This window comes from Winogradskyella flava (assembly GCF_014243395.1).
GTDB classification, from domain to species: Bacteria; Bacteroidota; Bacteroidia; order Flavobacteriales; family Flavobacteriaceae; genus Winogradskyella; species Winogradskyella flava.
The window spans coordinates 922742-980412 of the sequence record NZ_JACLCP010000001.1 but is presented as its reverse complement, the minus strand read 5'-3'; the positions used below and the strand labels follow the sequence as shown (position 1 = coordinate 980412).

Here is a 57671-nt window from a genome sequence, read left to right as displayed (position 1 = left end):
ACGAATAATAACACCAAATCCTTTAGGTGTGATACTTTTAACAAGTCTCTTTAAACGGTCTTTTTCTTCTTGCGATTCAATTTTTTGAGAAATTGAAATACGATTAGAAAACGGTACCAAGACAATATATCTACCAGCAATAGACAATTCTGAGCTAATGCGTGGTCCTTTTGTGGAAATTGGTTCCTTAACTACTTGTACTAAAATGGATTGATTGGACTTTAAAGCATTGACAATTTTGCCATGCTTGTCTAAATCCTTTTCCATCGGAAAGTCTTTAAGAGTGTAATCTCTTAATTTTCCTGTGCTTACACGTTTAATGAATTTTAAAAGAGAAGGTAATTTTGGACCTAGATCGTGATAGTGTAAAAAACCATCTTTCTCGTAACCTACGTTGACAAACGCAGCGTTTAGACCTGGCATAACCTTGCGTATTTTGGCAATAAAAATATCACCAACTGCAAAGTTATTGTCCTCTTCATCTTTATGTAATTCAATAAGTTTTCCATCTTTTAATAAGGCAAAATCAACAATATCTGAACTTGATCTTACGATTAATTCTTTGTTCATAATGTTAATTTATATCTAGCTCTTCATTGAGTTAGATGGATTTTACTAAATTATTTGACACAGGATGTAATATCCAGCAAACTTTAGCACACTCTATTAAATGTGCTGAAATTCTATATCAAAGAACGTTTCTTTAAAACTGAAAAAAGTAGTCTTAAAACTACTTTTCCCCAGCCTATTTCTTTTTGTGACGATTAGCGCGTCTACGTTTTTTACGCTTATGCGTCGCTACCTTGTGTCTTTTTCTTTTTTTACCACTTGGCATAATGAATAATGCTTTTTTAAATTAATGTTTTAGTTTACTTCAACGTTAGATTTTACACCTTCTAAAAACACTTTAGCAGGCTTAAAAGCTGGTATGTTGTGAGCTGGTATTTTAATCGTAGTATTTTTTGAAATGTTACGACCTGTTTTTTCAGCTCTTGTTTTAATAATGAAACTTCCGAAACCTCTTAAGTATACGTTATCTCCGCTCTCTAGAGATGATTTTACCTCTTCCATAAAAGTTTCCACTGTAGCTTGTACATCACCTTTTTCTATACCCAATTTATCAGATATTTTAGCTACCAAATCGGCTTTTGTCATTGTTATTAGTTTTAGGGTTACTATAATTCTAAGGGATGCAAATATATGTAAATTAATTTCAATATTTCAAACGTAATTAATTAAAATTTAACGTGATAAAGATTTAATTTTGCATTAACACTTTAAAATGATAATGGATTTTAAGCAACGACTAATTCACTGGTATTCAGACAATAAAAGAAAATTACCATGGCGAAGCACCAAAAACCCCTATTTTATTTGGTTGTCAGAAATCATTTTGCAGCAAACTCAGGTTAAACAAGGTTTACCTTATTACGAAGCTTTTATAAAACAATACCCTACAATTTTTGACTTAGCCAATGCCTCAGAACAAGACGTCCTAAAACTTTGGCAAGGCTTAGGTTACTACTCTAGAGCAAGAAATCTACATTCTACCGCAAAACATATCGCTTTTGATCTAGATGGTAAGTTTCCTAACAACTACAAGGATCTTTTGAAGTTGAAAGGTGTCGGTGATTACACTGCAAGTGCCATCGCCTCAATAGCCTTTAATCAAGTTGCTGCTGTAGTCGATGGGAATGTCTATCGGGTATTATCGCGTTTTTTTGGTATTGACACACCTATTAACTCTACTGCTGGAATCAAAGAGTTTAAGACCTTAGCTTCTTCATTGATTGATAAGGAGCAACCTGCCACATTTAATCAAGCAATAATGGAGTTTGGCGCTACACAATGTAAACCTAAAAACCCATATTGCATCGTTTGCCCTTTTAATGATCGTTGCGTTGCACTTCTAAAGAATTTAGTCAATGAATTACCTGTTAAGCTTAAGAAAACTAAAGTCACTACTAAATATTTTAACTTCTTGGTCTTTATTGATAATGACAAAAACACTTTTCTTGAAAAAAGAATAGGAAAAGGCATATGGCAAAACCTGTATCAATTTCCTTTGATCGAATCCGAGAAAAGCTTAAAAGTAGACGAATTTCAAAAGCTTAATACTGAAGATACTATTTTAGAATGTACCGATTTTGAATATTCGCTTTATAACGAAACGGATTACGTCCACAAACTCTCACATCAGCATTTACATACAAAGTTTTGGATTATAGAAGTCGACCAATTACCCAATTCATCAATTCCTATTAGTGAGGTCAAAAAATATCCTGTACCAATTCTAATTGGGAAATTTATTGATGCTTTCAACTTTCAGACCACATAGAAACTCACAATTTTTTATTAATTTTAAAGGTGTGATATCAAAATGAGTAACTTTGTACGCAAAATCAATTTTATTATGTCAGGAACGTTAAATAAAGTGATGCTAATAGGGCATTTAGGAGATGAAGTAAAAATGCATTATTTCGATGATAAAAATTGCGTCGGTCGTTTCCCATTGGCAACTAACGAAACTTATACAAATAAGCAAACCAACGAACGTGTCTCCAATACCGAATGGCATAATATAGTAGTTAGAAATAAAGCTGCAGAAATTTGCGAAAAATACCTTAGCAAAGGAGACAAGGTCTACATTGAAGGTCGTATTAAAACTAGAAAGTGGACCGATGATAAAGGCATGGAGCGCTATTCTACCGAAATACAATGTACAGATTTTACGTTTCTAACCAACAAGAACGAACAACAACAAGGGCAACAGCAGCCTAACATGCAACAAACGTCACAACCTCAGCAGCAAAATCAGAATAGCGTAGTGCCTGATGGCGATGATGATCTACCTTTCTAATTTAATTTAATTTTATCTTGGATCCAGAACCCACGGTTTTAATTTCAAATTTATTAGTTACCAATACATCGTTTATAACAAGTATCGTATTGCTTTTAATACTGCTTGCCTGCTCTGCTCTAATATCTGGAGCCGAAGTCGCATTATTTTCACTCACAAAGTCGAATATTGATGAAGGTATTGATAGTAAATCCTCAGCTATGCAGATTATCGCTAGTTTACTTGAGCGACCTAAAAAATTATTAGCTACAATTTTAGTAGCTAATAATTTTATAAATATTGCCATTGTATTACTGTTTGCCTTTATTGGTGAAACGCTCTTTAGAGATGTTACGAATGCAATTTTGAGATTCTTATTAGAAGTTGTTTCAGCAACATTTTTAATTCTTTTATTCGGCGAAATTGTACCTAAAATTTACGCCAGTAGAAATAGTGTTAAGTTCTCATCTTTTATGGCAAGACCCCTAAAAGTATTAGACGTTATTTTCTCACCTATTAGTTTGCCCATGCGTTTTGTAACACTTAAAATACAAGATAAATTTGGTAAGCAACGTTCTAATCTTAGCGTAGACCAACTTTCACAGGCTTTAGAACTTACCAATGCCGACGACACCACTCACGAAGAACAAAAGTTATTACAGGGTATTGTTTCTTTTGGAAATACCGATACAAAACAGGTCATGCGGCCACGAATGGATTTATTTGCCTTAGATATTGACACACCGTTCGAAACTATTATTGAAGACATTGTGGATAACGGTTATTCCAGAATTCCCGTTTACAAAGAAAGTATTGACAGTATTAAAGGCGTCCTTTATGTGAAAGATTTATTGCCTCACTTGAACAAAACGAAATTCGATTGGACTAGTATTCTTCGCGAACCGTTTTTTGTGCCAGAGAATAAAAAATTAGATGACTTAATGGTTGAGTTTCAAACTAAAAAAGTGCATCTTGCTGTCGTTGTAGATGAATATGGTGGCACCTCAGGCTTGGTGTCCCTGGAAGATATAATCGAGGAAATTGTAGGGGATATTAGTGATGAATATGATGATGATGATTTAGTCTACACAAAATTAGACGATAACAACTATAGCTTTGAAGGAAAAACTCCCCTCAAAGATGTTTACAAGATTGTTGGTATCGAAGATGATTTTGAAGATTTTGAAAGCAGAAAAGGAGAGGCGGAAACCCTTGCTGGCTTTGTGCTTGAAATATCTGGTGGCTTCCCTAGAATAGGAAGTAAAATAAATTTCAAAAATTACGTTTTTACCATTGAAGCCTTAGAACGTAAACGTATTAAACAAATTAAGCTAACCCTACTTAAACCTAAATTATGAAACGCATACTAATACCCATTTTGAGTCTTTTTATATTAGGTTGCGGTGACGATCCCCTACCAAAACCAAAAGGCTATTTAAGATTGGAATATCCTCAGGCCGTTTATAAAAAAGCAATAACGCCGCTTCCGTTTAGCTTTGAAAAGAATGAACTTGCAGAACCTATAACTAAGGTGAAGTCCTTAGGAGCAATTAAGGGTATAAATATTAAATATCCTGCTTTAAAAGCTACTATTTACCTTACTTATAAAACCGTAACCGAAGATAATCTGGACAGCTTACTGAGAGATGCTCAAAATCTGACTCAAAAACACACCTTAAAAGCTGATGAGATATCACAAAATCTTTTTGAAAACAAAGACACTAAAGTCTACGGGATGCTATACGAAGTAGGTGGAGACGCAGCATCTCAATCTCAGTTTTATTTAACCGATAGTATAAATCATTTTTTAAGTGGTTCCTTATATTTCTATGCCAAACCCAACTACGATTCTATTTACCCAGCTTCAGAATACCTTAAAAAGGATATTAAGCGTATAATGGAATCCGTACGTTGGAAAAAATAAAGCGACTCCAAATGGAATCGCCTATTCATTTGTAACGATATTTAAAACGCATAACGTTGGGGTCCACCACGTCTAATCTCTTCTGAAGCATAGGACTCAAACTTCTTAAAATTCTCCCTAAACGCATTGGTTAGTTTGAATGCCATTTTATAATAAGCTTCATCATCATTCCACGTAGCTCTAGGGCTCAAGACTTCAGTAGGCACGCCAGGACAAGTTCTTGGCTGCGCCACACCAAATACCGAATGTATATGATAATCTTCGTAAGTGTAATTGCCTAAATCTCCATTTAACGCTGCATTAATCATAGCTCGTGTGTACTTTAATTTCATGCGTGTTCCTACACCATAAGGACCACCTGTCCAACCTGTATTGACCAACCAAACATTTACACCTGCTTCTGTCATTTTTTTACTCAACATATCGGCATATTCAGTTGGATGTAATGGCATAAATGGTGCTCCAAAGCATGCAGAGAACGATGGTTGTGGCTCAACCACACCAGCCTCAGTGCCAGCAACTTTAGCCGTATAACCCGAAATAAAATGATAGGCTGCCTGCGCAGGTGCTAGTTTTGAAATCGGAGGCAATACACCAAATGCATCAGCTGTGAGGAAAAATATATTTTTAGGATTTTTTCCAATGGATGGTGTCTTTATATTTTCAATATGGTAAATAGGATAACTTACTCGGGTATTCTGTGTAATAGAAGTATCAGCAAAATCAACATTGCCATTATCGTCCATAATGATATTCTCGAGAATAGCTCCAGGTTTAATAGCACCATAAATTTCAGGCTCTTGTTCTTGAGATAAGTTAATCGCTTTGGCATAGCAACCACCTTCAAAATTAAAAACGGTGTTTTCTGCAGTCCATCCATGCTCATCATCTCCAATGAGTTGACGACTTTCGTCTGTAGATAACGTTGTTTTTCCTGTACCAGATAATCCAAAGAAAATAGCTGTTTCACCATTTTCGCCTACATTGGCAGAACAATGCATTGGAAGTACATTTTTTTCCACAGGCAAAATAAAATTCAACGCTGTAAAAATTCCCTTTTTCATTTCGCCCGTATAGGCAGAACCACCTACCAAAGCAATTTTCTTTGTGAAATTTAGGATCGAAAAATTTCCTTGTCTTAAACCATGAGCTTCTGGGTTTTGACATTCATAACCTGGTGCGCATAATACTAACCACTCTTCTTCAAAATTTTGTAACTCCTCAGCAGTTGGTCTTAAAAACATATTATAAATAAACATATTAGACCATGGATATTCGGTAACCGTTCTAACATTCATTTTATAGTTAGCATCTGCGCATACATAACCGTCTCTAACAAATATTTCCTTACCGCTTAAGTAATGTTCAATTTCATTTTGTAAAAAATCAAAATGCTCAGAATCGATTGGCTTATTGGATTTCCCCCACCAAATTTTATCTTTTGTATAATCATCTTTAACCAAAAAACGATCTTCTGGTGAACGACCAGTAAATTTACCGGTATTAATTGCCAATGTTCCATTAGATGTTTCTTTACCCATTCCTTTTTCCAAGGTAATGGTTTGCAGCTTTGAAGGCTCTAATTGATAATGAACTTGGGCATTTTTAATACCGTAATCTTCTAACGAAATCGTTTTCGTTAATTGTGTATGGTTTACCATAATTTTTGTGTTGTTTAGGCTGCAAAATTATAACTTTATTTTAAAACAGCACGGCAGAAAGACATTAATCGACCTTATTTCTTATTATACCGATTAACATCACAATCCAAGCTATAATTAACAGTAATCCTCCAATCGGCGTAATCAGTGCAATAGTCTTAAAATTAAAACTTGAGAGGTTATTTGTGGCTAGACCATATATAGAACCCGAGAAGAAAATCACACCTAAAATAACTACATAGAGGATTACTTTTTTCGATTTTAAGCTTATAAATGATGTACTGCCCAATATCAAAAGAAAAAAAGCATGATATATTTGATAACGCACACCGGTCTCAAAAGAATTTATAGCATCTGTATCTACTAACTTTTCTAGACCATGCGCTGCAAAAGCACCTAAAATGATACCTAAAATTCCTAAAATACTGCCTGATATTAATATTTTTTTGTTCATAAGTAAAGTGAGATTTTGGTTTCTTTTACTTTCTGTATTTATTACATTCGTGCTACACAAAATTAGTCATATAAAGCCACTATGCGAAAGATTTTAATCATTGGTGCCGGAAAATCATCATCTTACCTCATAAAATATTTACTGGATAAATCAGATACTGAAAATCTTGAAATTACCATTGGTGATCTTAATATTGAAAATGCTAAAAAATTAGTTGGTGAAGATTCTAAAGTCAATATTATTCATTTGGATGTCTTTGATTCTAAATCTCGAAGTAAGGCTGTAGAAGATGCAGATATTGTGGTTTCCATGTTACCTGCACGCTTTCATATGGAGGTTGCCAAAGACTGTATCACTTACAAAAAGCACATGGTCACAGCATCTTATGTAAGTAAAGAAATGCAAGACTTGGATGAAAACGCAAAAGCCAACAACCTCGTTTTTATGAACGAAATTGGTGTGGATCCAGGCATTGATCATATGAGTGCCATGCAAGTGATTGATAGAATAAGAGACAAAGGCGGTAAAATGATTTTATTTGAATCGTTTACTGGCGGCTTGGTAGCTCCTGAAAGTGATAATAATCTTTGGAATTATAAATTTACTTGGAATCCAAGAAATGTTGTGGTGGCAGGACAAGGCGGTGCTGCGAAATTTTTGCAGGAAAATCAGTTTAAATATATTCCATACGATCGTTTATTTAGACGAACCGAATTTTTAGATATTGACGGTTATGGTCGATTTGAGGCCTATGCCAACAGAGATTCGCTAAAGTATCAGCATGTTTATGGTCTTGACCATGTAAAAACGTTATATCGCGGCACTATGAGACGCGTTGGTTTCAGCAGAGCATGGCATGTTTTTGTTCAATTAGGTATGACAGACGATAGCTACACTATCGATGATAGTGCCAACATGAGTTACCGGGACTTTGTAAACGCCTTTTTGCCATATAGCCCAACAGATTCTGTAGAACTTAAGTTCAGGCATGCGCTTAAAATTGATCAAGATGATATTGTTTGGGATAAATTCTTGGAACTAGACATTTTTAATGCTGAAAAAAGAGTTGAACTCGATAAAGCGACACCAGCACAAATTCTTCAAAAAATATTAATGGATAGTTGGACACTTGGTGAAGACGACAAAGATATGATCGTTATGTACCACAAGTTTGGTTATGAGCTCGATGGTGAAAAGCATCAAATAGATACTTCAATGGTTGTGGTTGGTGAGGACCAAACCTATACAGCAATGGCAAAAACTGTGGGATTACCAGTAGCTATGGCCACACTTGATATTCTAAATAAAAAGATTACCACACCAGGCGTACAGATTCCTATTTCTAAAGAAGTGTATACACCAATTCTAGAAGAGCTTGAAACCTATGGCGTAGTATTTAAGGAGAAAGAAGTTCCTTATTTAGGCTATAATCCTTTAAATGTATGAACTGAGGTTTTAATTTGAAATCTATTTACTAATTTTATATTACAAATTACAATTATAAGATTTCCGATTTCTAGGAAATGAAAATCAATCTTCGATGAAAGTTAATGATAAAGGCATATACATTGATGGCATAGATAAAAAAATACTAAGAGCATTGATGGAAGATGCCAGAACACCTGTTTTGGAAATCGCGCGACAGGTGGGTATTTCTGGTGCTGCCATACACCAACGTCTTAAAAAATTAGAAAAATCAGGCTTATTGGCCGGTTCAAAATTTATAATTAACCCGAAGATTCTTGGATATACGACTATGGCTTTTGTCGGTGTGTATTTAGATAAAGCAGTTAGTAATCCAGAAGCCGTAAAACAACTCCAAAAAGTACCTGAGGTAATTGAATGCCACTATACCACCGGAGAATGGAGTATTTTTATAAAGATTCTATCAAAAGACAATGAGCATTTAATGCATTTGCTTAATACCGAAATTCAAGGTATTAAAGGTGTATCAAGAACTGAAACTTTTATTTCGTTACAACAACAAATTAATAGACAGATTAAGATATAAACGCTCGTTTCTTAATATGAAGATACTTTTCAGAACAAATAAATTTCTAACAACCCTAGTTGTTATACAGCTAATGTTCTTAGTTTATAAAATCTTTCAAAATAATTATTTTGTTCTACGAGACAGTTCAGAATATTTCAATCTTGCTAAAAATATAATATCTGATTTTCAATTTTACAGTGGAGACTTAAGTGAATCTATTAACCCCGAATTTTACACCAAAAGACCTCCGCTTTACTCCCTTTTTATTATTCTTGCTACTGGTTTTCTCAATTCTAAAATCTCCATACTTTGCATTCAAAGTGTATTGTCGGTGTCTAGCATTTTAATAACTAAGTCCATATTTGAATCCTATTTCGGAAAGGCCAACAGCCTAGTTTTATTTTTATTCATAATTTCATCTCTTAATCAGTTCATTTACTCCAACCTATTAATGAGTGAAATATTTTTGCAATTTTTAATTGTAATTACCATTTACGTTTTGCACAAGTTTCTAACAAAAAAGTCTTCGAAATACTTAATTTTTTATCAAATTCTGGTTGCCCTATTGTTTCTCGCTAAACCTGTTTTTTACCTTTTCGTTTTTCCAAATATCGTAATTACGTATTACATAAGTAGACGCATAAATTATAAGCGAGGGGTTATTTATTCAATTATACCATTGTTAGCATTATTTCTTTATTGCCAATGGAATTTTAAAAGAACTGGAGCTTACAATTTCTCAAGTATTCAACAATACAATATTGTAAATTATAATCTTCGCTATTTTCATACTAACAAATATGGGCCCGAATATGCGCAAAGCATTAATAATTTAATCAAACAAGAAAGTCGTAAAATCAATAATTATCCCGAAAGACTAGACTATCTAAACAACACTTCAATTGACTATATAAAAAAAGACTTTTTTCATTATTCAATATTCCACATAAAAGGTGTATTTAGAATTTTTATTGACCCAGGAAGATTTGATATGTCTAATTTCTTTGGTTTGAATTCCGAAAAAGAAGAAGTAGGATTATTAAAACATCTTAACGAAAGTGGTATTAAAGGGGGACTAAATTATCTAAAAACTCAACCTGTATTGATTATTATATGCTTTAATTTGGTTCTATTATTTAACATTCTAAAGTTCTTGGGATTTGGATATTTCTTAGCTACCAAACTTAGACATAGCAAACTTATATTTTGGATAATTTTAATACTAATTTTATATGTTGCTTTTCTAACTGGACCATTAGGAGCTTCTCGTTTTATGGTTCCAATTTTAAGCCTATATTTATTTATAGCACTATACGGACTATCTGATTTTATAAAAATGACAAAACTATTTATTGAATCAAAACGTCTTTGACCTCGCCATCTTCTTGATAATCTGTATCTGTATTAATATCCCATAAATTGAGATCTAGATTGTGTACAATTTTTTCTGCCGCTAAAATACCCATCAAAATAGAGTGGTCTTGATTATTATATTTATAAGCCCCATATCTACCAATTGGCATTAAATTATTAATTGTGTTGAGATAAGTCTCAATAATCCCTAGATGTTCCCTATAACCCACTTCATAAACAGGATAACACTTAGGCACCCTCTTAATAGATACATTCTCTATGATTTCATCTGCATCTATTAACTTGATTTGTTTTATTTCTTTTTCTGCAAGTTTGGCAAGATAAGCGTCATCTTCTTTCCAGATGTCATCATCAAAAGCCCAGAATTCCATACATAAAATAGAACTTTTTTTGCCTTTATTAAGACTTGGAGCCCAATTTCTAAAGTTTGTTATTCTCCCATGTTTTACATCAGGCGAATGGATGTAAATCCAATTATCCTTAAAAATGTCCTCTTTGTTAATTTCGAGATACACTAAAATTGTATTCCTGAAATAGAGCTTGTCTGCGGCATCTAGAACAAATTGTGGTGTATCAACAATTCCTTTGATTAGATGCGTTATTGGCATAGAAGAAATTACATAGTCTGATAAATGCTCTTTACCATCTTTGGTTATCACACCTTTACAAACATTGTTCTCAATGATTAGTTTTACAATCGGTTCTTTCTTATGCAGAACACCATTGTTGGATATAACCTGCTCTAATGCTTTGTTATATAAAGACCCTGTTCCTCCATTCGGATATTTAAATTGATCGACAAGCGTTTTATGCTTATTATTTGAATCACTTTTAATAGAATTAATAATGGCTTCAACCAAAGACAACCCCTTAATCCTTTGTGCAGCCCAATCCGAATCAATTTTAGATCCAGGTATGCCCCAAAGCTTCTCTGTATAATTTTTAAAAAAAATACTGTATAACTTATACCCAAATCTGTTTGTTACCCAGCCCTCAAAACTAGCTGGATTCTTTATTGGTCTAATTTGTTGCTTTACATAGTAGTAAAGAATGCTCAATATTGTTAGGATATTAAGATTTTTAAAAACATTAAATAGTTTTAACGGATAATCAAAAAATCTTTTATTGTAATATATGCGTGTTAATCTGGCAACGTTTGTGAAGTCATCCTTCAAAATTTCGTCGAAGAAGTCGTTAACTTTAGGTTCTTTTGAGAAAAATCTGTGAGGTCCTAAATCTACTGTTTGTCCCCAAAGATCAAAACTCCTAGACATACCACCAACGTGAGGGGAAGCCTCGAATATTTCAACTTCAATATTATTTTTTGTCAAAATATAGGATGCGCTAATACCAGCGGGACCAGCACCTATAATTATTGCTTTCTTCATTAATGGCAAATTTCGAAAATGAAGTGAGCAATATACACAAATTCCATATGGAAGTATTAACTAAAATTCAGTGAAATTAATTTATGCTGTACAAGAAAAAAGCTCTGGATAATCAGAGCTTTTTTCATAGTTATTTTCTATTTTAATCTCTAGACATAAATATTCTAAGGACGTACCAAAATAATAACATCAAGGATGCAAACAAACCTAATGCTGCTGGAATATAGTCTTCGACACCATATTGATTCACCATGTTTGAGGTTTGATACAAGATAGAACCACCAGCTAATAAGCACATCCCTACTGAGAACCATAGTCCTAAATTAAAGCCAAAAAGCGTTCCTGCTATGATAAGACCAATAGCAACAAAGAATCCTATGGCGAGTCCTGTTTTTAAAAATGAAAAGTCTTTCTTGGTCAGTAAAACAACTGCAGATAGACCAGTAAATAATGCTAAAGTGACGATTGCCGCTTGATTAAGAATCTCAGGCCCTGAGTCCATATAAACTGCGGCTATATAAATTAACGGCACAAAAATGAGTGCTTCAAAGAAGATATAGATACCATAAGCGAGATATTGCTTGTTTTTGTCTGTAGTTCTCATCGCCATACTTTCGGCATAATTTGTAGCAAGCATAAAACCTCCCAACATTAATAACCATTTATAGCCTTCAGTCATAGATAGCATAAAGTTTATAATGGTATCGCTTTGTAATAATAAGTATTCGAAAAGAATAAATACAAGAACACCTCCAGCCACGTGGCTATAGGTTTTTCTATAAAAAGCAGCACGTTCTATATCAGATATGCTACTAATCATAACTTTATTGTTCTCAGAGTTTGGTAATTGGTTTTCCATGGTTTAAGTTGATTTAGATCATTCTAATGTAAGTTTTTTCTTGAAACAAAGCAAAAAAGCTCCAAATTTCAGAGCCTTTTTTACATCAAAATAAAATCAGGTTTTTATCTTCTATTCAAAAATATACTAATAAAGTAGAGCAAGGTTGCTAACGACCCTAATGCTGCTACCAAATAGGTTCTTGCTGCCCATTTAAGTGCATCTTTTGCGCCTGCGTGCTCTTCTTGAGACACCATGTTCCTACCCTCTAACCATGCCAATGCACGATTACTAGCATCATATTCAACAGGCAGAGTGATAAATGCAAATGCAGTCGTTACTGCAAATAGTCCTATGCCCAATAAAAAAATATTAGAACCAAAAGCCGATCCACCCACTGATAAAGCAAGCCCAATCATAATTACTATATTAGAAAGCTTACTGCTTATGCCAACTGCAGGCACAATGGCAGAGCGCATTTTTAACCAGCTATAAGCTTTTGCATGTTGAATGGCATGACCAACTTCGTGAGCTGCAACAGCAGCTGCAGCGGCATTGCGCTGGTTATAAACGACCTCACTTAAATTCACAGTTTTATCCCTTGGATTATAATGATCTGTCAATTGTCCAGCAGTCGAAATCACCTGAACATCAGAAATCCCATTATCTGCCAACATTTTTTCAGCAATCTCTCGTCCACTCATTCCATTTCTTAGGCTTACTTTAGAGTAATGTTGAAACTTACTCTTTAATTTATTACTTACGTAAGAGCTTACCAAGAAGATAACTCCAGCAAGTATATAATATCCCGTCATAACTTTATAGTTTTAAGTTTTATACTATAAAGATAACAAATAGTACGCCAAAAAATGAATAAGAAATAATGTCAGTTCACCTATTATTACATGGCATCTACAGACCAATTAAAGGCTTGGGCGATTTCTTCGTAAACTATTTTACCTTTTACAATATTCAAACCTTTTCTTAAAGACGCGTCCTTAGCACATGCCACTTCCCAACCTTGGTTTGCCAATCTTAGTACATAAGGCAGAGTTACATTTGTTAACGCTAATGTAGACGTATAAGGTACAGCACCTGGCATATTTGCTACGCAATAATGTACAACGTCATCTATAATATAAGTTGGATCTTCATGCGTTGTGGCTTTGGTCGTTTCCATACAACCGCCTTGATCTACAGCGACATCAACCACAACCGTTCCTGGTCGCATATCTTTTAGCATATCTCTAGTGATTAATTTTGGCGCTTTTGCACCTTTAATCAATACACCTCCAATTATTAAATCGTGATCTTTTATGCGCTTTCTAATGTTAAATTCACTCGAAAATTCCGTAACTACATGGTTTGGCATCACATCATTCACATAACGTAATTGCTTCATATTAATATCCATAATAGTGACATGTGCTCCTAAACCTGCGGCCATTTTAGCGGCTTGGATTCCAACAATTCCAGCACCAAGCACTAATACTTTTCCTGGAGGTACTCCAGGTACACCACCTAATAAAACGCCTCTGCCCTTAATTGGCTTTTCTAAGTATTTTGCACCTTGTTGAATGGCCATACGACCTGCCACCTCAGACATTGGTGTCAATAATGGTAAAGAACCATCTTCATCCTCAACGGTTTCATAAGCAATACAAACAGCCTCACTGTTGAGCATAGCTCTTGTTAATGGTTCACTAGATGCAAAGTGGAAATACGTAAATACCACGTGATGCGATTTAATTAAAGGATACTCCTCGGCGATTGGTTCTTTAACCTTTACGATCATATCTGCTGCTGTATAAACTTCTTCAATAGTATCTAGAACGGTTGCTCCTACCTGTTCATAATCTTCGTCAAAAAAGCCACTGCCAAAACCAGCATCTTTTTGCACAAACACCTCGTGATTGTTCTTTGTCAATTCGTAAACACCAGCTGGTGTCATGCCAACTCGGTTTTCGTTGTTCTTGATTTCTTTTGGGACTCCAATTTTCATATAGTATTTTTTTGAGATTAATAGCTACGTGAAATACTATTAAATTATTTATCTATCCAAATTTGACACCCAATTTGAGATCATTTTTATGAAATCCCTAATTTGAAGTCGTTATTTTGAAAAGTCTACAACGAACATCTCTCTTTCAAATAAATACGTCAATAGATGAATGCAATATAATTTCGATGAAGAGAAAATCAATCAAATTCATCGTAAGGATCGTAAGGTACAGAAGTAATTTTTACTTCATCTATCTGGCCGTCATCATCGATGTCAAATTCGCGATAATACCGCATTTGTGTTTCGTCTACTTCTAAAATTTGAAGCTCCGTAACTAACTGCTCTCCGAAGAATAATTTGATAATATCACCATTTAATTGCCACTTTAAGTTTGTAGCTGTTAATGCACACTCAGCGCAAATATCACAATTGGAGACATATCGTTCCTCAAAATCAAATTCTTTACCTTCTTGATTATAAAACTGAAACAAATCCTTGTCACAACCTTCCGTATGCTCATATAGAAATACTTCACCATTAACGGTAACTTGATCATAAGCCCAAGAACCAATGATAGCCTCCAAAATATATGGATCAGGTGGTAAGTCATTATCACTATCGTCACTAGAGCAGGACAATGAAAGAGTAAGAAGAAATAAGGCAAAAATTCTACGCATGTCTTTAAATTTATCTGGTAATTTAAACTTTTTTCGTGTAATTAAAATTTAAAACCTATTCCAAAGTTAAGCAATCATTGAATATTGAATAGAGCTACTCAGTCGCCAAAGTGACCTCATCAACCTTTTGGTTAACAAAAGTGATGACCAGCATTTCTCGTTTGGATTCGAAAAAACTGGGGTGTTCACCAATGCTGTAAGCAAATGCATCTCTTTCCTCTGGAGATCTTAAATTAGGCTGACCCAAAACTCCAGCGACCTCATCTTTGGTTTTGCCAATGAGAATTTGAGATTCTATAAGGTCATCTACCATTTTATAACGCTGCGCTGGATTTTCCAACCACTGTTCTGTACTGAAGCGTTCTTCAAACAACCAAATAAGTGACATGCTAACAATAAAAGCCAAAAAGAAAAATAATCCAATTTTATCAAGTCGTTTTAGCTTTAGTATCATTTTATTAAAAATTAGTTCTCGATACAAAATCACTTTCTGTGATTTCACTCGAACTGACAACTAAGATAAAATAATGGTCATTATATTGAAGGCTACCTCAAAAGTATTTTTAATAAATTATGAGATTCCTGCCTTTACTTCGACAAGCTCAGTATGACACGCAGGAATTGGTTACCCAACGATGTTTACAATCTTACCAGGAACCACAATCACTTTTTTAGGTGTACGTCCTTGTAACTGCTCTAGTGTTTTTTCGTTGGCCATCACAGCCGCTTCTATATCGTCCTTACTCAAGTCTAATGGTAATTCCATAGTAAAGCGCATTTTACCATTAAAGGATATTGGGTAGTTTTTAGAACTCTCCACCAAATGCTTTTCTTCAAATTTTGGAAATGCTGCTGTTGAAATCGATGTGGCATGCCCTAGTTTCTCCCATAGCTCCTCAGCAATATGAGGCGCATACGGTGAAATCAATACCAATAAAGGTTCCAGAATCTCTTTGCTTGTACACTTTTGCGCCGTTAACTCATTAACCGCAATCATAAACGTAGATACCGACGTGTTGAATGAGAAATTCTCAATATCCTCTTGTACCTTTTTTATCGTTTTGTGTAACGTCTTCAGATTATCTTTTGTTGGCTCGGTATCATTAACGTTTAAACTATCTTGACCAAGATATAATTTCCATAGTTTCTTTAGAAAGCCATGCACACCTGTAATACCAGCCGTATTCCACGGTTTGTATTGTTCTAAAGGTCCTAAAAACATTTCATAGAGCCTTAAACTGTCGGCACCATATTGCTCAACAATATCATCTGGATTGACCACATTGTATTTGGACTTGGACATTTTCTCTTGCCGCATTCTCACTTCAAAAACACCAGCTTCTTTAAAAAGAATCAAACCAGTATTACTATTATTAATTGGATGAGTTAAAAACTTTTCTATATCTACCGTATAATCTAATTCAACGATATTTATATCAACATAAATTTCTTGAGTTTTAACCGAAATTCCATCGACAATTTTACCCAGCTCTGGAAAATGAATTAATAAGTGTTTTTTCAACTTTAAATACTCTTTTTCAACAGATAAGACACCTTCATTCCGATTATTTTGTGATATTCCACCACGCTCACTCAAATCTTTACTAATATATATTTTGAGGTCATATTTCTGAACAAACTCCTCAATTTGATTCAAATCTTCATCAGTAAAATCATGACTTTTAGGGCAATTACTAGATATATCAATAAGATTTAATCTGTAAGTAATAGCACTAGTCCCCAAAATCATGCCTTGGTTAATCAGCTTTTTAAAAGGTTCATCAACACCAACATATCCTCTATCGTATAAAAACTTCACCCAAAAACGTGAGTACAATAAGTGACCTGTCGCATGTTCACTACCACCAATATATAAATCTACATTTTCCCAGTACTTAAGTGCATCTTCAGTAGCAAAAGCTTCATCTCGCATGGCGTCTTCCATGTATCTAAAGAAGTACCAGGAGCTACCTGCCCAACCTGGCATGGTATTGAGTTCTAGGGGGTAGATGCCATTAGATTCTGAAACAAGTTCAGAATGACAAACTGTATTTATTTTAGTGTCCCAAGCCCAAACATCTGCACGTCCTAAAGGCGGTTCGCCTTCTTCGGTTGGTAGATATTTTTCAACCTCCGGTAGGGTTAATGGTAAGTGCTTCGCATTAATCATTTGTGGCATGCCGTTGACATAATACACCGGGAAAGGTTCTCCCCAATAACGCTGACGAGAAAATACGGCATCACGCAAACGGTAATTGGTTTTACCTTCACCTTGTCCGATTTGCTCCAATTCGTAAATCGCACGTTTGGTGGCTTTTTTATAGTTCAATCCGTTAAGGAAATCACTATTCGCAATTTTTACATTGTCTTTAGAAGCAAAAGCTTCTTCAGAAATATCAACACCTTCAAAAATGTTTGGAATAGGAATATCAAAATGCTTGGCAAAGTCATAGTCACGCTGATCACCGCATGGTACAGCCATTACAGCTCCTGTACCATAGCTTGCTAATACATAATCACCAATCCAGATAGGAATTGGTTCTTTTGTAAATGGATGTTCTGCATAAGCACCTGTAAATACACCAGAAATGGTTTTTACATCTGCCATACGATCGCGTTCGCTACGTTTGGAAGTAGCTTCCACATAAGCTTCCACATCAGCTTTTTGAGCCTCAGTAGTGATTTGAGACACCAACTCATGTTCTGGTGCTAAGGTCATAAAAGACACGCCGAAGATGGTGTCAGGGCGCGTCGTAAATACATCAATGACCTGTTTTTCAGAATTGGCAGATTGCTTCGCTTCGCTTGCAATGACGTTAAACGAGACTGACGCACCAACTGACTTACCTATCCAATTCTTTTGAATATCCTTAAGTGCATCCGTCCAGTCAATAGTATCCAAACCTTGAAGTAATCGCTCTGCATAAGCAGAAATACGCATACTCCATTGGGTCATTTTTTTTCGCACTACAGGATGTCCGCCACGTTCTGAAACGCCATTTACAATTTCGTCATTGGCTAAAACCGTTCCTAACGCAGGACACCAGTTGACTTCAGTTTCCGCTAAATAGGTTAGTCTGTATTTTAAAAGTATTTTTTGTTTTTCAACATCAGAAAATTTATTCCAATCTTCAGCTGTGAAGACGTCAATATCGTCATCACAAGCTGCATTAACTTTGGTGTTGCCTTCAGCCTTAAACATGCCTACTAACGTATCTATATGCTCTGCCTTATGCGTTTCATTATTATACCAAGATTCGAATAACTGGATAAAAATCCACTGTGTCCACTTGTAATATTTTGGGTCAGACGTTCTTACTTCTCTACTCCAATCAAAAGAAAATCCGATTTGGTCCAATTGACGACGATAGGTTTTGATATTCGCTTCTGTAGTCACCGCAGGATGCTGCCCTGTTTGTATGGCATATTGCTCTGCAGGCAAACCAAAACTATCATAACCTTGTGGATGTAATACATTAAAGCCTTTATGACGTTTGTAGCGTGCATAAATGTCACTAGCAATATATCCTAGCGGATGACCAACGTGTAAACCAGCACCACTTGGGTAAGGAAACATATCCAAAACATAATATTTTGGTTGATCACTTGTGTTAGAAGCCTTAAAGGTTTCATTTTTTGCCCAGTAGTCTTGCCACTTCTTTTCGATTTGATTGAAATCGTATCTCATATTCTGCTTTCCTAGTAATAAAGGCACAAATTTAAACTTTACTAGTTAAATAGCCTATTGCTTGAGGTAGTTATAAAACAAAAAAAGACATCTTAAATCTAAGATGCCTTTTCAATTGATGTCTTTGTCATTTAGAATTTATAGCCCAATGAAATTTGAAACACGCTGTTTTTAATATCTGGATTTTCTGCAACCGTAGTGATTCCATAATTATAGCGTACTTCAGCAAACACATCGGAACTGATGCTATATGCCGCACCTATATTCAATCCAAAATCGAAACTGGACGCGTCCGTTTCTGCATCAGGAAGATCACTATCATTGAACTCCGCCTTCTCATTCAATAAGAATCCTATCTGTGGTCCTGCTTCTAGACTAAATTTCTCGCTTAGATAATATTTCGCCATTAAAGGGATCGTTAAATAATCTACTTTTATTTTTACCACATCTTCAGCTTCGGAGCCTTGAAATGAGTATAATAATTCCGGCTGAAGCGAAAATTTATCACTTAGACCTATTTCAGCAAATCCTCCAAAATGTAAACCTAATAAACTATTTCTATCGGCATCACCTCCTGAGAAATTTGCAATATTGAGCCCTGCCTTTAGTCCAAAATCAACCTCTTGTGCATTGATTGAATTGAATAACCCGGTGATAACAACAAATGTAAATACTAATAATTTTTTCATAATTGTTCTTGTTTTAAAATTGATATGGGTTCTATTTTTCAAAACCCATGCCAACATTAAGAAATATTTAATTAAAACTGATAATAAGCTTATAATAGGCTATAAAAATTATAATCTAACATTTATTACAACACTATTAAAAGTTTAAGCGTTGTAATACTTAGCAGAAACGAATTGTTTTATATTTTTACAACATTAATCCGTACCTATGGCTTCATCCTTTGACAATTATCAAAAACGAAAACTCATATCGTCTTACGTTTCCGTTGTAATTAGTATTGCTTTAGTATTGTTTCTATTAGGTTGCTTAGGTTTGTTGGTTATTAACTCAAAAAAAGTTGCCGATCATTTTAAAGAACAAGTCGTGATGACTATTTACTTAAATGACAAAGCTAAGCAGGTTGAAGTTAATCAGCTAAAAAAGAGTTTAGCGATGGCAGATTATACCAAGGAAGCGCAATACGTTTCAAAAGAAGAAGCTGCCGAACTGATGCAAGCCGAAACTGGTGAAGATTTTATGGATTTCGTAGGCTATAATCCTTTGAAGAATTCTATTGATGTCTATCTAAAAGCGGACTATGTCACTACAGAACAACTTACTGAAATCACTGAAAGCCTTTCTAACAAAGCTTTTATTGAAGAGATTCGTTATGATAATGACTTAGTGGAGCTGATGAATGACAATGTCAAGAAAATTTCGTTTTGGGTGTTGATTATTAGCGCATTATTCACATTAATTGCCGTACTTTTAATTAATAGCTCCATACGATTAGCTGTGTACTCTAAACGATTTATCATTAAAACGATGCAGATGGTAGGTGCTACCAAAAGTTTTATCCGTAGACCTTTTATCTTAAAAAGTGTTCAGCTCGGTGTTATAGGCGCCATCGTCGCTTTAATCGGAATGGCAATCGTCTTATACTACTTAGACATCACATTCCCAGAATTGGAATTACTCCGAAATACAGTAATGATTATTGGTCTTTTCGTCGGTATATTTTTATTGGGTATTGTGATTACTTGGATTAGCACCTTTATTGCCACACAGCGCTTCTTGAATTTGAAGACGGATCAGTTGTACTACTAGATGTTAGGAAAATATTAATTTTGGCTGTCCTATTAAATAAAACCGTTAATTTGCATTTACTAAGTTAGCACAGAGAATTATGGGCGAGAAAAAACGAAAAGAAGCATCAAAATCTGAATTTATCTTCGGTAAGCAAAACTATAAATGGTTCTTTATAGGCTTAGCATTTATTACTATTGGTTTTATTCTTATGGCTGGTGGTGGCAGTGATGATCCTAATATTTGGAATCCTGATGTATTTAGCTGGAGACGCATTCGTTTAGCACCAACGCTCGTATTAATTGGCTTTGGCATTCAGGTTTATGCTATTCTTAGTAAACCAAATAAAGAGAAAAATCCTAAATCCTAGGTTTCTCAATTTCAAAATTATATTCAATTTCTAATTATTGCACTTGGAAATTGCCTTTTGTTAGTTGATATTTGCTGACTATGGAAATTATCGATGCCATAATACTTGGAATTATCCAAGGGCTTACAGAGTTTTTGCCCGTATCTTCAAGTGGCCACCTAGAATTAGGAAAGGCTATTCTTGGAGATAACTCCATACCAGAGGAGAGCTTAATGTTTACCGTTGTACTTCACTTTGCAACAGCATTGAGCACCATAATTGTATTTAGAAAAGATATTCTCGATATCATCAAAGGTATTCTAAAGTTTGAATGGAATGAAGACTTACAATTTTTAAGCAAAATCGTCATATCCATGATACCTGCCGTAGTTGTCGGTGTTTTTTTTGAAGAACAACTTGAGCAGCTTTTCAGTGGAAACATATTATTAGTGGGCTGTATGCTCATTGTAACTGCAATACTTCTTTTTTTTGCTGATAAAGCCAAAAACACCAATAAAAAAGTATCTTTTAGTAATGCCTTTATCATTGGTATTTCGCAAGCCATAGCTATGCTTCCAGGCATTTCCCGCTCTGGAGCAACAATTTCGACTTCTGTTTTATTAGGTAACGACAAAACTAAAGCAGCACGCTTCTCATTTCTTATGGTGGTCCCATTGATTTTTGGTAAAATTGCCAAAGATGTCGTGGGTGGTGAACTCACGTATGATGCTTCTAATTTTACAGCGTTAAGCATTGGATTTATTGCTGCTTTTGTCTCTGGACTATTTGCATGTACATGGATGATAAAGCTCGTAAAGCAAAGCAAATTGAGCTACTTTGCCTTTTATTGTATTATCGTAGGTGTTATTGCTATAATTTGGTCAACAGCATCATGAAAACCTTAGAGGACTTTAAAGATGGTCAAGTCTTACTCATTGACAAACCTTTGCACTGGACGTCTTTCCAGGCCGTAAATAAATTACGTTGGGCTATCCGAAAGTCGTTTTCCATTAAAAAAATAAAAGTTGGTCATGCCGGCACTTTAGATCCTTTAGCAACAGGTTTACTGGTGATTTGCACTGGTAAAATGACCAAACAAATTAATTCCTATCAAGGTCAAGAAAAGGAATACACTGGTACTTTTGTTTTGGGCAGTACGACACCTTCTTATGATTTGGAAACTGAAATCGATGCTACTTTTCCAACAGACCATATCACTAAAGACCTGATTCATCAGACAACAAATCAGTTTGTTGGTAAAATTGAACAATTACCACCTGTATTTTCTGCAATTAAAAAAGATGGCAAGCGCCTTTATGAATTTGCCAGAGCTGGTGAAGCTGTTGAGATAAAATCACGAGAGGTTGAAATTTCAGAGTTTGAAATAACAGAGATCAAAGGTCTCGAACTGAAGTTCAAAGTGGTCTGCAGCAAAGGCACCTATATAAGATCTTTGGCTCACGACTTCGGAAAAGCTTTAAATTCAGGAGCTCATTTATCTGAATTGCGACGTACGCGCATTGGTGAATTTCGTGTAAAAGATGCCTTAAGTCCTGAAGATTTCATTGCTACACTTCCCTTGGAAAAATGATTTAACAAGGGTTTATAAGATAGAACTAAACTTTTTCGTTCTTATATTCGTATATCCTTATGCACAAAAATTTGATGTAATTTGAAGTTAATTGAACAATATAAAGCTGGCATTATCACCTTTCTTCTCACGGGAATAGTAGTGCTTGCTTTGTTTAGCATTCAGTTAAAACAGAAAGGCGATCTTATGACCGAGAGTTACTATGAGATAGAGCCTGAACCAGAACGTATTGAAAAAGAACTTGAAAAGTTTGAAGATTTGACTGGACCTTCCACCAATAAGGTCTTTAATGAAGACCAAGAGTATAAGGACATGATGCGTAATTTTAAAACGGTCAGCGCTAATGACTTTGAACGCACAACAAAAGCTTTGGAAGAAGCAAAAGCCAATGAGGTACAAGAGGAAACAGGCGTTGATAAATCTTTGACCAACAGTAACGCCTATGCTCTAAATTCTGAAGAAACTAAATCGTACAAAAAGCTTCAAGAAGAGCTTAGTAAGCGCTTAAAAAATCAAAAGACCGCTGCCGAGCATTCTAAAACTAAAAGTACAGTAACATATTCACTCAAAGGTAGGGTCATGGAAGATTATGATATTCCTAGATATCTCTGTGAAAAAGGAGGACGAATAGTTGTAAACATTACTGTAAATAGTGATGGCAAAGTAACTAGCGCCTCTATTAATGGCTCGTCAAGCTCAAACAATCCATGTCTTACAGATCGTGCTTTAGAATATTCAAGAGAAGCTAGATTTGATAGTTCAGTGAAGACGTCACAAATAGGGACGATTACCTTTTCTTTTAGAGGAAAAAATTAAGTTTAAGAACCCGGTAACTCGTTAATACAAAAGATTTACCAAGTCTTCAATTGTAGATTGCCCTTTGTCCTTATTGTACCAACGCTGTAAATCTTCCTTGAATTCAGGAGTCAATATGCCATGTTCTGCTTTATAGGTCTTGACCATTTCTGTAGCCACACTAGGTCTTGGTCCAAAAGTATCCAGAACGTCATTAGTATCTGTATCAATCATAATTAATTTTGGAATAGCTTTACCCCCATTAGTTAAAAACTGATTCATAAGGTTGTCATTCTCATCTCTTAATACAATTCTGTAATCAATATGGCCATTAATTTCGGCCACTTTGTTGATTACTGGCATTATATGAGCAGCATCACCACACCAACTCTCGGTAATAACTAGCCAAGTGACTTTTTTATCAAAATTTTCAACCTTAGTTTTTGACTCGTCTGAAACTTTTACTGCTTTGTCCCAACGTCTCATGCGTCTATCGTTAAGCATGGTATAATTAACCATGGCTTCGCTTTTGTCAGAACCAGTTGTAGAGTTTTCTTCAACTAGTTGAGATACTAGAGCTCTATATTCAGCATACGAGATACTTTTTTTTAAGCTCTCTGAAATTAATTCGTTTATCACAGGTATTTCTTTTGTTATCATATTACAAATTTAAAGCTGAACTATCAATAATTATGTGACAGATGTTACCTTAGTAGTGAAAACTTAAAAAACTTACATTTGAAACTTATAGACCTGTTAAAGACAATAATTATTGTCCTTTTCTTTATTTTGTTGTCAGGAAAGTATTTAAATTTATTTGATAACTATCAAATAACTGAATCCATAAGTCTTTTTGATACCAGACATGGACTAGTGATTATCTATGTTCTGATAAGAATCTGGGAATATAAAAGCAACAAAAAAGCAAAACAAAATGGATAAACACAGATGCGGCTGGTGTATTGGCGACCCACTATATGAGGCCTACCATGATGAAGAATGGGGTGTTCCGGTTTATGATGATGACACCTTGTTTGAGTTTCTAATCTTAGAAACCTTTCAAGCTGGATTAAGCTGGATTACAGTACTTCGAAAGCGAGAAAATTTCAGAAAAGCCTTTGATGATTTTGATTATAAAACAATAGCAAATTACAATCAAGACAAGATTGATGAATTACTTCAAGATGAGGGCATAATAAGAAATAAACTGAAAGTAAATGCAACCGTAACCAATGCCCAAGCGTTTATGAAGATTCAAGATGAATTTGGTTCATTTTCTAAATACATATGGGATTTCGTTGATGGCGAACCTATTCAAAATAGTTTTGAGGATTATAAAAAAGCCCCTGCCAATACGCCTCTTAGCAATACTATTAGCAAAGACTTAAAGAAACGCGGTTTTAAGTTTGTAGGTACGACCGTAATTTATGCGCATATGCAAGCTACGGGTATGGTTAACGATCATGAAGTCTCTTGCTTTAGATATAATGAGGTCTAAATTAGGTTAAAGAAATTTCATAAAATCTGATCTGGAAATATGCTTAGCTCCCAAACTTTCTAAATGTTTGGTGTGCAGTTGACAGTCTATAAGTTTATAATTAGAGTTCTGTACAAATGAAATAAAAGCCGCTTTACTGGCATTACTCACTTTTGCAAACATACTTTCTCCACAAAAAACACCACTACCTAAATCAACACCATACAAACCACCAACGAGCTCGTTGTCTTGCCAAACTTCAATAGATTTTACATAACCTAATTTATGAAGTGATACATATGCTTCAATCATCTCGTCTGTAATCCAAGTTCCCATCTGACCCTCTCGCTTTGCCCTGGCACAATTTTCTACAACGGCTCTAAAAGCCTTGTTTACTGAAACTTCAAACTTCCCTTGTTTCAGAATTTGCCTCATGCTTTTAGATATTCTTAAATCCTCAGGAAACAACACAAATCTTGGATCCGGCGACCACCAAAGAATTGGTTCTGCATCTTCATACCATGGAAAGATTCCGTTGGCGTAAGCATGCAATAAACGCTCAGAGGATAAATCTCCACCAACTGCCAATAAGCCATCAGCAGAGGCTTCTGTCACATCAGGAAATTCTATTTTTTGCGTCAGGAAGTGCATATTTTAAACGTTTTATCATATTTTGCTGTTAAATAGCCGACTTAGTTTTGATAGTATAAGAATTTTATTGATATTTGAATTGACCTTTATTTATAAATTTTTTGTTCATCATTGCTTTTTTTAAGTTTGTTTGTAGAGGTCAAAACCTAAAACCACAATACTAAGTCCCAACTAACCATTGGGACTTTTTCATTAAAAAAGACTTGTTTTACGTAAAACAAGTCTTTTTTAATTCTATTATATATATTACCAATTAAAACGGTAGATCATCGTGATCGTCTTCATTTAAATCACTAACAGGCTCGAAAGCTTCTGTTGGAGCTACAGGCGGCATTTCGCCATTTGGAGCTTCAGCTTGTAAAGCCTCAATTCTCCAACCTTGTATAGAGTTAAAATATTTAGTCTCTCCTTGAGGGTTGACCCATTCTCTACCTCTTAAATTGATATTAACCTTTACCTGCTGACCAACTTGGTAATTATTCAATAAATCTGTCTTATCCTGAACAAATTCAACCATGATGTGTTGAGGATACTGTTCTTCTGTTGTTACAACCACCTCTCTTTTTCTAAAGCCATTACTTCCAAAGGTTTGTGTCTCTCCAATCACCTTAATACGTCCTTGTACTTCCATTTTTTGCTTAATCTATAATTATTTAATATTTGTTTATTCTTTTTTTTGAGACTACGAAAGTAATAACTTCCATGCACTTTCTACGTCTCCGTAGCTCAAATAATTTCGAGCTAATTTATGTTTTCTTCTATGCGAAGCTGTCTTAATTTCTGGATAGCGCTCACTAACATCTTTAATAAATTGATTAACCTCGTCTTCTGTAGGCAGTGTATCTACATTAGCTAACATCCCTAGATTATTTCCTGTTAAAATCATGCTGTTCTTAACATGTTCTGGTAAGGCATCGACTCCGATTCCCATAGTACGCAGTGGTTTAGGAATTTCAAAAAATCCTCGTTTTGCCCTACTGTAATAACTACCTCCTGCTCGCGCTACCAAATCCAATGCTTCTTGGTTAATTGTGCCATCTGCATTCATTACTTCTTCAGCAATATGCAGTTTAACCACTTCAGAAATTACTAAATTTCCTGCACCGCCTTCTTTACCCAATTTTACGATTTCATTAACCTTGCATTCAAATTGTACTGGAGATTCAGCCACCCGAAATGGTTTTACTTCATCCGATGGCAACATGGTCAATCCAGCCTTTTCAAATTCGTTGACGTCTTCAGGATATTCCGTACTGCTCAGGGACATTTGGTGTACAATGTCGTAATTAACGACATTAATGACCACTTCCTTAACCGCTTCAACATTCTGTAACGTATGTTTTATGGTATTATCCCTAACACGCCTAGCGGGAGAAAAAATCATAATCGGCGGATTAGCACTAAAGACATTAAAGAAGCTAAATGGCGATAGATTTGGATGGCCATGAGTATCAACTGTACTAGCAAACGCAATAGGTCTAGGTGCTACGGCACTTAACAAATAAGCGTGCAATCGTCCTGTAGATAAATCTTTTGGATTATATGAAATCATGCCCTCTACTGATTTTCAACAAATATAGCTATATTGGTTTGCTAGTAAAAGTGTTTTCCTTTTGTTTAAGCACAATATTATCAACAGTTTTGCATTATATTAAATAGAAATTGCACTAACCAATGACGTTTAACTCAAACCGAAATGTAATCCGCTGGATTATTATACTATCCTCATTTATTATCATCTCTCTCATTCTTTGGAATACCTACGTCTTCTTCCAAAATTTTAAGGCCGAAGAACGTAATAAAATGAAAAATTGGTCTTTTGCACAAAAAGAATTGAGTTTAACGAAAGATTTAAATGCTGATATTGGGGAACTCCCATTGGTAATTATAGCTAGTAATACAACAACACCAATGATAAATGTCAGTACGGACGGAAGCTTAAATTATAGAAATATCGATGAAGAAAAAGCGAAAGACTCACTATATCTTTTAAAACTGATTAAAAAATTTGAAAAAGAGAATCAGCCCATAGAAATTCGATATGGAAATCGTGTACACTCAACATTATACTATGGTAACTCTCCCTTATTGAATAAACTAAAGTACTACCCATTAGCGTTATTATTGATCATTCTACTCTTTGCTGCCGTTGTTTATTTCTTTTATCGAAGTTCTAAAAATGCCGAGCAAAATAAACTTTGGACAGGAATGGCAAAAGAAACCGCTCACCAGATTGGAACGCCCTTATCCTCTCTTGTTGGTTGGGCCGAAATTTTAAAATCGGAAAATGTAAATCCTGAATATATTGTAGAAATTGAAAAAGATATTGATCGTTTGCAGACCATTACCGAACGCTTTAGTAAAATTGGTTCAGCTCCTACCCTGGAAACGGTAGATATTGTTGATGTAACAATATCCTCTTACGACTACTTAAAATCGAGATCATCCAAACTCATAGATTTTGAAATCACTGCTCCCAATGATGCAATTCCTGTAAATCTCAACGCACAACTTTATAGCTGGACTATAGAGAATTTGGTTAAAAATGCTATTGACGCCATGAAAGGAAAAGGAGATTTGAAGCTCCACATATCTTCTGATGAAAAACTTGTAAATATTAAAATTTCTGATACTGGAAAAGGTATTCCCAAACATCAGTTTACCAAGATTTTCGAACCTGGTTATACTACCAAAAAACGTGGTTGGGGACTTGGACTATCCTTAGCCAAAAGAATAATTGAGGACTACCATAACGGTAAAATAAAAGTCTTGAATTCTGAGATTGGAAAAGGAACAACCATTCAAATTAGTTTAAAATTATTGTCTTAAATTTAGCCCATGGCTACTTACAAATATTTCACACTAAAAGAAGCTAGACTCAGTAATAACTGTCCTGAGTGTTACTCTAATGATGGCTTGGAAATAACCTTTAAACAAAAATTTGTCGAGAATGCTTTTTACAAAGCTATTTCAAAAGAAATAGTAAGCGAGATTCATTGTTATAATTGTAACACTTCTATTTTTCCAGTGCGTTGGACAGATGATATAGAAAGTGTAGTGGCTTATCAAAAACGGGCAATCGAACCTAGACCAAAATCAATAAAACTAAAGCCTTTAGCTTGGGTTGTAATTGTATTGGATCTGCTCATTGTAGCTGCAATTATACTCGCTGTGACTGGTGTGATTTCTTTTTAATTTACAGGTAAGAAGCTATCTTATTTGCTGTGATTTCAAAGTCTTCGGAACTTAATTTTTCTTTACTCGTAAAGCGTGCATCTTCCATGGAATGCAAAGGAATTAAATGTACATGAACATGGGGAACCTCAAGACCTATCACAGACATACCAACACGTTCACAAGGAATGGCCTTTTCGATAGCAATGGCTACTCGTCTTGAAAATTGCATTAGTCCAATGTATGCCGCCTCATCTAGGTCAAAAATCTTATCGACTTCTTTCTTGGGAATGCAAAGTGTGTGTCCTTTTGAGTTTGGATTTATGTCTAGAAAAGCAAAAAAGTCTTTAGTTTCCGCAACCTTGTATGACGGAATTTCTCCATTAACGATTTTTGTGAAAATTGTTGCCATAACCCAAAAGAATATCTCATAAAGATAAAAAAGATTCCTTGAGCAAGGAATCTTTAATGTATAATATGAAATAAGATTTTTATATAATTAAAAATTCATCATCTCGAAATCTCTAAGATGTCAAACTTCATAATACCATTAGGTACTTGGATTTCTGCAGTATCACCTACTGATTTACCCAATAGACCTTTACCTATTGGCGAATTCACGGAAATTTTACCTGTAGCCAAATCCGCCTCGCTTTCAGCCACCAAAGTATAGGTCATTTCCATACCATTAGTTTGATTTTTAATCTTCACTATAGATAAAGCCAAAACTTTAGAGGTATCTAATTGTGATTCATCAATAACACGAGCATTGGCTAAAGTTTCTTCCATTTTAGAGATTTTCATTTCCAACATACCTTGCGCTTCCTTAGCAGCATCATATTCTGCATTTTCACTTAAATCTCCTTTATCTCTAGCTTCTGCAATAGCCTGTGACGCCTTTGGACGCTCAACATCTTTAAGATGATTTAGCTCTTCTCTTAATTTTTTTAGTCCTTCTGCCGTGTAATAAGATACTTTACTCATAATTCATTCGTTTATTCTAAAAAGATGCCGAAACGAGTTCAGCACAAAAAAAATCCCGCGCGAACGAGATTACTATGCAAATATATAAAATATTTACGGTATAGTTGAAATAATCGTAAATTGAAGCCCAAAAATTGACAATGAAAAAACTACCCATAATTCTTTCTATTTTATTTTTTGCATGTAATGGTGACGACGACAATAGAAACAATTGTAATTTCTTATTCGATGCTGGTGTTAACCTTACGGTTAATATCAATTTACCACAGTTTAGTCAACTCGCATTTCCAGGAAATAGTGTCTATGTGTCAAACCAAGGGAATAATGGTATTTGGTTATATCGTTTAAATTCAGCAACCCTTTATGCTTGGGATGCCGCTGACCCTAGCCATACACCGTCAGGTTGCTCTACATTGACTGACTCAGGCACTGGTGATATTGTAGTTTGCGGTTGTGAAGATGCCAACCAATATGGCTTAGCTACTGGACAAGGTTTAGATGGAAACACACAACCCTGCACGCTACAGCCATACAGGGTCGATGATCTTGGGAATAATAGCTATTTAGTGACTAACTAAAAGTTTAATGTCACTCCAACCAAAAAGTTTGTGGTGGCCTGTGGATAGAATCCAGAGAAAAATCCTGTAGAAATACCCGTTGAGCTATTTGGATCTTCAAAATCAAATGATCCAAAATACCCATTAGGCACATATTTTTCGTTAAGGATATTGTTCACTAAACCTGAAAATACAATAGAGTCGAAAATAGGTTGAGACTCCTCATTACCCAGGAATGACAGAGTGTAATTAATATTAAAATCATTTACAAAGAAGCTGTCTAATTTAGAATCAGGATTTTCCGTATTTCCCATAAACTGGTCTCCAACATATTTACTTAAAAGCGACATTTGAAGATTTTCTAGAGGCTGAAACACTATGGCATTCGCGGCTACCAAATCTGGTGAAAACGAAATATCGGTTTTTCCTAAGCTCTGCAATGCCCCATTCAAAGACACAATAGTTTCCTTATTTTTATTAGAACTTAACGTCATGTTAGGCTGTAGAGTTAATTTAGGGGTCACTGGAATAATAGCTTCCAATTCTAATCCCAATCGGTAACTTTCACCACTATTAGTTCTAATTGGGTTTCCAACATCATCTAAGCCACCCGAAAGCACCAATTGCTGATTATACAGCATGTAGTACGCATTTGCATTGAATACGAAATTCCCCTTCTTATGTCGCCAACCCAACTCAAAGTCATTAAGCCGTTCTGGTTTAATATCATTATCAGTTTCAAAATCAGTTCTATTTGGCTCCCTATTCGCTCTTGCGAAAGAAAAATAGAAACTGTTATTAGAATTTAAATCGTAAGTGATACCAGCCTTTGGATTAAAGAACGTGAACGCTTTATCGACTTCAAAGTCCACTAAATCCGAAGTATTTCCAAACGTTTTATAGGTGACGTTTCGTACTTGCAAGTCACCATATAAACTTATCTTATCATTAAGCTGATAATTGGCTTTAGTAAATACGGATAAATCATTCTTTAAGCTATTACCATCATAATAACGATCTCTAATATCGCTTTGACTCGCATATTCTGCCCAAATCACTTCACCAAAATGATCACCATCATAATGACTAAAAGACCCACCAAAAATCATATCTAACTCCTCATTCTTATAATTGGCACTGGCATTAACAACATAAAAGTCATTATCTAACCATCGACGACGGATTAAATCAGTGGTGTTAACCGTTTCACCATCCACTGTTAATTCTTCAAAGCCATACGTCGAAAAATCATCGTCTTCTCTGAATTGTTCAAAATAACCACGACCATAAGTATAGTTTAAACCTAAGGTAGTTGACCAATTGTTATTGTATTTCTGATTCCAATGCAACTGATAATGGTCTTGACTGTAGTTGTCCACTTCATTATCATAGAATTGTGTATTACCATCATCATCCGTGTATATTCCAGCAAAGTTGAAAGTTCTATCGCTTTTTAAAGTTTCAGCATCAATACCATACCACGCTTGATAGGTAACTTCATTACCGCCAAACGTAATAGCCTTTATCAATGTATTCGCATCTACATATGATGCTTGCAAGAAATACGATTTTAAATCTGCAGAAGCTCTATCAATGTAACCATCTGATGAAATATTAGACAAACGACCAGCAATTTCAAAATGGTCGTTCATTAAACCCGTACTGAATTTTACTGTATGTTTTCGTGTATTGAAGCTTCCGAAAGAATTTGAGATTTCACCAGATGCTTCATTTGAAACGGCATCAGTCAATACATTAATACTAGCACCAAAGGCACCAGAACCATTTGTGGATGTTCCTACACCACGTTGTAATTGCAAACTCTCTACCGATGAGGCAAAGTCGCCAAGATTTACCCAAAACGTACCTAAAGACTCCGCATCATTATAAGGAATACCGTTGATGGTAATATTGGTAGATTGCGGACTGACACCTCTAACTCTTATACCTGTATAACCTACACCAGCTCCAGCATCTGTGGTCGTTACTACTGACGGTAAAAAGTTCAGCAAAATAGGAATGTCTTGCCCTAAGTTGCGTTTAGCAATTTCTTTTTTGGTAACATTAGAATGCGTAATAGGCGCTTTTTCCCTTACACGGACTGATTTTACTAAAACCTCATCTAGTTTTTCGGTTTTAGTAGTGTCTTGTTGTTTTTCTTGTCCAAAAACTGTAGAAAGACTTAATAAAAAAATAAAAATTGTTAATCTCTGCCTACTGTTTTTTGAGAGATTTTTGAATAAATTTTTCATCGCGATTATAACTTTATAATCGAATAAAAAGAGGTCATTATTCTTTGTTAGTAATTGATTTTTTTGATGAATGAGATACTGAAACAAGTTCAGCATGACAATATCATCCTTAATTTCCTTCGCAGCATTACCTGCGCAGGTTCAATGGGTATGATCTCAGCCTCCTATTGGCACCCCTTTTTTGAGAACGCTGCAAAGATAGTTTACAAATGGATATTGGCAAATGATTATTGATTAATTATTATTAATTAATCAATCTTAGGTGGCTTACGATTGGCTTTCTTTTCTGAAGCTTTACGCTTGTTCTCTAAACGTTTTCGTTTTACCGCTTTAGGCACTTTTGTTGGCTTACGCTCTTTGTCTTCCTTTAGACTTTCTTCAATAAGTGCTAAAAACCGTTGGATTACCAAGGCCTTATTTCTAAACTGACTTCGACTTTCATCAGAATTCAATATTAGCACATTTTGCTTGGTTAATCTATTACTGAAAAATTCCTTTAAGCGCTTTTTTTCATCCTCATCAAAAACCGTAGATGTTTCAAGATTAAAATAAAGCACGACTTTAGAAGCTACTTTGTTCACATGCTGTCCTCCACTACCAGAACTTCGAACAGCTTTAAATGTTAATTCAGATTTTAGAGCTTCAACATCCACAATTAATTAATTTGATGTGGTGCTTTTAATAAATCATTTACTGTTTTCACGGGATTGAATGTTATAATTGGGACTTCCACAAAAATAGTGTTCCAATGTGCCATACTTCCATTCCAAAGTCCAGGTAGCTCTAACGCCTTTAGGTCTTTACCAACCTTGGTTTTCATAGTTATGAACGCGGCATTATGATCTACGAAGTTTTCAAGATCATATTTTTCACCCTTATAATTTTTGACACCACAAACTAAGTCGACAGGATTAAAGTGTGTGGCATTAGTCAGTATGTCTTTCTGCCATTTATTTTTTAAATTGATTTGGGCAGATTCTACAATCTGTAACGACAGATTTCCATACATATCCCTTACCCAAAAAGGACCTCCTCCTGGTTCACCTTCATTCTTAACCATTCCGCAAATGCGAATTGGTCTATCCAACTTTTCTCGTAAATACTCAATCTTGTATTTATCTAAATATTTCTTGTATTCGCCAGAAATCTTAATACACAATTCGTTTGTTAGAAATGTTTCTATGTCTTTGAATTCTTGTTGAGATATCTCTGATTGATCTAAAATTCTCAAACACTTAAAAGCTTTGGTTTGCAGTTTCAATAAAATTCCTGCCAACACTTTTTTATATCTAGCAACCTCTTCCTTATATTGCTTAACCACCACATTATCTATATTCTTTATGAATATGATATCCGCATCTAGTTCATTTAAATTCTTTAACAACGCACCATGACCAGATGGTCTAAAAAGTAATGAACCGTCCTCATTTCTAAAAGGTTCATCCTTTGGTGTAACTGCTATGGTATCGGTTGACTCTTGCTGATATGAAAATGAAATATTGAAAGACACTCCTGTATTTTCCTCAACATATTCCTCGATACGCTTAAATTCCTCACTAAATTTATCCTTGAAACGTTCGGATATTGTAAAATGAAGTTCAGCTTTTCTATCATCCGAAGCATAGAGTGCTGCTTCATATAAATGTTCTTCAAAAGCCGTAGAAATATGATGACTTTTATATTTATGGAATGGTAACAAACCTTTTGGAGAATTACCAAAATTAAGTTGGTTTTCGTTTAGCATTGTTTTCGCAAAATGCAATGCCTTTTCACCAGAGGACAATTGGTGGAAATCGACACCTTGCAGTTGTAAAACTTCTATAACCTGTTTATAGAACGGAAACTTTTCCAAACCAACTAGAAAAAATGCCAAATCTTTGAAGTTGTTTTTATTTATAAAGGCATTTAAGGATTCCTTTTTAGGATTGTATTCCTTTAAAAACTTAAATAAAAACTTAAACATTCTTGTTGCTGCTCCTGAGGCTGGCACAAACTTTAGAAGTGATAAGCCGCTCTTGTTGATTTCAAAATGAGCTACTGCTTCATCAATTTGCTGGCCATCTAAGCCAATGATGCCATTACCAATCGTAGCTGCTTCTGCAATGTTTGTAAAAGGGATTCCCGTTTTAAAAAGTTCTATTTGTGATTCAACTTTCTCAAGGGTTAGTCCCTTTTTATCTATTAATTTTATATCATTTTCCGTAAAACTCATTTTTTCTTGTCTAGTAGGTTATTAATATGCTCAACAGCTATTTTTAATCGCTCTTGTTTATTCCCTTTCAATAGTACGTAAGGTTTATTATAGGTTTGTAGAGCAGTTTCAAAAGCTTTGAACATACGTTCTCTTTCATTAGGTTTGTCTCTCAGGTCATCTGCTTCCCAAGGCGTGTCAATATAGGTTAAAAAATAAAGTTCATAGAAATTTTCTAGAGCATGTGCTTCTAAAATCGGGTCACATGTTCCTGAGTAGTAAGCTTCGCTATAAACTTTAGTTTCTAGCAAATCCGTATCACATATTAAAACAGAATCAGTTTTTTGAGCCAATTCGTTTTCTAATTTCATCTGCCCAATAGCTATTGGCAGTAAATCCTTAGGTTCACAAGTTTTGCGTTCATTATTCCATTTGTCTTGTAGATATTCTCGAGCATATTCTGGTACCCAAACCGAATTGTAATGTCTGGCTAACTGTCTAGACAGTGTGGTCTTACCTGTTGATTCAGGTCCAAACAAAACTACTTTTATGCAGTTTGCAGGTCGTTGTTGAGGTATCGTTTCCATGCTAAATATCCAAAAATGGCAATTACGGTAAATCCTAGATATTGAAAACTAGTGAATGTAAATCCTTTATACAAATACAAAGGTACAGATATGATGTCTCCAATAATCCAGAATATCCAGTTTTCAATCTTTCGCCTTGCCATGAGCCACATTCCAACAAAAAATATTGCCGTTGTGAGTGTATCGGCATAAGCGACCCAACCATTCCATTTATCAAAAGCTTTATAAACTGTAAATACGAATATCAGTGTAGCAATAAAAATAAGAATACTTGTACTCTTTTCTTTCGATATCGTCCTAGAAATAGGCGTTACATGTGTTTCATCAACTTTTCTAGTCCATACGAACCAGCCATAAACACTCATTATAAAATAGTAGGCATTAATCATCATATCACCTAGCAGCTCCCATTTAAATAGTAGGTAAACAAAAAGGACAGTGCTTATCATTCCTGTTGGAAAGACCCAAATCTTATTTTGTTTGGAAAACCAAACCGATAGAAAACCAAAGACAACAGCAATAATTTCCAATACAATATCTACTGTTTGGTATTCTGCATATTGCCCAAAAAGAAAATCAAAAATTTGGCTCATACTCGCTTCGATCTGTTTTTACAATTTTCATTTGTAATACTGAAATATCAACCTCAGCAAATGAACGTTTTATTTCTCGGGTTAAAAATGACATTAACGTATCATACTCTCCAAAAATTTGGGTACTAAGTGGATTTTCTAAAACCGTAAATTCTGAATCTCTTAATCGTTTTATAAAGTTAATGACATGAGTTTCGTAATCATTTTGCAATGGCGATAAGGTTAAATCTACTGATATTTTCATGCTATTTTTTTAATTCGTTAAAGAAGTCTTCATTGTCTTCAAAAGCAGTTCCGATAACTACCAAATCTGCACCAGCTTTGTATGCCGACTCTAGTTCTGAGCTTGATCTAATACCACCACCAACAATTAATGGCACATCTAATTCTTTTTTAACTTTTGCAATGATTTCAGGTTCAATTGGGTGTGTGGCTCCACTACCAGCTTCTAAATAGATAAGCTTCGCACCTAATAACTCCCCTGCTTTAGCAGTATCTACTATAGTTTGAATTGTACTTCGCTTTATGGGTTTCGTTTGGCTGACACGTTCAACTGAAGTTTGCTTTCCGTTTTCTATAAGGATGTAACCGGTTGATATAATTTCTAAGTTTGTTGATTTCAATTTTGAAACGGCTTCAACATGCTTGCCGATTAAATAGTCTGGATTTCGACCAGAAATTAAAGACAAAAACAATATGCCATCAGCTTTATCCGTGATTTGAATCACATCACCAGGAAATAAAATGACTGGTAAATTAGTATATCTCTTTATCTCTATAACCAATGCTTCTGTAATGCCCTCATCAACCTCACTTCCACCAACAAATATCTGTGTTGCGACTGATGAATTTACTTTAGAAATAAAACTTGCAGCATTTTCAAGACTCATTTTATCAGGATCAATTAAAACCGCTAATAATTTTTTAGATTTTAAACTTGACGTAATTATATTTTGATAAATACTACTCATTATGGAATGACGTATGCACAGGTAAATCCATCAAACTCTAAAAAAGCTGTATTATATCTATACTTCTTTCCTTCATAATCTATCCATGCAACAGTCTCATCATCTTCTAACATGAAAGGGATCACCAAAAAATGTTCCTTAAATAACATGCCTGGTGTTGAAAATAGCTTATACAATGACTCTTTTACTCCCCAAATGACTGTCAATTTTCTAATGTAATCTTCGGAATTCCTGTCTAGATAGTTGAATTCGTAATCCACAAATTTCTTAGCTATGACACCTATTTTTTCACGTTGCATTTCAATATCAATACCAACTTCTTTATCACTAATAATCACTCCAGAGAATGTAAAAGAATGAGTTATTGAAATAGACTTACCGTCTTTAAGATGGGGTTTACCATGATCATCATAGTACAAATCTTGATCTGTATAATCGAATTCCCTGAGTAAATGCCTAACACTCAAAAAACCACGTTGATGCAGTTGGCTTTTCATGCCCAAAACACGTTCTAGACTATTTGGTTTTAAATCGAGTGGTCGAAATAATTCATCATACGATTCCTCAATCTTCCAGATTTTAACAGTAGTTTGTGAGTTTACGCTAATGGATTTGTACAGTGGCATTTAATATTCTAAATCCTAATGATTATCTTTGCATCGCCTTAGGCGAATTTGGCATTTTTGATGTAGCGAATTTAGTTATTTAAGCCATAAACCCAAAGGCAAGTACAATTTTAAAAATTAGACAAAATAAAAATATGAGTACAAAAACAATTGCTTACGTACCTAATAAGGTGAAAGATATGTCGCTTGCGGCTTGGGGAAGAAAAGAGATTGAATTGGCTGAGGCTGAAATGCCAGGTCTTATGAGTTTACGTGAAGAATATAAAAACGAGCAGCCCCTAAAAGGTGCACGTATCGCAGGGTGTTTGCATATGACCATACAGACTGCTGTTTTAATCGAAACATTACAAGCCCTAGGTGCCGAAGTCACGTGGAGTTCTTGTAATATTTTCTCTACTCAAGATCAAGCTGCTGCTGCAATTGCTGCTGCTGGAACTGCAGTTTATGCATGGAAAGACATGACAGAAGAAGAGTTTGATTGGTGCATCGAGCAAACCTTATTCTTTGGTGAGGATAGACAACCATTAAATATGATTTTGGATGATGGTGGCGATTTAACCAATATGGTTTTAGATAAATACCCACATTTGGCTGATGGCATTAAAGGGTTATCTGAAGAAACCACTACAGGCGTTCACAGACTTTACGAGCGCGTAAAAAATGGAACTCTACCAATGCCTGCAATTAACGTTAATGATTCTGTAACGAAATCTAAGTTCGATAATAAGTATGGTTGTAAAGAATCTGCAGTAGATGCGATTCGTAGAGCAACTGATATTATGTTGGCCGGAAAACGCGTTACTGTTTGTGGTTATGGTGATGTTGGCAAAGGCACTGCAGCGTCTTTTAAAGGTGCTGGAAGTATAGTAACGGTTACAGAAATCGATCCAATTTGTGCTTTACAAGCTGCGATGGATGGTTTTGAAGTTAAGAAATTGGAAACTGTAGTTGGGAACTCTGATATTGTAATTACTACTACAGGAAATAAAGATATTGTTAGAGCAGAGCATTTTAAAGCGATGAAAGACAAAACCATAGTGTGTAATATCGGTCACTTTGATAATGAAATACAAATGGCTTGGTTAAACGAAAATTATGGAAATACTAAGGATACGATTAAGCCTCAAGTAGACAAGTATACCATTGACGAAAAAGATATTATCATCTTAGCTGAGGGTCGACTAGTTAACTTAGGTTGTGCAACAGGTCACCCAAGTTTTGTAATGAGTAACTCATTTACTAACCAAACCTTAGCGCAGATAGAACTCTGGAAAAACGCTGAGGCTTATGGAAACGAGGTATATATGTTGCCAAAGCATTTGGACGAGAAGGTAGCTAAACTTCACTTGGAAAAAATTGGTGTTGAGCTTACTGAATTAGCAGACTACCAAGCAGATTATATTGGTGTAAAAGTCGAAGGCCCTTATAAACCAGAGCATTACCGTTACTAATTTTGTCATACTGAACTCGTTTCAGTATCTCATTTGTAAATATAAACCCTTACAGAAATGTGAGGGTTTTTGTTATTTTTAGTGAATATGAAAAATACTCACAAGCTTTCTATTTATCTTGATACCATAGAATCCTATATCCCTCGATTTGAAGAAAACAACCTCAAAGTATCCAAATCTACTGTAGGTTGGCAACTAGATCATTGCCTTAAAGTCATTAATAATGTTTCTACAGCGTTAGAAACTTCAGATTTTGGGTTATATCAAAATAATTTTAGTGTCTTAGGAAAGTTATTTTTAGCTCTTGGTTATTTTCCGAGAGGAAAAGGAAAGGCACCAAAACATGTCATACCGCCCGAGGTGATTTTAAAAGCGGATTTAATATCACAGCTTGAAAGTGCTAGATCCAATGTTAAAAATATAGCTAATTTAGATACAAATGCTTTTTTTAAACATCCTTTATTTGGGGATATAAATACCAAAAGGGTCTATCGGTTTTTAGAGGTCCATACTAACCATCATTTAAAGATCATAAAAGATATGTTGAAATAAATGAGCTATGATGAACCCAAAATAAAAGTCCCAAGATTCAACGAAGAATTAGGTTTCTACACCACAAAACAACGCTCTAGGCAAATGAGCAAAATACGTGGTAAGAATACTAAACCAGAACTTATATTTCGAAAAGCGCTTTGGAAAAAAGGCGTCCGTTATCGTTTAGACAGCAAGCAACTACCTGGACGACCAGATGTAAGCATCAAAAAATACAAACTCGCCGTTTTTATAGATGGTGAATTTTGGCATGGTTATAATTGGAATGAGCGCAAAGAAAAACTGAAAAGCAATCGCAAGTTTTGGATTCCAAAGATAGAACGCAACATGCAACGCGACCGAGAAGTAAATCAGCAATTAAAAGATATGGATTATGTTGTATTTCGGTTCTGGACACACGAGATAAAAGACAATCTTAAAACTTGTATCAACGATGTGATGATATATTTGAATCTCTCAGGTTTCAATACTAAATAGTTTGTAAACCTTTATTCTGACTGATAATAACTTCTGCAATAGTCAAATTTATAATCCAGCATAACCAAGACGCCAATTTATAAATTTCTATAAACTCAACATTAAAAAATAGTGGAATTAAGAGCATCAATCGTAACGGAATTGCAGAAAATGTCAAAGCAAAACTTCGTATCATCCACTTTTGATGACCTACGATATTCTTTTTGATTATAGAACTAATCGCCTTATACGTGCTAACTAACCAAATAACTGATAAGATCGTAAAACCAATTCTGGACATTATTCCGCCCATGGCGAATTGCGCTATAACAAACCCACTTACACCACTTAAAAGTACTGAAACCACATAGATATAACCAAACCTTTTATGCCAAAGCATATACCGTTGTCTTAGTGTTTGAGAAAACTGTGTTGGTGCAGCAAACATAGCTATCATTCCAAAAACAATATGTATCCTAAAAACGATATGATACCATAGTTGATCAACCAAGATTTTACCTTTTAGAATTCCACTGATATGGTTCTGAAAATAATGCATGGACATTACCACCATTGTTATAGCACCTGACCAGAAAAACAATGTGTGAAAAGCGCGCAACTTCATAATTCTACAGTAATAGTTTTTATAGCCTCATCAATTTTAAAGGCAGCTTTTTCATACGAGGGTGGCCCAAAAAGTGTACTTGGATTATTAGAAAACCCATAAGGTTCTTTCGGTATGCCTAGAAAATTACTATCCAGCTTATTATTGCTATTCTCGTCATGAAATATGCTTACAGCATAGGTGCCCTGTGGTAAATCTTCGAACACTAAAATATGTTCTTTTGCACTGACTTTTTTTCGCTTTGCAAAACTGTAATCTTTTAAAAATTTAGATTCAGCATCAAATACAGCAACCATCAAATTACCTTTTAGTTTTTTAATGTTTGTAACACGAATTTCTAATGTAGCATTTTGCGAATTAGAGGTTAGATTTTCTTTTGAAAAGAGTAGAATTAAGCTACTCAATAAAATAATAGATAATGTTCTCATAAAATTTGTTTTTCCAAGTTTACGAACCTTGGTTTTATGAGAGGTCTATTTAAATCGGGACGGAAATAATTACTCTAAATTTCTATATTCCGCCGGTGTTTTTCCAGTTTTTTGTTTAAAGAGTTTATAAAAAGTAGACTTAGACTTAAAGCCTGAGTCCATGGCAATTCCCATGATACTCAACTTAGAAAAACTAGGATCCTGAAGCTTATTTTCGGCAAGATCCAAGCGTAGAGTATTTATATAAGTGTAAAAGTTAGTGCTTAGATGGTCGTTAAGCGTTTGTGAGATACTTTGTGGTGATTCTTCCAGTACATCTGCAACTTTTTGAAGCGTCAAATATTCGTCTAGATAAAGTTCTTTGGATTTTATAAGTAAGTTCATCTTTTGAGCGATGAGCACCATGTTTTCATTTGTTAAACCAGAGTTTACGTATTTTGTTTTGGCAGGAATCTCTAGAGGTACAACCTCATTTTTTAGGAAATAAATAAGCTGCTTTTGATACTTTACACCAAAGGCCAATAAAAAAAAGAACAGTAATATATTAACAAGTTTAAAAGTTATACTTGCTTTTGTCAACATAAAATCTGTGCGTGCAATTATAACTAAGTAAATAAGGATAAAGAGCAAAATAATTGCCCAAACCAAATATGTAATCCAATGCAATTGGTATTTATCCGTATTGGAAAGATTAGCTTTTAACAGTTTCTTATACTGAAACATAGCGATGAGGCAAAGTATACTATAAACTAAACTTACAACGGCCAAGGGAATGCCAACAAAAGCATAAGTGAAAGACGATAAACCGGATGGTAAACTTATAAAACCATTAATTACTAGAATATCTTTGACTGTTGATATATCAATCGAAACCAACCAAGCCACATAAACCAGATAGAAAGAAACATGTAAGGCTTTTTCCAAACCTGTAATTCGTCTTATTTTGGTTAGATCCACAATCGCCAAATAAAAGAGTGGCATATGAAGCATGCATAAAGGAAAAGCAAAATAATTGATGTTAAGGTAGTTGGGTAAAACCGCGTTGAGATTCAATAAATAGAATACAATTTGCATGACTATAATGATCAGCCACGCCTTTAGAAAATAGGTTTTTACATATTTTAATTGTAATCCGGAAAACAGTAAGTAAAGACCAAGAATAATACCTGCAATACTAAAGCCATTGAATAGAATGTCTATAATCTTCTCCAAATTCACCTAAACTTGAATCGAATATACAAATTTTGATTATCGCTACAGGTATCAATTATTGCGAGATACTAAATAAATAGATTATAATAAAATTTTAGTATCCCGTGACCAATAAACGTCTAGCAGCTTTAATTCCACACTTCTGGTATTTATGGTAAGCTTGTGCTGCACGTTCTCGAATTTGCACATCCGTTTCATCTGCTACCCAACCCTCAATTGCTGATTTTAAGGTATAGGCTTCAGGAGCCATTAAACCAGTAGTCCAAACTAATGGACTGGCTTTGGTTTGTTCAAAGTAGGGTTTAAAATAAGTCTTACTCACACAAGCCAAAATAATAGCATCTCGTTTGGTGTCATTTATTGCAGAGAAATCACCATCAACATTAAATTCCATTAAGCCATCATGACCAACATAAGCTAACAATTTCGAATTGCCACCAAAGCTCAACTTAGAAGAATTATAGGCGATAGAAACCTCATTTCTTCCTGCTGTAGCCTCTAAAAAATCTATTGTGGTTTGTTTAATGTATTTGCCGTCATAAGCATCCGCCAACATGAAAGTATTAGAGCTTTTGTGCTTAAACAATAAACGTTCTAAAATCTTTGGGTTATCTGATTTCATAGTTTTAACCAAGGACCAATCTTCGCTATTCTTAAAATGTGTTTTTATTCCGTATAACGCTCCCCAATATAAATTGCTCTTCGGATCTTGTCCATTACCAAGCTTAGCTGGTACAGGAACAATACCTTGATTGGCATTGTCACACAAAGCGACAAAAACATGAATTGTTTTAATCGGATTTTCTCTTTTTGAGACTCCAAATAACAATAAAATGAATACTAATAGAAGTATAGTTTTTTTCATATAAGTCAAACGGAATATCAGAGGATTTAGTATCTTTCAACTTATGCAACACCAGTCAAAACTACCTAATGTAGGCACCACCATTTTCACGGTAATGAGTGCTCTAGCCAATGAGTATAAGGCGCTTAATTTATCACAAGGCTTTCCTAATTATCCAAGTTCACAAAGATTAAATGATTTGGTCACCAATGCTATGAATAATGGCTACAACCAATATGCACCAATGGCAGGGAACTTAGACTTGCGCTTTGCTATTTCTAACAAGTATCAACTGCTCTATAATTCAACCTATCATCCCGAAAAGGAAATCACGGTCACGGCTGGCGCCACACAAGGCATTTACACGATAGTCTCAGCTTTTATTAGACCTAAAGACGAAGTCATCATTTTTAAGCCTGCATATGATTGTTACCAACCAGCCATTGAGCTCAACGGCGGAAAAACAATCGCTATTCAACTATCTGCACCTGATTACAAGGTAGATTGGAATGAAGTTGCATCCCATATATCATCAAAAACCAAGATGATCATTATAAATACACCTCATAATCCTAGCGGAACGATTTGGACTAAAAACGATATGCTTCAACTTCAGAAATTAACCAGAGGCACCAATATTATTGTCTTAAGTGATGAAGTATATGAGCATATTATTTTTGACAATGAGCAACATCAAAGTGTCTGTTTATTTGAAGACCTAAAGCAACGGAGTTTTATTACGGCCTCTTTTGGAAAGACGTTTCACAATACAGGTTGGAAAGTTGGATACTGTTGTGCGCCAGAGCATCTAATGGTGGAATTTAGAAAGGTACATCAGTTCAATGTGTTTTCCGTGAATCATCCTATGCAAAAAGGCATTGCCGATTATATGCAAGATTCAGGTACGTATTTAGACTTAAATACATTCTTTCAACAGAAGCGCGACCTATTTTTAAGTCTAATTTCGGAATCAAGGTTTAAATTTAAGCCCTCTAAGGGCACTTATTTTCAGGTGCTAGATTATTCCGATATAACAGATGAGCATGATGTGGATTTTGCCAAACGCCTGACCAAAGATTATCAATTGGCTTCAATTCCGTTATCTGTTTTTAACGAAAAAGACAAAGACGATAACGTGTTGCGTTTCTGTTTTGCAAAAACTGATGAAACCTTAATAAAAGCATCAGAAATATTGTGCAGAATTTAAGTTACTTTTTGTACTTTTCTGTGTCTTATTACTAAACTAAAACTATTACACACTCATGAAATATTACATTACACTTATCCTTTTAGTATTTTCTTTATTGACATTTGCACAGAAGGTTGAAAAAGATGGAAACACTTATGAAGTTAAAGACGAAAAAATCTTTCTAAACGGCGAAGATGTTACGGAAACACTCAGTGTTGAAGATAAAGCAATCATTTTAAAAGAAGCTACAATGATTTCCGAAAAGATGAAAGCTGAGGAAAAAGCGAGAAAGGAGAAAGAGAAGGCCGAAAAGAAAAAAGAAAAAGAAGCCAATAAACTAGAAAAAGATCAGAAAAAAGCTGAAAAGGCGGCCAAAAAAGCAGAAAAAGACCGCAAAAAGGCAGAAAAAGCTTTAAAAAAGGAACAGAAGATTAAAGAAAATTACAAGAAAGCCCAAGACAATCTATCTAAAGCTCAAAAGAAATACGACAAGCTCAAAAAGAAAGGGAAATTATCTCCAGTAGACGAAAGCAAATGGCTAGAGAAAATTGAAAAACTTACAGAAAAAGTAGCGAAAGCAAAACAAAAGCTATAAACTATGAGCAATGCCCTAACAGTTGCTATTGTACAAACCGATTTGGTTTGGGAAAATCCCGAAGCCAATCGAAATAATATTGAAAATAAGGTCAATACTTTAGAACGTGTTGACCTTATTATTTTACCTGAGATGTTTACTTCTGGTTTTACCATGAATGCTGCTTCTGTAAGCGAAACCATGGATGGTATATCCATAAATTGGTTAAAAACACTGTCTAACAAAAAAGACACAGCGATTGTGGGCAGCTTGGTTATTCAAGAAAACGACACATATTATAATCGTTTGGTTTTTGTAGAGCCCTCTGGAAAGATCACTCATTATGATAAGCGACATACATTCACCTTGGCTGGCGAACATAAGGTTTATACAGCTGGCACTGAAAAAGTGATTTTAGATTATAAAGGATGGAAGATTTGCCCAATGATCTGCTATGATTTACGTTTTCCTGTTTGGGCGAGAAATACGGAAGACTATGATCTTTCACTTTATGTTGCTAATTGGCCAAAAGTCAGAGTAAATGCTTGGGGCACACTCCTAAAAGCCAGAGCTATTGAAAACATGAGTTATTGCATTGGTGTTAATCGTGTTGGTTTGGATGGTAATGCTTATGAATATTCTGGGCATTCTGGTGCATATGATGTTTTAGGCAACAGACTCGATTCTATCCCTGAAAACGAAGAAACCATAGAAATAGTCACATTAGAAAAATCGCATATTAAAAAATATCGCGAAAAACTGGGCTTCTTAAAAGATAGAGATACTTTTAATCTAGAAGCATAAAATCAATAATAAAGTCGAAACTAGAACGCACTGCTTCTATTTGAGGTGCATAACTCACACGTTCTGGCTGAATGCCTAACAGATAATTTCCCGAATCATATTTACCATTCGCATTAGAATCATAAATAACACGCAAATTGTATTGCTTTGGTACCAAATCCGTAAAATCAACTACAGGTGAATCCTTTGCATAGCGCTCATACTCAACATCACCTCTATCGTCCACCAATTGCACTATTAATGGAAACTTAGCATTTCTAAGATTTACCCTAATATTTCCGTATTCCGATTTTAATTTGGTTCGGGCACTGAAGCTTAAGGTATCTTTGTTCGTGTCTTCATAAAAGTCCATAAATGTACCTGGCAACATGGTGAAATTATACTTCTGACTTTCTTCCTTTTTAATTGGAAAAGTGTATCGATTAAAGATAGAATCGTACTCCACTTCAAAATCAACATCCAAAGAATCTTTATCAATAAGTTTAATTTTAGATTTATCAATACTAACCAATGGTGTATTGGCTTCTAACATAAAATCTTGGTCAAAATTTAATGTTCCGGATATTACCGTTTTAATAGTTAAGGAATCGGCTTCTAGATTTCTAAAACGATGCTTAAAAGTGTCTACAGACTTTTCATTCGTAACAACGAAAAATGTCGTGTCAATTTCAAACTTGGGTTTATACCAATAATAAAGTGTGTCTGTCTTAGGATCTTTTACTATTCTCGTTTGGTAGTCTTCGGGTGTATCTCCAAGGACTTTAATCCGCATCGATTCGTAATCACCTTCATATGGAAATATGATTCTTGTAGCACCATCTTGCTTGGGTTTTACAGCTTTGAAATTTACAGCTTCGCTAAATAAGGTGAGTTTGTATTCTTCATTAGATGGTACAGTAATATGTTCTTCCACAAAACCAATTTTATCATTCTTTTGGTCGAACTTATAATTCCCATTTTTATCTTTTAAAGCAATGAGTTTATAAGTTCCTGCTTTTATATTGTCGATACTAAATGTTGTTAAACTGTCGAGTGTATTGGTTATATATCTTGGTTTTTCTTTATAAACGATAGAATCCGTATATGTAGAATCTACCTCATAAAGCATCACGGAAACAAAAGGATCGGGTTCTTTTAACAACGCATCTTCCACATAACCTTTTACCGAAAGTGAATCTATAGTATCACCAGTTGAAAACACGTAACGGTAATAAGGATAAGGATTTCCTTCATTATTGTCTACAATACTTTCACCAAAATTAAAAGCATAAGTGGTATTGTCTTGTAAGGTATCTTTTATCTTAATGGAGATATATCTACTCGCCCCTCCCATGGGTACAATGACAGGATCTGTATCCATTGGTGGAGAAATAATAAGCTGTTTTCTTAAATCTTCAATTTTCACATATTCATCAAAATAAATTCTGATTTCCTCCGCATCAAAATTCGTTGAGAAATTTTCAGGAACTTCTTTTTCAATAACAGGTGGTTCTTCATCAGTTTCTCCTCCAGTAGGTGAACCACGATTGGCGCAACTTGCTAATAATAAAGCAAAAAAAAGAATATTAAAAATTCGCATTGAAGATGAACGCATTTGCCCAAGATAATTTAGCACAAAGAAACAATTTTAAAATCAAGAAACGAAAAAATCAATCGGCAATTGCCATCGTGGCAAGACTTAACTTAATATTATCAATTTTTAACAATTCTGTAGCACAAGCCTCAACAGTAGCTCCAGTAGTAATGATGTCATCTACCAACAATATATGTTTTCCGCGTAAGGATGTATTCTCGGCTATACCAAATACAGCACCATCATCATTCCAGCGCGATAAACGCCCTTCAAAAACCTTGGTTCTTGTTGCTCTAGTCTTTATTAAAACCGAATCGTTATACTCGGCATCTAGGCACTTTGCAATTTCCTTGGCAAAATCAGCGACTTGATTGTAACCTCGTTTCCGTAATTTCGTTCTATAAAGTGGCACTGGTACAACCACATTTATTGTCTTATAACCTTCAATATTGGATAATTCTGCACCAAGCCACTTACCAAAAAAGCCACTAATTTGCTTATGACCTTTGTACTTCAAATTATGAAGTAATTGTTGCACCATTCCTTTTTTCGAAAAATGTAAAAGTGCGGTCGCGTTTTCGAGTTTTACACGTCCGTAAAGCACTTTTTTGACAGCTTCAATATGATCAAAATGAAAATTGGTAATAGGTAGCTGATGTCGGCAATTCGTACAAATTACTAACTCGTTATCCGATAAAACATTACTGCATGCTTCACAGACTTTTGGGAAAAACAAGTTTAACAAATTTTTTATCACTTAATCGAATAAAATAAAATCGCCGTTTAATATACTCTAATTTCGCATTAACTAAGTAAAATTAATAATGATAGTTAACCCTCAATTATTTAACTACAGATTAATTATAAGCTCTTTATTGGTCGTTTTAACTGTTTTAGGTATTTATAGCTTTACAAATTACAAATCCATAAAATCCTACGAAGAATTCCTGAAACAAGAAAAATTTTTGATAGAAAAAGAACTATCAGAAATATTGACAAGTTACGACGAACTAAGCCAAGATTATGATCTTATGTCTTCTCAGCTCCAAGAGGCAAAATTAGAAACTAAATCAGCTTTAGATTCTTTAAGATTATTAAAAAGTGACTTATCTATAATCACTAAATTTAAAGATCAACTTTCAGTCTTAAAAACTAGGAGTCGTGTACTTTTAGGTGCCATAGATTCCTTAAATGCTGCCAATTTAAAATTGCAGCAAGAAAAGCGTTATGCCCTTAATACCATAGAGAAAAAGACCTTAGCGATTAACGTACTCGAAGAAACTAACGATTCTTTAAACAAGACTATTGACGAAGCAGCCTTATTAAAGGTTAACAGCGTAGAAGCAAAATCCTATAAATTAAAATTGGGTAAGAAACGTTTTACAGAAAAAGCTAGACGTGCCAATGCCATCGATGTTTGTATAAAACTTACTGAAAACCCTTTGACCATTAAAGGTAAAAAAGATATCTATATTCAGATTGTGAGTCCACAAGGCAATGTCGTCGCAGACAAAGGAGAGGTTACTTTTGGTAACGCATCCTTAATCTATAGTAAAAAGGAAAATTTCAATTTCGATAATAAAAATTTGGAAATATGCACAGCGATTGTCGCTGACGACCAAGATCAACCGTTCTCCAAGGGCTTTTATTTTATCAATGTATTTCATAAAGATAGAAAGCTCGGCGGCACGAGTATAAAACTCAAATAATAACTAACTATAAATTTTTAAAAAACCGCTCTGTTAATTAGAGCGGTTTTTTATTTTTGCAGCATGGCAAACGAGGACAAATTCAAAAAAGTAATCTCTCACGCAAAGGAGTATGGTTACGTGTTTCAGAGTAGTGAAATCTACGATGGATTAAGTGCAGTGTATGACTATGCACAAAATGGTGCTGAATTAAAGAAAAATATCCGTGACTACTGGTGGAAAGCCATGGTACAAATGCATGATAACATTGTAGGTATTGATGCTGCCATATTTATGCACCCAACAACATGGAAAGCTTCTGGTCACATAGATGCTTTTAACGATCCATTAATTGACAATAAAGACTCTAAAAAGCGCTACAGAGCAGATGTTCTTGTGGAGGATTACTGCGCCAAGATAGAAGCCAAAATCAACAAAGAAGTTAAAAAGGCTGAAAAGCGTTTTGGAGATGCTTTTAATAAAGAAGAATTTGTTTCTACAAATGGAAGAGTTCTTGGTTACCAGGAAAAAATAGACACCATTCTTAAACGTTTAGGACAATCTTTAGAAAAAGAAGATTTGGCTGATGTTAAAGCGTTGATTGAAGAACTTGAGATCGCTGATCCAATGACAGGAAGTCGTAATTGGACAGACGTAAAACAGTTCAATTTGATGTTTGGCACTAAGCTAGGTGCATCTGCGGACACTGCAATGGATTTATACTTAAGACCTGAAACTGCACAAGGTATTTTTGTAAATTTCCTCAACGTCCAGAAAACTGGACGCATGAAGATTCCTTTTGGTATTGCTCAAACAGGAAAAGCATTTAGAAATGAAATCGTCGCAAGACAATTCATTTTTAGAATGCGTGAGTTTGAACAAATGGAAATGCAATTCTTCATAAAACCAGGCACTCAAAAAGAGTGGTTTGATTATTGGAAAGACACGCGTTTAAAGTGGCATAAATCCCTTGGTCTAGGCGATGAGAACTATCGTTTTCACGATCATGAAAAGTTAGCTCACTACGCCGATGCCGCGACAGATATAGAGTTCAACTTTCCATTCGGATTCAAGGAATTGGAGGGAATTCATTCCAGAACAGATTTCGATTTAAAACAACACGAAGAGTACTCAGGCAAGAAGTTGCAATACTTTGATCATGAAGATAATGAAAGTTATACACCATATGTATTAGAAACTTCAATTGGTCTAGACCGTATGTTTTTAGCGGTTTTCTCTAATAGTTTACAAGACGAAACTTTAGAAGATGGTAGCGAAAGAACCGTATTAAAACTTCCTGCCGTTTTAGCACCCACAAAGGCTGCTATTTTACCACTGGTCAGAAAAGATGAAGCTTTAACAACTATGGCGAAGACTATTGTAGATGACCTTAAATGGGATTTTAATGTAGTTTATGATGAAAAGGATGCCGTAGGAAGACGCTATAGACGACAAGACGCTGCTGGAACACCGTTTTGTATTACGGTTGATGGTGAGAGTATTGAAAACAATACAGTAACCATTCGGCATAGAGACACTATGGAGCAGAAGCGTGTTAGGATTGAGGCATTGCGAGACATCATTAAAAAGGAAGTCGATGTCAAGGAATGGTTGATGCTGATGAAGTGATAAACTTGAATACAGATAAAAAGAAAAGCCCAAACTAGTTTTAGTTTGGGCTTTTCTTTCATATAGGTATTTTCAAAATCTATAACCAACACCAATATTAAACTTACTTACAAAGTCTAAATCTGTTTCGTTCGATTTAAATAGATTTCTACCAACTCCAAAGTTCAATTCTCCTATAAAACCACCTTTTGTAACCCATTTGCCACCTAATCCAATTCCTAAAGCAAAATCAGTGACATATTCCCTATCATTGTCTTCAATAAAAAAATCGAATTCGCGATCAGAAGCATTCAACATACCAAAGCCCTCAATAAAAAACCCAGCCGCATATTTGTTTCCAAAGTAAAATCTGTAATAAGGGGAAATATAATATTGTAAATCGTCTTTTATGTCTTCATCATAGGGTAAAACAGCATTAATACCTACGGCAGATTCCTCATTTAAAAGGCGTTCATACGAAAAGTCAAAAAGCCCAATGACGAGATATAAGCCATTGGCTTTTATTTCATTGTTCTTTGCATAAGGATTGTCATTTTGTTCTTGCGAATTTGCAGACAATACGCTGCAACACACGATTAGTACTAAAAGCAACTTTTTCATTTATTGATTGTTTAATTGATTAAGATTGTTGTTAGGCAACAACAATTGTACCAATAGATGTAGAATATTTAAAAAGGTTGCGTGGGAATTCTCTCTATTTTAAAAATACGCCTTTAGTTGAATTGTGCCTGTATGGATAACCTTTGACGTTTCTGTTTTTCGTCCAAAATAATTCAGATTTAAATCAAGAAATTTTGTTAATTTTTTTTGAGCCAACAGACTCCACGTAAAGTTTTTTCCTGGTTGTAAACCCTCCATCATTTGATAAGCCACTGGAGTATTGGCGTTACCCTCAAATTCATTTTGAAAGAAGTTGAACTCTCCCGTCAGTGCAATCTTTTGGGCATTGTTATATGTAAAAGACAGACCATAGTTATTTTGAGCCAAGGATTCCAAACTTCCAATGGTATTTTCCTTTGAGGTGTACTGATAGAAGATATCAAACTGTGCATTTTCACTAAACAAATAGGATAGTTTAGGCTGAAAGCGTTCTTCTTCAATATCAAAATTTCGGTTGGCAAAGTTTTCACTAATGCTTTCGTCAGTGCCAAAACTAGCCAATGCATTCACCAGCCAATTTGTTCCAAATTTATGGTTGAAATTTAATTGATGACTGGTCAACTTATTTTCCTGGAAACCTATGGATAATAGATTACGACTGGTATTGGTTAAAAAGGTATATGATGTGGTATAACGTTGTTTACCTCTATTATAAAATAATACATTCCGAATACTATTATTTAGTGCCAGTTGATTGTCTTCATCTTCCTTAAAAGGATTTAGATTAAAATTATTACCATCTCGTCGTACTTTCCTATCAATTAAAAACGAGGTTTGATTATAAAAATGCGAAAAGAACTTTTTGGTCTTATGTTCTGATTTGCTCCATTGAATTGGATTGATTGTCAAGGTCTGGCTTAACCTGTTTTGATGTGTCCTCACAAAAACTTGATTTGGTAATAAGACTCTAATATAGCTGCCCTGATCGGCAAATTGAGCCACCTCGAATTCATTTAATTCTTGAATACCGTTCTCGTTATAATCAATCCAAGTATAAGCACCTTGTCCTGCTTCAACCTCGACATAAGTGAAATCTTGCTGTGGTAAGGTTCCAGAATTCGTTTCAAAGCTAGTATTCCATAAAATAAGGTTATTAAACAATTTCTGATTGAAATTTAATCGACTATTCAAACTCTGCTCATCCTCAAAGTTTTCATCTTCAGATTTTAAATCCCTATAGTTAACAAATAACTGTAGATTGGTGTTTTTATTCTGAATCAACCTTGATTTTAAATAATAAGTGTTTGAGCTGTTGACGCGCTCTACTGTATTATTACGTAAACTATCATTAAAGCGTTTGATATAACCCACCTCAATAAAAACTTTCGTACTGTCTCCAATACCAGCAAAAGCTTCATAGGCTCTAAATTTTTGACTTAAGGGTGTTAAGGAATCCGTTGCTATAACCACTTGCTCATTATCTTCCGTAGCAAATTTGGCGCCCACCCATTTTTTATCCTTGCCATAAACCGCACGATTGAATGATCTTAAAAATGTAGAGCGATTGATTGTACTTTCATTATTTAAAAAACTAGAATTTGTAAACACCCTGAAATTCCCTAATCTTAAATTGGCAGTAAGATTATGTCTATTCCCATTGAAATTATCGGCATAACTCAAATGTTCAAAATTGTATTGGGCTGTGCCTTTTTTAGAATGAGATAATTGCAATCCCGAGGTCAACAATAATTGATTACCAAAGTTGAGGTAGCTCGAGTTATTCTCAGAGTTATCTAAATTCCAGTCGCGATTAAACTCAGCTCTATACAAACGTTGAATTGTCCTGAAGTTTTCATTAATATAATCAGCATCTACTAAAGCAGATAAATTCCAAAGGCTATCTGTTTGTATGAGCTTTTGTTTTAGTGTCAACTTTCCAGCAAAACCATCATTGTTGCCATCATCTAAACTAGAAAATAAATTAAGATCATTTTTACTTCCTGCCAGTTCAAAAAATACATCTGTCTTTTCTGTGGGTTTATATGTACCATTCAGAACAGCAATTTGTAAACGCTCAGGAGCAACCAATTGTGTAATTGGCTCGTAATTACCTTGAGCTACACCTGCAATTGGTGCGACATATTCGAAAATATTGGAAACAGCGTTGTCGTTACTCAAAATATAATTGCCTTGGTTAGCACCAACTAACGTGAAGCGCACGCTGAACAATTCATCCTCCGGATTTTGGGAAAACACAAAAATCTCTTCACCATTAGCAATGTCTTTTCTATATAAAATTCGCGTTTCAGAAAAGGATTCCGAAGTTGCAGATGGCGCTACCATTAAACTCATATCATCTCCAGCATCAGCTAGAATTTGGGTTTGTTCTGTAGATAAGTTTTGCTGCAAGGGTTGATTCTTAGCATCACTCTCAGAATACACAGAAACATTTAGATTTAATTTTTCAGACCGATACGACCCTCCTCCGAAAGCAGTGAATCTTGAATAATTACGTTCACTAAACTGATAATCGACCGTTATTCGCATTTCGGAAGTAATCGGATAGGTAGAGTTAAAAATAATTTCTCCAGCATTATAATCAATGATGTAATCTCTATTTTCACCACGCGCTAATGGCACACCATTAACATAGACCGTTTCACTACCTGAAACAATAAGCACAAACAATTCGTTATTTGGGCCACGCAATTTATAAGGCCCTTGGTTACCTTCTTGTGCTGTAAATTGCGTTGTTGTAAACTGGCCTCTAACCAATGCTCCAGAAGCGAATACTGAAGTCTTTTCACTTATATTAGCATTGACAAATAAACCTTGCACACGTTTAGAAAAGTTGGCAAAATAGCTGTTGGTGTTCACTAAGTCAATGTCTCCTGCGCGTATATTCCAATTATCGCTAAACAATTCTATAAACACTTGGTCGAATTCATCAAGACGCTGGGAATAACCACTTTCTTGCAATGGGATATTAGCATCTTGTATGGATGCTCTCAAAGACACTTTATCGCTCAACTTTCCCGAAATCTGCAAATCGAGCTCACTATTTAAAACGGAGTTTTGATTATTACCAATGGTAACACCTCTTGAGATACTACCAGACGTGGTTAAGCCATCGAAAGGTGTGAATGTGCTTTTTTTATTAGTGTTTTCGAGCTTATATAAAGCTCTTGAACTAGACCTATCTACGATGACATTGTCATCCAATTGCTTATATACTTTGGTTAAAAATTGAGGATAGCGCAAATACTCTACATGAATGGTGTCTAAATCAGTCGTCTTATTAAATACTAAAATAGATTTTGCATAATCGACTGTGTACAAAGTTGAATCCAATACCTCTCCATCCTTAGTCTTTACCACAAATTTTGATGGATTAATGCTAACAGAATCTATTTGAATAGAATCTTTTACAGCAATACGCTTTACCTTATAATTACTAGTGGTTTCTTGAGTAAAACCCAAAAAAGAACATAGAATTAATAATAAAAGTAACGCTCGTTGCATGTAGAATAATAACTATTTAAAAGCTAGATTATTTTATTGTTAAAATAGCCTCAAAATAATAGTGTAAAAGTAGGGTATTATTTAATTTAGAGCGATAATAGACAATGACCAAAAACAACACTATAAATTCGCATAATGAAAATAGCATCTTACAACGTCAATGGCATACGTGCTGCCATAAATAAAGGCTTTATTGACTGGTTAAAAGCGACAAATCCAGATGTGATTTGTTTACAGGAAATCAAAGCTATGGAAGAGCAATTAGATTTAGATTTGTTCACCGAAGCAGGTTACGACTACAATTATTGGTTTAGCGCACAGAAAAAAGGCTATAGTGGTGTTGCCATCTTGTGTAAAACCAAACCGAATCATATAGAGTTTGGTACCAGTATAGCTTCCATGGATTTTGAAGGGAGAAATTTAAGGGTAGATTACGATAATGTTTCAGTAATGAGTATGTATCTGCCATCTGGAACTAATGATGCGAGATTAGCCCATAAATTTGAATACATGGATTTAATCCATGACTATCTAAATAATCTGCAAAAAGAAAAGCCTAATCTTGTTGTATGTGGTGACTATAATATTTGTCATGAAGCGATTGATATCCATAATCCAAAAATGAAAGGCGTTTCAGGATTTTTACCCGAAGAACGCGAGTGGCTGGGTAATTTCATAGACAGTGGCTTTATTGATAGTTACAGACACTTACATCCCGAAAAACAAGAATTCTCATGGTGGAGTTATCGCGCCAACGCAAGAGCTAATAATAAGGGTTGGCGATTAGATTATGCCATGGTGAGCGAACCTTTACAAGAAAAAATAAAACACAGCGTTATACTCACTGAAGCTGTCCATAGTGACCATTGTCCAATTTTATTGGAACTTGACTTATAATTACAAATAAATCTACAATAAACATGATTAAAAGAATTTCATTAATCGTATTAACGCTAACTTTATTCACGTCTTGCGTATCTAAAAAAATCTATACTGATCTCGAAACAAAATACGCAGATCTAAAAAAGGAAAATAGAAGTTTAACCGACGATATTGAGGCTCTTTCCAAGGATAAAACAAAATTATCAAACGATTTAGACAAGCTCCAAACGGCCTATAGCAGAGCTGTGAGCGAACGCGATAAACTACAATCAGACTATGCAGCGGCAAAATCCAATCTTGATAATTTAAAGGCCTCATATGCGGCTTTAGAACAAAACAGCTCTGCTGAAATAGCTAAGAACTCGAAAAAGAACAGAGAGCTATTAGCTCAACTCGAAGCTAAGGAACAAGCATTGGCTGCTGAAAATGAGCGTTTGAATAACCTCAAAAAAGAACTTGAAAATCGTTCGCAACGTGTTGCCGAACTCGAAAGTGTAATTGCCTCCAAAGATGCCAATATGCGCGCTTTAAAAGATGCTATATCTAAAGCTTTGACCAATTTTGAGGGCAAAGGTCTAACAGTTGAACAACGCGATGGTAAGGTTTATGTATCTATGGAAAATAAACTTTTATTTCAATCAGGTAGTTGGTCTGTCGGTTCAGAGGGTCGCAAAGCTGTACAACAATTGGGAAGTGTATTGGCCGAAAACCCTGATATTGCTATTCTCATAGAAGGACACACTGATAATGATCCTTACAAAGGCAATGAGCAATTAAGTGGTAACTGGGATTTATCTACAAAACGCGCCACTGCTATTGTAAACATCCTAAGAGAGAATGCATCTATTAACCCGGAAAATTTAACTGCTGCTGGTCGTGGTGAATTTGCACCAATTGCATCTAATAATACTACAGAGGGTAAAGCAAAAAACAGGCGTATTGAAGTGATTTTGACACCTAAACTAGACGAGATTTCTAAGTTGTTAAATGATATATGATTTGTTATTCCTGCTTTCGCAGGAATCTAAAGTAAAACCTTAACATAGTTTTAGACCTTTCAAGTTTTAAGAACATGAAAGGTCTTCTTATTTTTGCTTTTGATACTGCAATATAAAATTAACCATTAAAAAGATTCCCACTTTCGTGGGAAGTAAGTATGAAATACACAACATTACCAAATACCGATATAAAAGTTAGTAAAATATGCCTTGGCACCATGACTTGGGGCAACCAAAATACCCAAGAAGAGGGTTTTGCTCAAATGGATATGGCAATAGATAAAGGCGTTAATTTTTTTGATGTTGCTGAACTTTACCCTGTGCCTGCAACTGCAGAGACTTATGCCGAAACTGAGCGTATTATTGGTAATTGGTTTAAAAAAACTGGTAATAGAGACAAAGTGGTTTTAGCAACTAAAATTGCTGGACCTGGAGATTATACTGCGCATATTAGAACGACTGGATTTAGCAAAGGTGCTTTAAACGAAGCTATTGATAATAGTTTAAAACGTTTACAAACCGACTATATTGATTTATACCAATTACATTGGCCAGAACGCGAAACCAAACTATTTGGCCATAGAGATTATGTGCATAATCCTAATGATACATGGGAAGATAATTTTAATGAAATTCTCCATAATCTTGACACTATTATAAAATCTGGTAAGATTAGACAGGTTGGTATTTCTAATGAAGGGGCTTGGGGAACCATGCGTTACCTAGAAGAAGCTAAATACAATAATTTGCCAAGAATGGTTACCATACAAAACGCATATTCACTGCTGTGTAGACCTTTTGATGGTGAATTAGCAGAAATAGCACATCGAGAAAATATTGGTTTATTGGCCTATTCACCAATGGCGTTTGGTGTTTTGTCTGGTAAGTATATTAAAGGTACTGCCGCAGATAATGCGCGACTAAAATTATTTCCAAGGTTTGCTCGCTATAGTAGTGAACATGCGACTGAAGCCACAAAGCGTTATTTAAAAATTGCGGAAGATCACAATATGAACTTAGCACAAATGGCATTAGCTTTTGTAAATGAACGACCGTTTTTGACCAGTAACATTATTGGTGCTACAAATCTTGAACAATTAGAAGAAAACATAGATAGCATCAACATCTCATTATCAGAAGATATAATAAAAGCCATTGATAACGTCCACAATGCCATTCCTAATCCCGCGCCTTAGTGAATTTTAAGTTTTATGAAATATCTAATCCTAATTGCCGTGTTATCAGTATCGGCT

62 protein-coding genes (2 of these 62 running past the window's edge) are annotated in these 57671 nt (G+C 34.9%); 28 read left to right on the top strand and 34 right to left on the bottom strand.

Going from position 1 to position 57671, the window contains the following annotated elements:
* Positions 1 to 570: the 5' end (the start) of an Rne/Rng family ribonuclease gene (locus H7F21_RS04400; protein WP_185788004.1), read on the bottom strand. 975 nt of this gene lie to the left of the window's left edge; only the first 570 of its 1545 coding nucleotides appear in the window; it begins with the start codon at positions 568 to 570; its stop codon lies beyond the left edge, outside the window.
* A 294-nt stretch (positions 571 to 864) separates the two neighbouring features.
* On the bottom strand, positions 865 to 1155 hold the full coding sequence (locus H7F21_RS04395) for an HU family DNA-binding protein (protein ID WP_185788003.1): 291 nt from the start codon (positions 1153 to 1155) through the stop codon (positions 865 to 867).
* Positions 1156 to 1288: 133 nt separating this feature from the next.
* On the opposite strand from H7F21_RS04395, the gene mutY reads away from it, so the two are divergent.
* The 4 genes from mutY to gldD all read left to right on the top strand — a co-directional run bounded on the left by mutY (position 1289) and on the right by gldD (position 4763).
* On the top strand, positions 1289 to 2338 hold the full coding sequence (gene mutY / locus H7F21_RS04390; RefSeq protein ID WP_185788002.1) for an A/G-specific adenine glycosylase: 1050 nt from the start codon (positions 1289 to 1291) through the stop codon (positions 2336 to 2338).
* A gap of 75 nt (positions 2339 to 2413) precedes the next feature.
* Positions 2414 to 2860, top strand: coding sequence for a single-stranded DNA-binding protein (locus H7F21_RS04385; protein ID WP_185788001.1), 447 nt, complete (start codon positions 2414 to 2416; stop codon positions 2858 to 2860).
* A 17-nt stretch (positions 2861 to 2877) separates the two neighbouring features.
* Positions 2878 to 4197: a gliding motility-associated protein GldE gene (locus H7F21_RS04380; protein WP_185788000.1), complete on the top strand. Its 1320-nt coding sequence runs from the start codon at positions 2878 to 2880 to the stop codon at positions 4195 to 4197.
* A complete protein-coding gene (gene gldD, locus H7F21_RS04375; protein ID WP_185787999.1) occupies positions 4194 to 4763 on the top strand; it encodes a gliding motility lipoprotein GldD in 570 nt (189 codons plus the stop codon). The genes H7F21_RS04380 and gldD overlap by 4 nt, the downstream gene beginning before the upstream one ends.
* 41 nt (positions 4764 to 4804) lie before the next feature.
* Here gldD and pckA read toward each other — a convergent pair whose 3' ends face one another.
* On the bottom strand, positions 4805 to 6424 hold the full coding sequence (pckA, locus tag H7F21_RS04370; protein WP_185787998.1) for a phosphoenolpyruvate carboxykinase (ATP): 1620 nt from the start codon (positions 6422 to 6424) through the stop codon (positions 4805 to 4807).
* A 64-nt stretch (positions 6425 to 6488) separates the two neighbouring features.
* A complete protein-coding gene (locus tag H7F21_RS04365; RefSeq protein WP_185787997.1) occupies positions 6489 to 6878 on the bottom strand; it encodes a DUF423 domain-containing protein in 390 nt (129 codons plus the stop codon).
* 81 nt (positions 6879 to 6959) lie between these two features.
* Between H7F21_RS04365 and H7F21_RS04360 the strand changes: the two genes are divergently transcribed.
* From H7F21_RS04360 to H7F21_RS17600, 3 genes are all read left to right on the top strand, one after another.
* Complete coding sequence (locus H7F21_RS04360; protein WP_185787996.1) at positions 6960 to 8324, top strand: saccharopine dehydrogenase family protein; 1365 nt, start codon at positions 6960 to 6962, stop codon at positions 8322 to 8324.
* A gap of 94 nt (positions 8325 to 8418) precedes the next feature.
* Positions 8419 to 8889 carry an Lrp/AsnC ligand binding domain-containing protein gene (locus H7F21_RS04355; RefSeq protein ID WP_185787995.1) on the top strand — a complete coding sequence of 157 codons (471 nt, stop codon included), beginning with the start codon at positions 8419 to 8421 and terminating at the stop codon, positions 8887 to 8889.
* Between the two features lie 16 nt (positions 8890 to 8905).
* Positions 8906 to 10243 (top strand): glycosyltransferase family 39 protein, encoded by a 1338-nt coding sequence (locus tag H7F21_RS17600; RefSeq protein WP_185787994.1) that lies wholly within the window; start codon positions 8906 to 8908, stop codon positions 10241 to 10243.
* On the opposite strand, the gene H7F21_RS04345 is transcribed toward H7F21_RS17600, so the two are convergent.
* The 8 genes from H7F21_RS04345 to H7F21_RS04310 all read right to left on the bottom strand — a co-directional run bounded on the left by H7F21_RS04345 (position 10221) and on the right by H7F21_RS04310 (position 19527).
* Entirely contained in the window at positions 10221 to 11633 is a 1413-nt protein-coding gene (locus H7F21_RS04345; protein WP_185787993.1) for an NAD(P)-binding protein, read from the bottom strand. The genes H7F21_RS17600 and H7F21_RS04345 overlap by 23 nt on opposite strands.
* A gap of 142 nt (positions 11634 to 11775) precedes the next feature.
* The gene (locus H7F21_RS04340) at positions 11776 to 12492 is read right to left on the bottom strand and encodes a Bax inhibitor-1/YccA family protein (protein ID WP_185787992.1); all 717 of its coding nucleotides are present in this window, start codon (positions 12490 to 12492) and stop codon (positions 11776 to 11778) included.
* Positions 12493 to 12596: 104 nt separating this feature from the next.
* The gene (locus H7F21_RS04335) at positions 12597 to 13286 is read right to left on the bottom strand and encodes a zinc metallopeptidase (protein ID WP_185787991.1); all 690 of its coding nucleotides are present in this window, start codon (positions 13284 to 13286) and stop codon (positions 12597 to 12599) included.
* An 86-nt stretch (positions 13287 to 13372) separates the two neighbouring features.
* Positions 13373 to 14473: an alanine dehydrogenase gene (ald, locus tag H7F21_RS04330; protein ID WP_185787990.1), complete on the bottom strand. Its 1101-nt coding sequence runs from the start codon at positions 14471 to 14473 to the stop codon at positions 13373 to 13375.
* 197 nt (positions 14474 to 14670) lie between these two features.
* The gene (locus tag H7F21_RS04325; RefSeq protein ID WP_185787989.1) at positions 14671 to 15150 is read right to left on the bottom strand and encodes a hypothetical protein; all 480 of its coding nucleotides are present in this window, start codon (positions 15148 to 15150) and stop codon (positions 14671 to 14673) included.
* A gap of 94 nt (positions 15151 to 15244) precedes the next feature.
* Positions 15245 to 15604: a hypothetical protein gene (locus H7F21_RS04320; protein ID WP_185787988.1), complete on the bottom strand. Its 360-nt coding sequence runs from the start codon at positions 15602 to 15604 to the stop codon at positions 15245 to 15247.
* Between the two features lie 171 nt (positions 15605 to 15775).
* Positions 15776 to 18838 carry a leucine--tRNA ligase gene (locus H7F21_RS04315; protein ID WP_185788553.1) on the bottom strand — a complete coding sequence of 1021 codons (3063 nt, stop codon included), beginning with the start codon at positions 18836 to 18838 and terminating at the stop codon, positions 15776 to 15778.
* A gap of 131 nt (positions 18839 to 18969) precedes the next feature.
* Positions 18970 to 19527, bottom strand: a complete 558-nt coding sequence (locus H7F21_RS04310; protein WP_185787987.1) for a porin family protein — start codon at positions 19525 to 19527, stop codon at positions 18970 to 18972.
* Positions 19528 to 19735: 208 nt separating this feature from the next.
* On the opposite strand from H7F21_RS04310, the gene H7F21_RS04305 reads away from it, so the two are divergent.
* The 5 genes from H7F21_RS04305 (at position 19736) to H7F21_RS04285 (ending at position 23349) form a co-directional block, all read left to right on the top strand.
* Positions 19736 to 20614, top strand: a complete 879-nt coding sequence (locus tag H7F21_RS04305; RefSeq protein WP_185787986.1) for a cell division protein FtsX — start codon at positions 19736 to 19738, stop codon at positions 20612 to 20614.
* 79 nt (positions 20615 to 20693) lie between these two features.
* Entirely contained in the window at positions 20694 to 20963 is a 270-nt protein-coding gene (locus tag H7F21_RS04300) for a DUF3098 domain-containing protein (protein ID WP_185787985.1), read from the top strand.
* An 80-nt stretch (positions 20964 to 21043) separates the two neighbouring features.
* Positions 21044 to 21838: an undecaprenyl-diphosphatase UppP gene (uppP, locus tag H7F21_RS04295; RefSeq protein WP_185787984.1), complete on the top strand. Its 795-nt coding sequence runs from the start codon at positions 21044 to 21046 to the stop codon at positions 21836 to 21838.
* Complete coding sequence (gene truB / locus H7F21_RS04290) at positions 21835 to 22533, top strand: tRNA pseudouridine(55) synthase TruB (protein WP_185787983.1); 699 nt, start codon at positions 21835 to 21837, stop codon at positions 22531 to 22533. Before uppP ends, truB begins: the two co-directional genes overlap by 4 nt.
* Before the next feature lie 81 nt (positions 22534 to 22614).
* Complete coding sequence (locus H7F21_RS04285) at positions 22615 to 23349, top strand: TonB family protein (protein ID WP_185787982.1); 735 nt, start codon at positions 22615 to 22617, stop codon at positions 23347 to 23349.
* A 21-nt stretch (positions 23350 to 23370) separates the two neighbouring features.
* Here H7F21_RS04285 and H7F21_RS04280 read toward each other — a convergent pair whose 3' ends face one another.
* Complete coding sequence (locus tag H7F21_RS04280) at positions 23371 to 23988, bottom strand: thioredoxin family protein (protein ID WP_185787981.1); 618 nt, start codon at positions 23986 to 23988, stop codon at positions 23371 to 23373.
* A gap of 274 nt (positions 23989 to 24262) precedes the next feature.
* Here H7F21_RS04280 and H7F21_RS04275 point away from each other — a divergent pair, with 274 nt between their 5' ends.
* A complete protein-coding gene (locus H7F21_RS04275; RefSeq protein ID WP_185787980.1) occupies positions 24263 to 24826 on the top strand; it encodes a DNA-3-methyladenine glycosylase I in 564 nt (187 codons plus the stop codon).
* A gap of 6 nt (positions 24827 to 24832) precedes the next feature.
* Here the strand turns inward: H7F21_RS04275 and aat are convergent, their stop codons facing one another.
* The 3 genes from aat to H7F21_RS04260 form a co-directional block, all read right to left on the bottom strand.
* On the bottom strand, positions 24833 to 25456 hold the full coding sequence (gene aat, locus H7F21_RS04270) for a leucyl/phenylalanyl-tRNA--protein transferase (RefSeq protein WP_185787979.1): 624 nt from the start codon (positions 25454 to 25456) through the stop codon (positions 24833 to 24835).
* A gap of 253 nt (positions 25457 to 25709) precedes the next feature.
* Complete coding sequence (locus H7F21_RS04265; RefSeq protein ID WP_185787978.1) at positions 25710 to 26087, bottom strand: DUF3127 domain-containing protein; 378 nt, start codon at positions 26085 to 26087, stop codon at positions 25710 to 25712.
* Between the two features lie 51 nt (positions 26088 to 26138).
* Complete coding sequence (locus tag H7F21_RS04260; RefSeq protein ID WP_185787977.1) at positions 26139 to 27008, bottom strand: flavin reductase family protein; 870 nt, start codon at positions 27006 to 27008, stop codon at positions 26139 to 26141.
* Positions 27009 to 27130: 122 nt separating this feature from the next.
* Between H7F21_RS04260 and H7F21_RS04255 the strand changes: the two genes are divergently transcribed.
* Both H7F21_RS04255 and H7F21_RS04250 read left to right on the top strand, forming a co-directional pair.
* The gene (locus tag H7F21_RS04255; protein WP_185787976.1) at positions 27131 to 28285 is read left to right on the top strand and encodes a sensor histidine kinase; all 1155 of its coding nucleotides are present in this window, start codon (positions 27131 to 27133) and stop codon (positions 28283 to 28285) included.
* A gap of 9 nt (positions 28286 to 28294) precedes the next feature.
* Entirely contained in the window at positions 28295 to 28651 is a 357-nt protein-coding gene (locus tag H7F21_RS04250) for a hypothetical protein (RefSeq protein WP_185787975.1), read from the top strand.
* 1 nt (position 28652) lies between these two features.
* On the opposite strand, the gene H7F21_RS04245 is transcribed toward H7F21_RS04250, so the two are convergent.
* Positions 28653 to 29042 (bottom strand): HIT family protein, encoded by a 390-nt coding sequence (locus H7F21_RS04245; RefSeq protein ID WP_185787974.1) that lies wholly within the window; start codon positions 29040 to 29042, stop codon positions 28653 to 28655.
* Positions 29043 to 29140: 98 nt separating this feature from the next.
* The gene (greA, locus tag H7F21_RS04240) at positions 29141 to 29614 is read right to left on the bottom strand and encodes a transcription elongation factor GreA (protein WP_185787973.1); all 474 of its coding nucleotides are present in this window, start codon (positions 29612 to 29614) and stop codon (positions 29141 to 29143) included.
* 140 nt (positions 29615 to 29754) lie between these two features.
* Here greA and H7F21_RS04235 point away from each other — a divergent pair, with 140 nt between their 5' ends.
* A complete protein-coding gene (locus tag H7F21_RS04235; protein WP_185787972.1) occupies positions 29755 to 30192 on the top strand; it encodes a Rieske (2Fe-2S) protein in 438 nt (145 codons plus the stop codon).
* Here the strand turns inward: H7F21_RS04235 and H7F21_RS04230 are convergent.
* From H7F21_RS04230 to H7F21_RS04195, 8 genes are all read right to left on the bottom strand, one after another.
* The gene (locus H7F21_RS04230; protein ID WP_185787971.1) at positions 30189 to 32423 is read right to left on the bottom strand and encodes a TonB-dependent receptor; all 2235 of its coding nucleotides are present in this window, start codon (positions 32421 to 32423) and stop codon (positions 30189 to 30191) included. The two genes, H7F21_RS04235 and H7F21_RS04230, sit on opposite strands and share 4 nt — an antisense overlap.
* 248 nt (positions 32424 to 32671) lie before the next feature.
* Positions 32672 to 33076 carry an alternative ribosome rescue aminoacyl-tRNA hydrolase ArfB gene (gene arfB / locus H7F21_RS04225; protein WP_185787970.1) on the bottom strand — a complete coding sequence of 135 codons (405 nt, stop codon included), beginning with the start codon at positions 33074 to 33076 and terminating at the stop codon, positions 32672 to 32674.
* A gap of 2 nt (positions 33077 to 33078) precedes the next feature.
* Entirely contained in the window at positions 33079 to 34635 is a 1557-nt protein-coding gene (locus H7F21_RS04220) for a DUF4301 family protein (RefSeq protein WP_185787969.1), read from the bottom strand.
* Entirely contained in the window at positions 34632 to 35201 is a 570-nt protein-coding gene (locus H7F21_RS04215) for an AAA family ATPase (RefSeq protein WP_185787968.1), read from the bottom strand. Before H7F21_RS04215 ends, H7F21_RS04220 begins: the two co-directional genes overlap by 4 nt.
* On the bottom strand, positions 35162 to 35794 hold the full coding sequence (gene pnuC, locus H7F21_RS04210) for a nicotinamide riboside transporter PnuC (protein WP_185787967.1): 633 nt from the start codon (positions 35792 to 35794) through the stop codon (positions 35162 to 35164). Before pnuC ends, H7F21_RS04215 begins: the two co-directional genes overlap by 40 nt.
* Positions 35778 to 36038 carry a hypothetical protein gene (locus H7F21_RS04205; RefSeq protein ID WP_185787966.1) on the bottom strand — a complete coding sequence of 87 codons (261 nt, stop codon included), beginning with the start codon at positions 36036 to 36038 and terminating at the stop codon, positions 35778 to 35780. The genes pnuC and H7F21_RS04205 overlap by 17 nt, the downstream gene beginning before the upstream one ends.
* Position 36039: 1 nt before the next feature.
* Positions 36040 to 36765: a phosphoglycerol geranylgeranyltransferase gene (locus tag H7F21_RS04200; RefSeq protein WP_185787965.1), complete on the bottom strand. Its 726-nt coding sequence runs from the start codon at positions 36763 to 36765 to the stop codon at positions 36040 to 36042.
* On the bottom strand, positions 36765 to 37391 hold the full coding sequence (locus H7F21_RS04195) for a 4'-phosphopantetheinyl transferase family protein (protein WP_185787964.1): 627 nt from the start codon (positions 37389 to 37391) through the stop codon (positions 36765 to 36767). The genes H7F21_RS04200 and H7F21_RS04195 overlap by 1 nt, the downstream gene beginning before the upstream one ends.
* 134 nt (positions 37392 to 37525) lie before the next feature.
* On the opposite strand from H7F21_RS04195, the gene ahcY reads away from it, so the two are divergent.
* From ahcY to H7F21_RS04180, 3 genes are all read left to right on the top strand, one after another.
* Entirely contained in the window at positions 37526 to 38842 is a 1317-nt protein-coding gene (gene ahcY, locus H7F21_RS04190; protein ID WP_185787963.1) for an adenosylhomocysteinase, read from the top strand.
* 87 nt (positions 38843 to 38929) lie between these two features.
* A complete protein-coding gene (locus H7F21_RS04185; protein WP_185787962.1) occupies positions 38930 to 39394 on the top strand; it encodes a DUF1569 domain-containing protein in 465 nt (154 codons plus the stop codon).
* Entirely contained in the window at positions 39395 to 39871 is a 477-nt protein-coding gene (locus H7F21_RS04180) for a very short patch repair endonuclease (protein WP_185787961.1), read from the top strand.
* Here H7F21_RS04180 and H7F21_RS04175 read toward each other — a convergent pair.
* From H7F21_RS04175 to H7F21_RS04160, 4 genes are all read right to left on the bottom strand, one after another.
* Positions 39864 to 40475 (bottom strand): DUF2306 domain-containing protein, encoded by a 612-nt coding sequence (locus H7F21_RS04175; protein ID WP_185787960.1) that lies wholly within the window; start codon positions 40473 to 40475, stop codon positions 39864 to 39866. The two genes, H7F21_RS04180 and H7F21_RS04175, sit on opposite strands and share 8 nt — an antisense overlap.
* Positions 40472 to 40903, bottom strand: a complete 432-nt coding sequence (locus H7F21_RS04170; protein WP_185787959.1) for a DUF2141 domain-containing protein — start codon at positions 40901 to 40903, stop codon at positions 40472 to 40474. Before H7F21_RS04170 ends, H7F21_RS04175 begins: the two co-directional genes overlap by 4 nt.
* A gap of 69 nt (positions 40904 to 40972) precedes the next feature.
* Complete coding sequence (locus H7F21_RS04165) at positions 40973 to 42115, bottom strand: helix-turn-helix domain-containing protein (protein WP_185787958.1); 1143 nt, start codon at positions 42113 to 42115, stop codon at positions 40973 to 40975.
* A gap of 94 nt (positions 42116 to 42209) precedes the next feature.
* Positions 42210 to 42980 carry a hypothetical protein gene (locus H7F21_RS04160; protein WP_185787957.1) on the bottom strand — a complete coding sequence of 257 codons (771 nt, stop codon included), beginning with the start codon at positions 42978 to 42980 and terminating at the stop codon, positions 42210 to 42212.
* Positions 42981 to 43023: 43 nt separating this feature from the next.
* On the opposite strand from H7F21_RS04160, the gene H7F21_RS04155 reads away from it, so the two are divergent.
* The 3 genes from H7F21_RS04155 to H7F21_RS04145 are packed head-to-tail and all read left to right on the top strand — an operon-like array spanning position 43024 to position 45526.
* Positions 43024 to 44166, top strand: a complete 1143-nt coding sequence (locus H7F21_RS04155; RefSeq protein WP_185787956.1) for a methionine aminotransferase — start codon at positions 43024 to 43026, stop codon at positions 44164 to 44166.
* Between the two features lie 55 nt (positions 44167 to 44221).
* Entirely contained in the window at positions 44222 to 44743 is a 522-nt protein-coding gene (locus tag H7F21_RS04150; RefSeq protein WP_185787955.1) for a hypothetical protein, read from the top strand.
* Positions 44744 to 44746: 3 nt separating this feature from the next.
* Positions 44747 to 45526 carry an amidohydrolase gene (locus H7F21_RS04145; protein WP_185787954.1) on the top strand — a complete coding sequence of 260 codons (780 nt, stop codon included), beginning with the start codon at positions 44747 to 44749 and terminating at the stop codon, positions 45524 to 45526.
* Here the strand turns inward: H7F21_RS04145 and H7F21_RS04140 are convergent.
* Together H7F21_RS04140 and H7F21_RS04135 are read right to left on the bottom strand one after the other, a co-directional pair.
* Complete coding sequence (locus H7F21_RS04140; protein ID WP_343067473.1) at positions 45510 to 47141, bottom strand: Ig-like domain-containing domain; 1632 nt, start codon at positions 47139 to 47141, stop codon at positions 45510 to 45512. The genes H7F21_RS04145 and H7F21_RS04140 overlap by 17 nt on opposite strands.
* 34 nt (positions 47142 to 47175) lie before the next feature.
* A complete protein-coding gene (locus H7F21_RS04135) occupies positions 47176 to 47835 on the bottom strand; it encodes a ComF family protein (RefSeq protein ID WP_221892422.1) in 660 nt (219 codons plus the stop codon).
* Between the two features lie 88 nt (positions 47836 to 47923).
* Here H7F21_RS04135 and H7F21_RS04130 point away from each other — a divergent pair, with 88 nt between their 5' ends.
* Both H7F21_RS04130 and H7F21_RS04125 read left to right on the top strand, forming a co-directional pair.
* A complete protein-coding gene (locus H7F21_RS04130; RefSeq protein WP_185787952.1) occupies positions 47924 to 48808 on the top strand; it encodes a hypothetical protein in 885 nt (294 codons plus the stop codon).
* Positions 48809 to 48871: 63 nt separating this feature from the next.
* Entirely contained in the window at positions 48872 to 50416 is a 1545-nt protein-coding gene (locus tag H7F21_RS04125; protein ID WP_185787951.1) for a glycine--tRNA ligase, read from the top strand.
* 72 nt (positions 50417 to 50488) lie between these two features.
* On the opposite strand, the gene H7F21_RS04120 is transcribed toward H7F21_RS04125, so the two are convergent.
* Both H7F21_RS04120 and H7F21_RS04115 read right to left on the bottom strand, forming a co-directional pair.
* The gene (locus tag H7F21_RS04120) at positions 50489 to 51016 is read right to left on the bottom strand and encodes a DUF3575 domain-containing protein (protein WP_185787950.1); all 528 of its coding nucleotides are present in this window, start codon (positions 51014 to 51016) and stop codon (positions 50489 to 50491) included.
* Between the two features lie 99 nt (positions 51017 to 51115).
* The gene (locus H7F21_RS04115) at positions 51116 to 54538 is read right to left on the bottom strand and encodes a hypothetical protein (RefSeq protein ID WP_185787949.1); all 3423 of its coding nucleotides are present in this window, start codon (positions 54536 to 54538) and stop codon (positions 51116 to 51118) included.
* Between the two features lie 135 nt (positions 54539 to 54673).
* On the opposite strand from H7F21_RS04115, the gene H7F21_RS04110 reads away from it, so the two are divergent.
* The 4 genes from H7F21_RS04110 to H7F21_RS04095 form a co-directional block, all read left to right on the top strand.
* Complete coding sequence (locus tag H7F21_RS04110; RefSeq protein WP_185787948.1) at positions 54674 to 55435, top strand: exodeoxyribonuclease III; 762 nt, start codon at positions 54674 to 54676, stop codon at positions 55433 to 55435.
* 23 nt (positions 55436 to 55458) lie between these two features.
* Entirely contained in the window at positions 55459 to 56418 is a 960-nt protein-coding gene (locus H7F21_RS04105) for an OmpA family protein (protein ID WP_185787947.1), read from the top strand.
* Positions 56419 to 56576: 158 nt separating this feature from the next.
* A complete protein-coding gene (locus tag H7F21_RS04100; RefSeq protein ID WP_185787946.1) occupies positions 56577 to 57614 on the top strand; it encodes an aldo/keto reductase in 1038 nt (345 codons plus the stop codon).
* A 15-nt stretch (positions 57615 to 57629) separates the two neighbouring features.
* Positions 57630 to 57671, top strand: the 5' end (the start) of a protein-coding gene (locus H7F21_RS04095; protein WP_185787945.1) for a DUF4174 domain-containing protein. It continues 384 nt past the right edge of the window; 42 of the gene's 426 nt are visible here — the first part of the coding sequence; its start codon is at positions 57630 to 57632; its stop codon lies beyond the right edge, outside the window.

Excerpts from the sequence above, each read along its gene's own strand:
- pckA (WP_185787998.1), bottom strand. The coding sequence starts at position 6,424 with ATGGTAAACCATACACAATTAACGAAAACGATTTCGTTAGAAGATTAC.
- aat (WP_185787979.1), bottom strand. The coding sequence starts at position 25,456 with ATGCACTTCCTGACGCAAAAAATAGAATTTCCTGATGTGACAGAAGCC.
- gldD (WP_185787999.1), top strand. The coding sequence starts at position 4,194 with ATGAAACGCATACTAATACCCATTTTGAGTCTTTTTATATTAGGTTGC.
- greA (WP_185787973.1), bottom strand. The coding sequence starts at position 29,614 with ATGAGTAAAGTATCTTATTACACGGCAGAAGGACTAAAAAAATTAAGA.
- truB (WP_185787983.1), top strand. The coding sequence starts at position 21,835 with ATGAAAACCTTAGAGGACTTTAAAGATGGTCAAGTCTTACTCATTGAC.
- H7F21_RS04170 (WP_185787959.1), bottom strand. The coding sequence starts at position 40,903 with ATGAGAACATTATCTATTATTTTATTGAGTAGCTTAATTCTACTCTTT.
- H7F21_RS04310 (WP_185787987.1), bottom strand. The coding sequence starts at position 19,527 with ATGAAAAAATTATTAGTATTTACATTTGTTGTTATCACCGGGTTATTC.
- H7F21_RS04305 (WP_185787986.1), top strand. The coding sequence starts at position 19,736 with ATGGCTTCATCCTTTGACAATTATCAAAAACGAAAACTCATATCGTCT.
- H7F21_RS04340 (WP_185787992.1), bottom strand. The coding sequence starts at position 12,492 with ATGGAAAACCAATTACCAAACTCTGAGAACAATAAAGTTATGATTAGT.
- H7F21_RS04320 (WP_185787988.1), bottom strand. The coding sequence starts at position 15,604 with ATGATACTAAAGCTAAAACGACTTGATAAAATTGGATTATTTTTCTTT.
- H7F21_RS04185 (WP_185787962.1), top strand. The coding sequence starts at position 38,930 with ATGAAAAATACTCACAAGCTTTCTATTTATCTTGATACCATAGAATCC.
- H7F21_RS04160 (WP_185787957.1), bottom strand. The coding sequence starts at position 42,980 with ATGAAAAAAACTATACTTCTATTAGTATTCATTTTATTGTTATTTGGA.
- ahcY (WP_185787963.1), top strand. The coding sequence starts at position 37,526 with ATGAGTACAAAAACAATTGCTTACGTACCTAATAAGGTGAAAGATATG.
- H7F21_RS04145 (WP_185787954.1), top strand. The coding sequence starts at position 44,747 with ATGAGCAATGCCCTAACAGTTGCTATTGTACAAACCGATTTGGTTTGG.
- H7F21_RS04115 (WP_185787949.1), bottom strand. The coding sequence starts at position 54,538 with ATGCAACGAGCGTTACTTTTATTATTAATTCTATGTTCTTTTTTGGGT.
- ald (WP_185787990.1), bottom strand. The coding sequence starts at position 14,473 with ATGAAAATTGGAGTCCCAAAAGAAATCAAGAACAACGAAAACCGAGTT.
- H7F21_RS04150 (WP_185787955.1), top strand. The coding sequence starts at position 44,222 with ATGAAATATTACATTACACTTATCCTTTTAGTATTTTCTTTATTGACA.
- H7F21_RS04175 (WP_185787960.1), bottom strand. The coding sequence starts at position 40,475 with ATGAAGTTGCGCGCTTTTCACACATTGTTTTTCTGGTCAGGTGCTATA.
- mutY (WP_185788002.1), top strand. The coding sequence starts at position 1,289 with ATGGATTTTAAGCAACGACTAATTCACTGGTATTCAGACAATAAAAGA.
- H7F21_RS04300 (WP_185787985.1), top strand. The coding sequence starts at position 20,694 with ATGGGCGAGAAAAAACGAAAAGAAGCATCAAAATCTGAATTTATCTTC.
- H7F21_RS04120 (WP_185787950.1), bottom strand. The coding sequence starts at position 51,016 with ATGAAAAAGTTGCTTTTAGTACTAATCGTGTGTTGCAGCGTATTGTCT.
- H7F21_RS04345 (WP_185787993.1), bottom strand. The coding sequence starts at position 11,633 with ATGAAGAAAGCAATAATTATAGGTGCTGGTCCCGCTGGTATTAGCGCA.
- H7F21_RS04220 (WP_185787969.1), bottom strand. The coding sequence starts at position 34,635 with ATGAGTTTTACGGAAAATGATATAAAATTAATAGATAAAAAGGGACTA.
- H7F21_RS04260 (WP_185787977.1), bottom strand. The coding sequence starts at position 27,008 with ATGATTTCATATAATCCAAAAGATTTATCTACAGGACGATTGCACGCT.
- H7F21_RS04215 (WP_185787968.1), bottom strand. The coding sequence starts at position 35,201 with ATGGAAACGATACCTCAACAACGACCTGCAAACTGCATAAAAGTAGTT.
- H7F21_RS04230 (WP_185787971.1), bottom strand. The coding sequence starts at position 32,423 with ATGAAAAATTTATTCAAAAATCTCTCAAAAAACAGTAGGCAGAGATTA.
- H7F21_RS04365 (WP_185787997.1), bottom strand. The coding sequence starts at position 6,878 with ATGAACAAAAAAATATTAATATCAGGCAGTATTTTAGGAATTTTAGGT.
- H7F21_RS04280 (WP_185787981.1), bottom strand. The coding sequence starts at position 23,988 with ATGATAACAAAAGAAATACCTGTGATAAACGAATTAATTTCAGAGAGC.
- H7F21_RS04250 (WP_185787975.1), top strand. The coding sequence starts at position 28,295 with ATGGCTACTTACAAATATTTCACACTAAAAGAAGCTAGACTCAGTAAT.
- H7F21_RS04195 (WP_185787964.1), bottom strand. The coding sequence starts at position 37,391 with ATGCCACTGTACAAATCCATTAGCGTAAACTCACAAACTACTGTTAAA.
- H7F21_RS04315 (WP_185788553.1), bottom strand. The coding sequence starts at position 18,838 with ATGAGATACGATTTCAATCAAATCGAAAAGAAGTGGCAAGACTACTGG.
- H7F21_RS04335 (WP_185787991.1), bottom strand. The coding sequence starts at position 13,286 with ATGACGGGATATTATATACTTGCTGGAGTTATCTTCTTGGTAAGCTCT.
- H7F21_RS04130 (WP_185787952.1), top strand. The coding sequence starts at position 47,924 with ATGATAGTTAACCCTCAATTATTTAACTACAGATTAATTATAAGCTCT.
- H7F21_RS04100 (WP_185787946.1), top strand. The coding sequence starts at position 56,577 with ATGAAATACACAACATTACCAAATACCGATATAAAAGTTAGTAAAATA.
- H7F21_RS04325 (WP_185787989.1), bottom strand. The coding sequence starts at position 15,150 with ATGCGTAGAATTTTTGCCTTATTTCTTCTTACTCTTTCATTGTCCTGC.
- H7F21_RS04275 (WP_185787980.1), top strand. The coding sequence starts at position 24,263 with ATGGATAAACACAGATGCGGCTGGTGTATTGGCGACCCACTATATGAG.
- H7F21_RS04265 (WP_185787978.1), bottom strand. The coding sequence starts at position 26,087 with ATGGAAGTACAAGGACGTATTAAGGTGATTGGAGAGACACAAACCTTT.
- H7F21_RS04105 (WP_185787947.1), top strand. The coding sequence starts at position 55,459 with ATGATTAAAAGAATTTCATTAATCGTATTAACGCTAACTTTATTCACG.
- H7F21_RS17600 (WP_185787994.1), top strand. The coding sequence starts at position 8,906 with ATGAAGATACTTTTCAGAACAAATAAATTTCTAACAACCCTAGTTGTT.
- H7F21_RS04200 (WP_185787965.1), bottom strand. The coding sequence starts at position 36,765 with ATGAGTAGTATTTATCAAAATATAATTACGTCAAGTTTAAAATCTAAA.
- H7F21_RS04180 (WP_185787961.1), top strand. The coding sequence starts at position 39,395 with ATGAGCTATGATGAACCCAAAATAAAAGTCCCAAGATTCAACGAAGAA.
- H7F21_RS04245 (WP_185787974.1), bottom strand. The coding sequence starts at position 29,042 with ATGGCAACAATTTTCACAAAAATCGTTAATGGAGAAATTCCGTCATAC.
- uppP (WP_185787984.1), top strand. The coding sequence starts at position 21,044 with ATGGAAATTATCGATGCCATAATACTTGGAATTATCCAAGGGCTTACA.
- H7F21_RS04355 (WP_185787995.1), top strand. The coding sequence starts at position 8,419 with ATGAAAGTTAATGATAAAGGCATATACATTGATGGCATAGATAAAAAA.
- H7F21_RS04255 (WP_185787976.1), top strand. The coding sequence starts at position 27,131 with ATGACGTTTAACTCAAACCGAAATGTAATCCGCTGGATTATTATACTA.
- H7F21_RS04235 (WP_185787972.1), top strand. The coding sequence starts at position 29,755 with ATGAAAAAACTACCCATAATTCTTTCTATTTTATTTTTTGCATGTAAT.
- H7F21_RS04125 (WP_185787951.1), top strand. The coding sequence starts at position 48,872 with ATGGCAAACGAGGACAAATTCAAAAAAGTAATCTCTCACGCAAAGGAG.
- H7F21_RS04205 (WP_185787966.1), bottom strand. The coding sequence starts at position 36,038 with ATGAAAATATCAGTAGATTTAACCTTATCGCCATTGCAAAATGATTAC.
- H7F21_RS04385 (WP_185788001.1), top strand. The coding sequence starts at position 2,414 with ATGTCAGGAACGTTAAATAAAGTGATGCTAATAGGGCATTTAGGAGAT.
- H7F21_RS04110 (WP_185787948.1), top strand. The coding sequence starts at position 54,674 with ATGAAAATAGCATCTTACAACGTCAATGGCATACGTGCTGCCATAAAT.
- H7F21_RS04360 (WP_185787996.1), top strand. The coding sequence starts at position 6,960 with ATGCGAAAGATTTTAATCATTGGTGCCGGAAAATCATCATCTTACCTC.
- H7F21_RS04395 (WP_185788003.1), bottom strand. The coding sequence starts at position 1,155 with ATGACAAAAGCCGATTTGGTAGCTAAAATATCTGATAAATTGGGTATA.
- pnuC (WP_185787967.1), bottom strand. The coding sequence starts at position 35,794 with ATGAGCCAAATTTTTGATTTTCTTTTTGGGCAATATGCAGAATACCAA.
- H7F21_RS04155 (WP_185787956.1), top strand. The coding sequence starts at position 43,024 with ATGCAACACCAGTCAAAACTACCTAATGTAGGCACCACCATTTTCACG.